At 52.4% G+C, this 55,564-nt stretch carries 59 protein-coding genes (1 of these 59 cut by a window edge); 26 read left to right on the forward strand and 33 right to left on the reverse strand.

From position 1 onward, the window contains the following. From H7A81_RS03250 to H7A81_RS03265, 4 genes are all read right to left on the reverse strand, one after another. On the reverse strand, nucleotides 1–494 hold a 494-nt coding region (locus H7A81_RS03250; RefSeq protein ID WP_182056711.1), incomplete at its 3' end, for an alanine racemase. A 69-nt stretch (nucleotides 495–563) separates the two neighbouring features. After that, entirely contained in the window at nucleotides 564–2,018 is a 1,455-nt protein-coding gene (locus tag H7A81_RS03255) for an efflux transporter outer membrane subunit (RefSeq protein ID WP_182056712.1), read from the reverse strand. Nucleotides 2,019–2,157: 139 nt separating this feature from the next. Then, nucleotides 2,158–3,081 (reverse strand): kdo(2)-lipid IV(A) palmitoleoyltransferase, encoded by a 924-nt coding sequence (gene lpxP / locus H7A81_RS03260; protein WP_034823845.1) that lies wholly within the window; start codon nucleotides 3,079–3,081, stop codon nucleotides 2,158–2,160. A gap of 425 nt (nucleotides 3,082–3,506) precedes the next feature. Next, nucleotides 3,507–4,370 (reverse strand): YicC/YloC family endoribonuclease, encoded by an 864-nt coding sequence (locus H7A81_RS03265; RefSeq protein ID WP_045815725.1) that lies wholly within the window; start codon nucleotides 4,368–4,370, stop codon nucleotides 3,507–3,509. Between the two features lie 174 nt (nucleotides 4,371–4,544). Here H7A81_RS03265 and H7A81_RS03270 point away from each other — a divergent pair, with 174 nt between their 5' ends. Then, nucleotides 4,545–4,988 carry a DUF3574 domain-containing protein gene (locus H7A81_RS03270; RefSeq protein WP_182056713.1) on the forward strand — a complete coding sequence of 148 codons (444 nt, stop codon included), beginning with the start codon at nucleotides 4,545–4,547 and terminating at the stop codon, nucleotides 4,986–4,988. A gap of 67 nt (nucleotides 4,989–5,055) precedes the next feature. Here H7A81_RS03270 and H7A81_RS03275 read toward each other — a convergent pair whose 3' ends face one another. Then, the gene (locus H7A81_RS03275; protein WP_182056714.1) at nucleotides 5,056–6,240 is read right to left on the reverse strand and encodes a NupC/NupG family nucleoside CNT transporter; all 1,185 of its coding nucleotides are present in this window, start codon (nucleotides 6,238–6,240) and stop codon (nucleotides 5,056–5,058) included. Between the two features lie 146 nt (nucleotides 6,241–6,386). Between H7A81_RS03275 and rph the strand changes: the two genes are divergently transcribed. Together rph and pyrE are read left to right on the forward strand one after the other, a co-directional pair. Further along, nucleotides 6,387–7,103: a ribonuclease PH gene (gene rph / locus H7A81_RS03280; RefSeq protein ID WP_034823841.1), complete on the forward strand. Its 717-nt coding sequence runs from the start codon at nucleotides 6,387–6,389 to the stop codon at nucleotides 7,101–7,103. A gap of 49 nt (nucleotides 7,104–7,152) precedes the next feature. Continuing rightward, the gene (pyrE, locus tag H7A81_RS03285) at nucleotides 7,153–7,794 is read left to right on the forward strand and encodes an orotate phosphoribosyltransferase (RefSeq protein WP_034823839.1); all 642 of its coding nucleotides are present in this window, start codon (nucleotides 7,153–7,155) and stop codon (nucleotides 7,792–7,794) included. A gap of 95 nt (nucleotides 7,795–7,889) precedes the next feature. Here the strand turns inward: pyrE and slmA are convergent, their stop codons facing one another. The 3 genes from slmA to coaBC form a co-directional block, all read right to left on the reverse strand. After that, the gene (gene slmA, locus H7A81_RS03290; RefSeq protein WP_097119650.1) at nucleotides 7,890–8,486 is read right to left on the reverse strand and encodes a nucleoid occlusion factor SlmA; all 597 of its coding nucleotides are present in this window, start codon (nucleotides 8,484–8,486) and stop codon (nucleotides 7,890–7,892) included. A 115-nt stretch (nucleotides 8,487–8,601) separates the two neighbouring features. Continuing rightward, complete coding sequence (gene dut, locus H7A81_RS03295; RefSeq protein ID WP_034823835.1) at nucleotides 8,602–9,060, reverse strand: dUTP diphosphatase; 459 nt, start codon at nucleotides 9,058–9,060, stop codon at nucleotides 8,602–8,604. Beyond that, nucleotides 9,038–10,258, reverse strand: coding sequence for a bifunctional phosphopantothenoylcysteine decarboxylase/phosphopantothenate--cysteine ligase CoaBC (coaBC, locus tag H7A81_RS03300; protein WP_045833647.1), 1,221 nt, complete (start codon nucleotides 10,256–10,258; stop codon nucleotides 9,038–9,040). The genes dut and coaBC overlap by 23 nt, the downstream gene beginning before the upstream one ends. A 189-nt stretch (nucleotides 10,259–10,447) precedes the next feature. Here coaBC and radC point away from each other — a divergent pair, with 189 nt between their 5' ends. The 4 genes from radC to mutM all read left to right on the forward strand — a co-directional run bounded on the left by radC (nucleotide 10,448) and on the right by mutM (nucleotide 12,650). Further along, nucleotides 10,448–11,104, forward strand: a complete 657-nt coding sequence (gene radC, locus H7A81_RS03305) for a DNA repair protein RadC (RefSeq protein ID WP_160834194.1) — start codon at nucleotides 10,448–10,450, stop codon at nucleotides 11,102–11,104. A gap of 243 nt (nucleotides 11,105–11,347) precedes the next feature. Next, nucleotides 11,348–11,584, forward strand: coding sequence for a 50S ribosomal protein L28 (rpmB, locus tag H7A81_RS03310; RefSeq protein ID WP_007885297.1), 237 nt, complete (start codon nucleotides 11,348–11,350; stop codon nucleotides 11,582–11,584). An 18-nt stretch (nucleotides 11,585–11,602) separates the two neighbouring features. Continuing rightward, nucleotides 11,603–11,770, forward strand: coding sequence for a 50S ribosomal protein L33 (gene rpmG / locus H7A81_RS03315; protein WP_001051798.1), 168 nt, complete (start codon nucleotides 11,603–11,605; stop codon nucleotides 11,768–11,770). Between the two features lie 70 nt (nucleotides 11,771–11,840). Then, nucleotides 11,841–12,650: a bifunctional DNA-formamidopyrimidine glycosylase/DNA-(apurinic or apyrimidinic site) lyase gene (gene mutM, locus H7A81_RS03320; RefSeq protein ID WP_034823825.1), complete on the forward strand. Its 810-nt coding sequence runs from the start codon at nucleotides 11,841–11,843 to the stop codon at nucleotides 12,648–12,650. Here the strand turns inward: mutM and coaD are convergent, their stop codons facing one another. The 6 genes from coaD to H7A81_RS03350 form a co-directional block, all read right to left on the reverse strand. After that, nucleotides 12,651–13,136 (reverse strand): pantetheine-phosphate adenylyltransferase, encoded by a 486-nt coding sequence (gene coaD, locus H7A81_RS03325; RefSeq protein ID WP_097119655.1) that lies wholly within the window; start codon nucleotides 13,134–13,136, stop codon nucleotides 12,651–12,653. Beyond that, a complete protein-coding gene (locus H7A81_RS03330) occupies nucleotides 13,133–13,909 on the reverse strand; it encodes a glycosyltransferase family 2 protein (RefSeq protein WP_182056715.1) in 777 nt (258 codons plus the stop codon). Before H7A81_RS03330 ends, coaD begins: the two co-directional genes overlap by 4 nt. Before the next feature lie 3 nt (nucleotides 13,910–13,912). Further along, complete coding sequence (gene waaA, locus H7A81_RS03335) at nucleotides 13,913–15,187, reverse strand: lipid IV(A) 3-deoxy-D-manno-octulosonic acid transferase (protein WP_166935450.1); 1,275 nt, start codon at nucleotides 15,185–15,187, stop codon at nucleotides 13,913–13,915. 85 nt (nucleotides 15,188–15,272) lie between these two features. Beyond that, nucleotides 15,273–16,406 carry a glycosyltransferase family 4 protein gene (locus H7A81_RS03340; protein WP_182056716.1) on the reverse strand — a complete coding sequence of 378 codons (1,134 nt, stop codon included), beginning with the start codon at nucleotides 16,404–16,406 and terminating at the stop codon, nucleotides 15,273–15,275. Further along, nucleotides 16,399–17,475 carry a putative lipopolysaccharide heptosyltransferase III gene (rfaQ, locus tag H7A81_RS03345; RefSeq protein ID WP_182056717.1) on the reverse strand — a complete coding sequence of 359 codons (1,077 nt, stop codon included), beginning with the start codon at nucleotides 17,473–17,475 and terminating at the stop codon, nucleotides 16,399–16,401. Before rfaQ ends, H7A81_RS03340 begins: the two co-directional genes overlap by 8 nt. A 73-nt stretch (nucleotides 17,476–17,548) precedes the next feature. Then, complete coding sequence (locus tag H7A81_RS03350) at nucleotides 17,549–18,538, reverse strand: glycosyltransferase (RefSeq protein WP_182056718.1); 990 nt, start codon at nucleotides 18,536–18,538, stop codon at nucleotides 17,549–17,551. A 177-nt stretch (nucleotides 18,539–18,715) separates the two neighbouring features. Here H7A81_RS03350 and H7A81_RS03355 point away from each other — a divergent pair, with 177 nt between their 5' ends. Beyond that, entirely contained in the window at nucleotides 18,716–19,747 is a 1,032-nt protein-coding gene (locus H7A81_RS03355; RefSeq protein ID WP_182056719.1) for a glycosyltransferase family 9 protein, read from the forward strand. Here the strand turns inward: H7A81_RS03355 and H7A81_RS03360 are convergent. After that, complete coding sequence (locus H7A81_RS03360; RefSeq protein WP_182056720.1) at nucleotides 19,722–20,693, reverse strand: deacetylase; 972 nt, start codon at nucleotides 20,691–20,693, stop codon at nucleotides 19,722–19,724. The genes H7A81_RS03355 and H7A81_RS03360 overlap by 26 nt on opposite strands. Before the next feature lie 186 nt (nucleotides 20,694–20,879). Here H7A81_RS03360 and H7A81_RS03365 point away from each other — a divergent pair, with 186 nt between their 5' ends. Next, nucleotides 20,880–21,962, forward strand: coding sequence for a glycosyltransferase (locus H7A81_RS03365; RefSeq protein ID WP_182056734.1), 1,083 nt, complete (start codon nucleotides 20,880–20,882; stop codon nucleotides 21,960–21,962). A 35-nt stretch (nucleotides 21,963–21,997) separates the two neighbouring features. Here H7A81_RS03365 and tdh read toward each other — a convergent pair whose 3' ends face one another. Together tdh and H7A81_RS03375 are read right to left on the reverse strand one after the other, a co-directional pair. Further along, on the reverse strand, nucleotides 21,998–23,026 hold the full coding sequence (gene tdh, locus H7A81_RS03370) for an L-threonine 3-dehydrogenase (RefSeq protein WP_182056721.1): 1,029 nt from the start codon (nucleotides 23,024–23,026) through the stop codon (nucleotides 21,998–22,000). After that, nucleotides 23,023–24,231 (reverse strand): glycine C-acetyltransferase, encoded by a 1,209-nt coding sequence (locus H7A81_RS03375; protein WP_182056722.1) that lies wholly within the window; start codon nucleotides 24,229–24,231, stop codon nucleotides 23,023–23,025. The genes tdh and H7A81_RS03375 overlap by 4 nt, the downstream gene beginning before the upstream one ends. A gap of 231 nt (nucleotides 24,232–24,462) precedes the next feature. On the opposite strand from H7A81_RS03375, the gene rfaD reads away from it, so the two are divergent. The 5 genes from rfaD to H7A81_RS03400 are packed head-to-tail and all read left to right on the forward strand — an operon-like array spanning nucleotide 24,463 to nucleotide 29,465. Further along, nucleotides 24,463–25,395: an ADP-glyceromanno-heptose 6-epimerase gene (gene rfaD / locus H7A81_RS03380; RefSeq protein WP_045815712.1), complete on the forward strand. Its 933-nt coding sequence runs from the start codon at nucleotides 24,463–24,465 to the stop codon at nucleotides 25,393–25,395. Nucleotides 25,396–25,412: 17 nt separating this feature from the next. Continuing rightward, entirely contained in the window at nucleotides 25,413–26,456 is a 1,044-nt protein-coding gene (gene rfaF / locus H7A81_RS03385) for an ADP-heptose--LPS heptosyltransferase RfaF (RefSeq protein ID WP_182056723.1), read from the forward strand. 2 nt (nucleotides 26,457–26,458) lie between these two features. Continuing rightward, a complete protein-coding gene (gene rfaC, locus H7A81_RS03390; RefSeq protein ID WP_034823799.1) occupies nucleotides 26,459–27,421 on the forward strand; it encodes a lipopolysaccharide heptosyltransferase RfaC in 963 nt (320 codons plus the stop codon). Continuing rightward, entirely contained in the window at nucleotides 27,422–28,330 is a 909-nt protein-coding gene (locus H7A81_RS03395; protein ID WP_182056724.1) for a sugar glycosyltransferase, read from the forward strand. Then, nucleotides 28,308–29,465: an O-antigen ligase gene (locus H7A81_RS03400; RefSeq protein ID WP_182056725.1), complete on the forward strand. Its 1,158-nt coding sequence runs from the start codon at nucleotides 28,308–28,310 to the stop codon at nucleotides 29,463–29,465. Before H7A81_RS03395 ends, H7A81_RS03400 begins: the two co-directional genes overlap by 23 nt. 50 nt (nucleotides 29,466–29,515) lie before the next feature. Here the strand turns inward: H7A81_RS03400 and H7A81_RS03405 are convergent, their stop codons facing one another. From H7A81_RS03405 to envC, 3 genes are all read right to left on the reverse strand, one after another. After that, a complete protein-coding gene (locus H7A81_RS03405; protein WP_182056726.1) occupies nucleotides 29,516–30,595 on the reverse strand; it encodes a glycosyltransferase family 9 protein in 1,080 nt (359 codons plus the stop codon). A 129-nt stretch (nucleotides 30,596–30,724) separates the two neighbouring features. Then, nucleotides 30,725–31,624 (reverse strand): divergent polysaccharide deacetylase family protein, encoded by a 900-nt coding sequence (locus H7A81_RS03410; RefSeq protein ID WP_182056735.1) that lies wholly within the window; start codon nucleotides 31,622–31,624, stop codon nucleotides 30,725–30,727. Between the two features lie 3 nt (nucleotides 31,625–31,627). Continuing rightward, a complete protein-coding gene (gene envC / locus H7A81_RS03415; RefSeq protein WP_182056727.1) occupies nucleotides 31,628–32,929 on the reverse strand; it encodes a murein hydrolase activator EnvC in 1,302 nt (433 codons plus the stop codon). A 249-nt stretch (nucleotides 32,930–33,178) separates the two neighbouring features. Between envC and H7A81_RS03420 the strand changes: the two genes are divergently transcribed. The 5 genes from H7A81_RS03420 to cysE all read left to right on the forward strand — a co-directional run bounded on the left by H7A81_RS03420 (nucleotide 33,179) and on the right by cysE (nucleotide 36,288). Next, on the forward strand, nucleotides 33,179–33,610 hold the full coding sequence (locus H7A81_RS03420) for a rhodanese-like domain-containing protein (RefSeq protein WP_034823789.1): 432 nt from the start codon (nucleotides 33,179–33,181) through the stop codon (nucleotides 33,608–33,610). Nucleotides 33,611–33,627: 17 nt separating this feature from the next. Then, nucleotides 33,628–33,882 carry a glutaredoxin 3 gene (grxC, locus tag H7A81_RS03425; protein ID WP_007885328.1) on the forward strand — a complete coding sequence of 85 codons (255 nt, stop codon included), beginning with the start codon at nucleotides 33,628–33,630 and terminating at the stop codon, nucleotides 33,880–33,882. Nucleotides 33,883–33,921: 39 nt separating this feature from the next. Beyond that, on the forward strand, nucleotides 33,922–34,386 hold the full coding sequence (gene secB / locus H7A81_RS03430; protein WP_034823785.1) for a protein-export chaperone SecB: 465 nt from the start codon (nucleotides 33,922–33,924) through the stop codon (nucleotides 34,384–34,386). Next, the gene (gene gpsA, locus H7A81_RS03435) at nucleotides 34,386–35,405 is read left to right on the forward strand and encodes an NAD(P)H-dependent glycerol-3-phosphate dehydrogenase (RefSeq protein ID WP_182056728.1); all 1,020 of its coding nucleotides are present in this window, start codon (nucleotides 34,386–34,388) and stop codon (nucleotides 35,403–35,405) included. Before secB ends, gpsA begins: the two co-directional genes overlap by 1 nt. Nucleotides 35,406–35,472: 67 nt before the next feature. Next, a complete protein-coding gene (gene cysE / locus H7A81_RS03440) occupies nucleotides 35,473–36,288 on the forward strand; it encodes a serine O-acetyltransferase (protein WP_034823780.1) in 816 nt (271 codons plus the stop codon). Here cysE and trmL read toward each other — a convergent pair. The 3 genes from trmL to cpxR are packed head-to-tail and all read right to left on the reverse strand — an operon-like array spanning nucleotide 36,285 to nucleotide 38,865. After that, nucleotides 36,285–36,758: a tRNA (uridine(34)/cytosine(34)/5-carboxymethylaminomethyluridine(34)-2'-O)-methyltransferase TrmL gene (gene trmL, locus H7A81_RS03445; protein ID WP_058960119.1), complete on the reverse strand. Its 474-nt coding sequence runs from the start codon at nucleotides 36,756–36,758 to the stop codon at nucleotides 36,285–36,287. The two genes, cysE and trmL, sit on opposite strands and share 4 nt — an antisense overlap. A gap of 35 nt (nucleotides 36,759–36,793) precedes the next feature. Further along, on the reverse strand, nucleotides 36,794–38,170 hold the full coding sequence (gene cpxA / locus H7A81_RS03450) for an envelope stress sensor histidine kinase CpxA (RefSeq protein ID WP_034823776.1): 1,377 nt from the start codon (nucleotides 38,168–38,170) through the stop codon (nucleotides 36,794–36,796). Then, on the reverse strand, nucleotides 38,167–38,865 hold the full coding sequence (gene cpxR / locus H7A81_RS03455; protein WP_034823774.1) for an envelope stress response regulator transcription factor CpxR: 699 nt from the start codon (nucleotides 38,863–38,865) through the stop codon (nucleotides 38,167–38,169). Before cpxR ends, cpxA begins: the two co-directional genes overlap by 4 nt. A 150-nt stretch (nucleotides 38,866–39,015) precedes the next feature. On the opposite strand from cpxR, the gene cpxP reads away from it, so the two are divergent. The 5 genes from cpxP (at nucleotide 39,016) to H7A81_RS03480 (ending at nucleotide 43,826) form a co-directional block, all read left to right on the forward strand. After that, nucleotides 39,016–39,528, forward strand: coding sequence for a cell-envelope stress modulator CpxP (cpxP, locus tag H7A81_RS03460; protein ID WP_038644071.1), 513 nt, complete (start codon nucleotides 39,016–39,018; stop codon nucleotides 39,526–39,528). A gap of 199 nt (nucleotides 39,529–39,727) precedes the next feature. Further along, nucleotides 39,728–40,630, forward strand: a complete 903-nt coding sequence (gene fieF, locus H7A81_RS03465; protein ID WP_034823770.1) for a CDF family cation-efflux transporter FieF — start codon at nucleotides 39,728–39,730, stop codon at nucleotides 40,628–40,630. Nucleotides 40,631–40,837: 207 nt separating this feature from the next. Beyond that, on the forward strand, nucleotides 40,838–41,800 hold the full coding sequence (gene pfkA, locus H7A81_RS03470; protein ID WP_034823768.1) for a 6-phosphofructokinase: 963 nt from the start codon (nucleotides 40,838–40,840) through the stop codon (nucleotides 41,798–41,800). A gap of 147 nt (nucleotides 41,801–41,947) precedes the next feature. Then, entirely contained in the window at nucleotides 41,948–42,937 is a 990-nt protein-coding gene (locus H7A81_RS03475; RefSeq protein WP_034823765.1) for a sulfate ABC transporter substrate-binding protein, read from the forward strand. A 130-nt stretch (nucleotides 42,938–43,067) separates the two neighbouring features. Beyond that, entirely contained in the window at nucleotides 43,068–43,826 is a 759-nt protein-coding gene (locus H7A81_RS03480; RefSeq protein WP_182056729.1) for a CDP-diacylglycerol diphosphatase, read from the forward strand. A 164-nt stretch (nucleotides 43,827–43,990) separates the two neighbouring features. Here the strand turns inward: H7A81_RS03480 and tpiA are convergent, their stop codons facing one another. The 3 genes from tpiA to fpr form a co-directional block, all read right to left on the reverse strand. Beyond that, entirely contained in the window at nucleotides 43,991–44,758 is a 768-nt protein-coding gene (tpiA, locus tag H7A81_RS03485) for a triose-phosphate isomerase (RefSeq protein WP_034823759.1), read from the reverse strand. A 120-nt stretch (nucleotides 44,759–44,878) separates the two neighbouring features. Continuing rightward, the gene (locus H7A81_RS03490; RefSeq protein ID WP_034823757.1) at nucleotides 44,879–45,469 is read right to left on the reverse strand and encodes a YiiQ family protein; all 591 of its coding nucleotides are present in this window, start codon (nucleotides 45,467–45,469) and stop codon (nucleotides 44,879–44,881) included. Between the two features lie 106 nt (nucleotides 45,470–45,575). Beyond that, nucleotides 45,576–46,322, reverse strand: coding sequence for a ferredoxin--NADP(+) reductase (gene fpr / locus H7A81_RS03495; protein WP_182056730.1), 747 nt, complete (start codon nucleotides 46,320–46,322; stop codon nucleotides 45,576–45,578). A gap of 290 nt (nucleotides 46,323–46,612) precedes the next feature. On the opposite strand from fpr, the gene emrD reads away from it, so the two are divergent. Then, nucleotides 46,613–47,809, forward strand: a complete 1,197-nt coding sequence (emrD, locus tag H7A81_RS03500; RefSeq protein WP_058960114.1) for a multidrug efflux MFS transporter EmrD — start codon at nucleotides 46,613–46,615, stop codon at nucleotides 47,807–47,809. Here the strand turns inward: emrD and glpX are convergent. From glpX to H7A81_RS03515, 3 genes are all read right to left on the reverse strand, one after another. Then, nucleotides 47,799–48,809 (reverse strand): class II fructose-bisphosphatase, encoded by a 1,011-nt coding sequence (glpX, locus tag H7A81_RS03505; RefSeq protein ID WP_182056731.1) that lies wholly within the window; start codon nucleotides 48,807–48,809, stop codon nucleotides 47,799–47,801. The two genes, emrD and glpX, sit on opposite strands and share 11 nt — an antisense overlap. A 96-nt stretch (nucleotides 48,810–48,905) precedes the next feature. Then, nucleotides 48,906–50,417 (reverse strand): glycerol kinase GlpK, encoded by a 1,512-nt coding sequence (gene glpK, locus H7A81_RS03510; RefSeq protein ID WP_058960112.1) that lies wholly within the window; start codon nucleotides 50,415–50,417, stop codon nucleotides 48,906–48,908. Nucleotides 50,418–50,446: 29 nt separating this feature from the next. Beyond that, a complete protein-coding gene (locus H7A81_RS03515; protein ID WP_034823747.1) occupies nucleotides 50,447–51,295 on the reverse strand; it encodes an MIP/aquaporin family protein in 849 nt (282 codons plus the stop codon). A gap of 421 nt (nucleotides 51,296–51,716) precedes the next feature. Between H7A81_RS03515 and zapB the strand changes: the two genes are divergently transcribed. Beyond that, complete coding sequence (gene zapB / locus H7A81_RS03520) at nucleotides 51,717–51,956, forward strand: cell division protein ZapB (RefSeq protein WP_034823745.1); 240 nt, start codon at nucleotides 51,717–51,719, stop codon at nucleotides 51,954–51,956. A 53-nt stretch (nucleotides 51,957–52,009) separates the two neighbouring features. On the opposite strand, the gene rraA is transcribed toward zapB, so the two are convergent. From rraA to ftsN, 4 genes are all read right to left on the reverse strand, one after another. After that, nucleotides 52,010–52,495 (reverse strand): ribonuclease E activity regulator RraA, encoded by a 486-nt coding sequence (gene rraA / locus H7A81_RS03525; RefSeq protein ID WP_034823742.1) that lies wholly within the window; start codon nucleotides 52,493–52,495, stop codon nucleotides 52,010–52,012. 153 nt (nucleotides 52,496–52,648) lie between these two features. Then, nucleotides 52,649–53,986: an HslU--HslV peptidase ATPase subunit gene (hslU, locus tag H7A81_RS03530; RefSeq protein WP_045815700.1), complete on the reverse strand. Its 1,338-nt coding sequence runs from the start codon at nucleotides 53,984–53,986 to the stop codon at nucleotides 52,649–52,651. 5 nt (nucleotides 53,987–53,991) lie between these two features. Continuing rightward, a complete protein-coding gene (gene hslV, locus H7A81_RS03535) occupies nucleotides 53,992–54,528 on the reverse strand; it encodes an ATP-dependent protease subunit HslV (RefSeq protein WP_071845580.1) in 537 nt (178 codons plus the stop codon). Nucleotides 54,529–54,733: 205 nt separating this feature from the next. After that, nucleotides 54,734–55,564 carry the 3' portion of a cell division protein FtsN gene (gene ftsN, locus H7A81_RS03540; RefSeq protein ID WP_182056732.1) on the reverse strand. The gene runs 60 nt beyond the window's last position, so 831 of the gene's 891 nt are visible here — the last part of the coding sequence; its start codon lies beyond the right edge, outside the window; the stop codon is at nucleotides 54,734–54,736.

Genomic DNA, 55,564 nt, shown 5'->3' on the forward strand with positions numbered 1-55,564 from the left:
ACGGCTTCACCGCTGTGTGGATCCACTCCCACGCGATGCAATCCCACATCGACTTTGATGGCAATGGACAACTCACTGGCAGGCTGCTGGCGATGCGCTTGAGCGATGGCTGTGACGCCGAGAGCACAGTCGGCAATACAGGTGACGCGCGCCTGATGTTGCACGGCAACAGCCAGTAGTTCAGTAAGCGTATCGGCGTGAACAACCGGATAAGCCAGCAACAAATCGCGCTCCCCACCGAGGATAAAGGCAATACCCTCACTGGGTTTTGACACGGTAATACCATGCGCGCCTAACTGGCGTTGCTGTTCGGCAATCCAGACACTTTTATGCGTTTTGATATGTGGACGCAGCGTAACGCCAGCGGCATCGGCTTTTTGCTGCATGTGTTGCAGATTGCGTTGCAGGCGCGTCGCATCAATTTCGAGGTAAGGCGTCAGTCGGTCAGCGATAAGCGGGCGTAACCAGCCGGCATTGGCATTCTGTTCCATCATGATAGTCCGCAGAGTATTCCAGGTGCGGACTATCATTCATCAATGTGCGGCAGAATGCCAGCCGTCAGCTTATCCCTTCACTGAAGGGCCAGTGTTCTGGAATCCGCCCCCCAGGTCTTCAATCAGTACCACCGCCAGATTGATCTGCTGCGCTTGTAACGCCACCAGTTTCTGATCGGACTCGATGAGTTGGTTCTGGATGGTTAGCACATCAAGGTACGGACGCAATCCTGCGGTGTATTCACGGTTTAAATCATCCCATGCGCTATGAATGAGTTGATTCGCGCTCTGCTGCTGCGCCAGCTGATCCTGAATTGATTGCAGCTGCGTAATGGTATCGCTGATATTCCCCAGGGAACCAATCAGCAGCTTGTTGTACTGCGCGACAGCCAGATCATAGTTAGCGTCACTTTCCGCTAAATCGGCGCGGCGCTTGCCGGCATCGAAGATCGGCAGAGACAGGCTTGGACCCACGTTAAAGAATCGGCTGGGTGCACCGAAAAATGCATCGCCGAGCAGTGAACGCGTACCGGCTTCCGCCACCAGGTTGATGTTAGGATAGAACTCGGTTTTCGTTGCGGCAATTTGTTTTGATGCTGCTTCTACGCGCCAGCGTGCTGCCACCACATCCGGGCGACGACCCAGTAGCTCCGCTGGAATATTACCCGGCAGCGTGGCGGCAATGGGGACACTCATTTTCGCTGGTTTCAGTTGGTGCCAGTAATCCGGCCCTTTACCAATTAGCGTGGAAAGTTGAATGCCAGCATCGGTGACATTCTGTTTGGCTTCGGTTAGGGTGGCTTCAGCGGTTTTTTGCTGCGATAACGCCTGCTTGTATTGATAGTCGGACGTCAAACCGGCGCTGACATACTGCTGCTGAATTTTGGCGATGCCACTGGAACGGTCGGCATTCTGTTTTGCCAGTTCAGCGTTCGACCAGGCCAGGTTGAGGTTATTCCAGGCGCGCGTCACGTTGACGGCGAGCGTCAACTGGCTGGCCTGGCGATCCAACTCACTGGCGCGCGCCTGACCTAGCGCGGCTTCTGCTGCATCTTTCTTACCGCCCCACAGGTCAAAGGTGTAGCTCATGCCGATATTGGCCGTGCGCAGCGTGCTGTAGCTTTTACCTTGCAGAAGCGGGTCGTCGACTTTTGCCACACGGGAACGCGTGATCCCGGCATTGAGATCCACATCGGGATAGCGCTCAGCCTCGGCGGCAATGACCTGCGCATTGGCTTTGTCTGCCTGCGCGTTCACCACCTGCAAATCCGGGCTTGAAGTCATAGCATCGGCAATGAGCCGATTCAGTTGCGGATCGTTAAATCCCTGCCACCATTCGGTTTTTGGCCAGTTTGCTGCACTGAAATGCGCGCCGCTAAGGGATGCTTTGGCTTGCAGTGAGTTGGCATCAAGCAGAGAGTTATGAGGATGTAAGCCGTGCGGATTGGCACAACCGGTCAGCAGAGCGCTGGCCACGGCAAGCGCCAGCAGCGCGCGTGGTTTGGTGGTAAGTAGCAGGTTCATGTTTTTGGTCAGAATAGAAGAGAGCAGACCATTACATGAGTCTGTGCAATTTTTGACAAACCTGTTTTTCGTTAAGAATGGTTGGTAAATGTGAGCAGTGCAGAAGGGGCAGCAGGCGAAGGCCTGCTGCATCAACAGATTAGACGTAAAGTGACGCTTCACCCGGTGGGCGAGTTTTAAAGCGGCGGTGCAGCCATAAGTACTGCTCAGGTGCGCGCAGGATCTCTTTCTCGATCACTTTATTCATGTAAGCCGCGGCAGCCGCTTCATCTTCATACGGATAGTTTTGCAACTCCGGTTGAATGATGAGCTGATAACCGCTCTTATCGCTGTTGCGGATCAGCACTATCGTTAGCATGGCCGGTTTAGCCAGACGCGATAATACGAAGGTGCCATTGGTGGTAGCCGCTTTTTCGACAGCAAACAGCGGAGCGAACACGCTGCCTTTCGGGCCGTAATCCTGATCTGGCGCGAACCAGACGGCTTCGCCCTGTTTCAATGCCTGCACCATACCGCGCAGATCGCGACGATCAATCATCGCCTTATTCGATCGCATACGACCTTTTGTCTGCGCCCACTCCATTGCCTGATTATTGTGAGGGCGATACATCGCCATCATTGGCTGGCACAGTCCGGTAATGCGGCCACCCAGCTCAAGCGACATGAAATGCACACCAATCGCCATCACGCCGCGATGATTTTGCTGCGCATTTTGCAGGTTGTGCAGGCCTTCAACCTGGAAATAACGGCGGACGCGCGCATCCGACCAGAACCAGGCAATACCGGTTTCTGCCAGCGCCATACCAAGGGATTCAAAGTTACCGGCGATCAATACCTCTTTATCTTCCTCATTGATATGCGGGAAGCAGAGTTCAATATTGCGGCGGGTAATGCGCTCACGACGCTTCAGAAAGTGACGCGACAGCTTGCCGGCAGAGGCGCCAAGCCGAATTAAAATAGGATAGGGAAGCTGCACCAGCAGCCACAGCACACCCAGCCCAAACCAGGTAAACCAGTAGCGGGGATGCAAAAGTTTAGAATTGAACTGCCCGTTTTTCTTCATAACGCCTTCAGGGAAAGAGTGGGTGTATCGCACAAAGAAGGGTGTCCATGAATTCCTGGCGGTACGGCTGTGTTAATTACGACCAGTAGATTAGCAAATAGTGCCCTCAAAGAAACGTAATCTCTGCAATCTTTAGGATTGAGAGGTTTCATTGAGGAAGCGTATTTTCAACGGAAGATTCATGGAATGAAAATAAATAATTGATGATAAACAACAACATAATTTCTTACTGTGATAGTCCATAAGGTTGATTCACAGTCATGTTTGGTCAGCCATTGACATGCATCATCATCAAAGCTTTCACAATCTTTACATTGCAAAGTCTGCAAATTGGTCTAAAGGATAAACGAAACGTACTGGGCATGCTGAGCGGGCAAAAAAGCCCGGATCACCGGGCTTTTTTTTAAAACCAGCCGAATGAGATGTTACTCTATGTTCTGAATCTGCTCGCGCATCTGCTCAATCAATACCTTCAGCTCAATAGCTGACGCCGTGATATCGGCATTGATCGACTTAGAGGCCAGTGTGTTCGACTCACGATTGAACTCTTGCATCATAAAGTCGAGACGGCGACCAACCGCTTCTTTTTTCTTCAGAATGTTGTAGGTTTCTTTGACGTGCGCATCCAGACGATCCAGCTCTTCCGCCACATCAATGCGCTGCGCCATCATGACGAGTTCTTGCTCAAGGCGCGTATTTTCCAGCTGTACTTCCGCTTCTTCCAGTTTGCTGACCAGACGTTCACGCTGCCACTTCACCACTTCCGGCATCTGCGCACGTACTTTGCTGACTTCCAGCGACACGCCTTCTAAACGCTGCTCAATCAAGGTCTTGAGCGCAGTGCCTTCGCTTTCACGAGCAATGATGAAGTCATCCAGTGCGCCGTCGAGTGCGGTCAGCAGTTCGGTATTGATAGCATCCAGATCCTGTTCCTGAGCTGACATCACGCCAGGCCAGCGCAGAATATCCAGCGGATTGATCGCGCCTTCGTCGGTTTGCATCTTCACCCAGTTGGCGGATCGCACCAGTTGTTTCGCTAAGGCTTCATTCAGTTGCAGCTCACCTTGCGCACTGGGGTCGGCATCAAAGCGCAGGTTGCACTCGATTTTACCGCGCGTCAGGCGATTACGGATACGCTCGCGAATCACCGGCTCCAGGCTACGAAATTGTTCCGGCAGACGGATGTAGGTTTCCAGATAGCGTTGGTTTACCGAACGGATTTCCCAGGCTGCGCTGCCCCAGTGGCCTTTTGCTTCGCGGCGGGCGTAAGCGGTCATGCTGCGGATCATAAGCTTGTACTCATTTTCAGGAATGTTCATCGCATTATAGTGATGGCAGCCAAACCATGATAGGCATAAGCGCAATGAGCTCACGCAGCGCGCAACTTTCGGTGAAAAGGATGACGTATCCACCTTTCACACCCTATGATGTCCTGTGTGATACCTAAACAGTCTGAGGCTATGATGCTGAATAAATTGGCGATGCCGTTGGCGTTCGTCTTCTTTCTGGCCGGATGCCAGACAACCGCTGCACCTCCTGAACAGATCCCACCGAATACCGCTCCTGTTGCTGTGTGCGGCTCAGGGGACATCATGATGCAAACCACCCTGTGGTTCGGGATGAACAAGCCGAAAGGCGGCGTCATCAGCAGCAGCGAATGGCAGCAATTTGTTGATAATGATGTCACGCCACGATTCAAAGATGGGCTTTCAGTGTATGACGGTAAAGGTCAGTGGCTGGGAGAGGGTGAAAAGCTGGCGCGTGAAAACAGCAAAGCGTTAATGCTGATACATCAGCCGGATCGTGCAAGTTCTGACAGCATCAATGCGCTGCGCGACATTTATAAAAAGCGCTTCGATCAGGAGTCGGTGATGCGTGTCGATTCGCTGGTGTGTGTCGCGTTCTAAAGCAGAACAGGGCCGCTTTGATGGGCGCGGCCCTGTCAAGAGCGGCTAGCTGGCCGCTCCGCTGTGATTAAATGAACAATCCTGCAAACGCGGCTGACAGCAGGCTCACTAGCGTGGAACCATATACCAGCTTCCAGCCAAAGCGCGATACCACATTGCCCTGGCGCTCATTCAGTCCTTTAATCGCTCCCGCCACGATGCCAATTGAGGCAAAGTTAGCAAACGACACTAAAAACACGGACAGAATGCCGAGACCGAGCGGTGACATTCCCGCAGCGACTTTCTTCAGCTCAATCATGGCCACGAATTCATTGGCTACCAGTTTGGTCGCCATGATGCTTGCCGCTTGCAGGGCATCGGCAGAAGGAATGCCAATCAACCACGCAAACGGATAGAAGACGTAGCCAAGCAGTTGCTGGAAGCTGTAGCCAAATACCGCGGCAAACAGAGCGTTAATGGCGGCGATCAGGGCGATAAATCCAATCAGCATCGCCAGAATAATCATCGCCACTTTAAAACCTGCCAGGATGTATTCGCCCAGCATCTCAAAGAAGCTCTGGTCTTCGTGCAGCTTATCCAGTGCAATGCGTTCTTCATTTTCCGGGCGTGTCGGGTTGATGATCGACAGGATAATGAAGGTACTGAACATATTCAGCAGCAGCGCGGCAACCACATATTTCGCATCAATCATCGACATGTAAGCACCGACAATCGATAGCGACACCGTCGACATCGCAGTTGCGGCCATGGTGTACATGCGCGGTGCGGAGATATCGCCGAGGATACCTTTATAGGCGATGAAGTTCTCCGATTGACCCAGAATCAGCGTACTCACGGCATTGAATGATTCAAGTTTGCCCATCCCGTTCACCTTCGACAGCAGGGTACCGACCAGACGAATCAACAACGGCAGAATACGCCAGTGCTGCAAGATGCCGATCAGGGCGGAAATGAACACAATCGGACAGAGCACGCCGAGGAAAATAAACGCCAGTCCCTGTTTCGCCATATTGCCGAACACAAAATCGGTACCTTGCGCAGCAAAGGTCAATAAGGTTTCGAAGAAGCCGCCGACAGCGGTCACCACAGACTGGCCGCCCGCAGAATGCAGGAAGAACCAACCCAGTGCCGCTTCAACCACCAGCAATTGAATAATAAAACGTGGGCGAATCAGTTTGCGGTCATGACTGACCAATAGCGCAAGGGCGAAGATCACCACCAGCGCCAGCAGGAAATGGAGTATTGCTGTCATCATTTGTCTTTTTATGAGAGGAAAGGGCGCATTTAGCCACAGCTGAGGCGAAATTTCATCCGGGAAAAGTGCCGCATGTAGGCAGGACAGCCGCGCACGAAGTCCGTATAATGCGCAGCCAAACCTAAGTAAGCCGGAGAGAAACCATGCGTCCAGCAGGCCGTAACGCATCTGAAGTGCGTCCCGTCACCCTCACTCGTCACTACACCAAACATGCAGAAGGATCCGTGCTGGTTGAGTTCGGTGAAACCAAAGTGCTGTGCACCGCCACCGTTGAAGAGGGTGTGCCACGTTTCCTCAAAGGCAAAGGTCAGGGCTGGGTCACTGCGGAATACGGCATGTTGCCGCGTTCCACCCACAGCCGTATGGCGCGCGAAGCGGCCAAAGGTAAGCAAGGTGGCCGTACGCTGGAGATTCAACGTCTGATTGCTCGCTCGCTGCGTGCCGCAGTGGATTTGGATGCGTTGGGCGAGTTCACCATCACACTGGACTGCGACGTGATTCAGGCCGACGGTGGCACGCGTACTGCATCGATTACCGGTGCATGCGTCGCGTTAGCCGATGCGTTGAATGCGCTGGTTGCGGCGGGCAAGTTAAAAGCCAGCCCGTTGAAAGGCATGGTGGCGGCGATTTCGGTCGGTATCGTTGGCGGTGAAGCGCTGTGCGATCTGGAGTACGTGGAAGATTCTGCGGCTGAAACCGATATGAACGTCGTCATGACTGAAGATGGCCGCATGATTGAAGTGCAGGGCACCGCCGAAGGCGAGCCGTTCAGCCATGAGGAATTACTGCAGCTGCTGGCGCTGGCGCGAGGCGGCATTGAGCAGTTGATTCAGGCGCAAAAAGCAGCGCTAACAAATTGATATAACAGGCGACCAGAGAGTCGCCTTTTCTTTATTTGAGGAGTGAGAAATGAAAGCCTGGCAGCGTCAGTTTATTGAATTCGCCCTAAACAAAGGGGTGCTGAAGTTTGGTGAGTTCACCCTGAAATCGGGTCGTAAAAGCCCATACTTCTTTAATGCCGGTTTATTCAATACCGGCCGTGACTTAGCGCTGCTGGGACGTTTCTATGCGCAGGCGCTGGTGGATGGCGGCGTTGATTTTGATCTGCTGTTTGGCCCGGCCTACAAAGGGATTCCGATTGCCACCACTACGGCCGTCGCACTGGCCGATCATCATGATCGCGATGTGCCTTACTGCTTCAATCGTAAAGAAGCCAAAGACCACGGTGAAGGCGGCTTGCTGGTCGGTAGCCCGCTGCAGGGTAAAGTGATGCTGGTGGATGATGTGATCACCGCGGGTACCGCTATTCGTGAATCGATGGACATCATCAGCGCGCACAATGCCACATTGGCGGGCGTCATGATTTCGCTGGATCGCCAGGAGCGCGGCCGTGGTGATATCTCCGCCATTCAGGAAGTGGAACGTGACTATCAGTGCAAGGTCACGGCGATCATTACGCTCGCGGAACTGATTGATTATCTGGAAGAGAAGCCGGAAATGGCAGACCATCTGGCGAAAGTGCGGGCGTATCGTAAAGAGTACGGTATTTAACACCGCGGCTTTATCACGGCCGCCATCGCTGGCGACCGGATGATGAACCAAGGTATTTTATCGCGCGCCCAATCATGGGCGCGCCTGATGAATCGCTACACTAACTGTGCCGCAATCAGTGGCCAGCGGCTGTCAAAATCAGTGGTTGGGCGATAGCGGAATTCAGATCGCACATAGCGGGAAAGCAATCCTTCACAGAACGCCAGTAATTGGCTCGCCAGCAGTGTTTCATCGGTCTGGAAACCTTCACCATCACGCATTTTCTTCTCGCGCATCACCTGACGCAGTTGCACCTCGATGCGTTCGAACAACTGGTTGATGCGCCCTTGCAGACGATCCTGTTCAAACATCAGCGCATGGCCGGTCAAAATGCGCGTCAGCCCCGGATTACGCTCACCAAATCCCAGAATCAGCTGCACGATTAAACGCAGTCGTGCGAGTGTTTCTTTCTCATCTTTCAGGATTAGATTGATGCGGGTAATCAGACTGTCTTCAATAAACTCGATCAGGCTGTCGAACATACGCGTTTTGCTCGGGAAGTGGCGGTAGAGTGCCGCTTCCGAAACGCCTACATTGGCTGCCAGCTTGGCGGTGGTGATTCGCTGACTGCCATCGCCCGACTCCAGCATTTGCGCTAGCGCCTGCAAAATCTCTTCGCGACGATTCCGTTTCGCGGCTTTTTTTTCTGCCATGACCTTCAAGACCCCTGAAATTCACCAAAAACAGGCAATACTGCCTCGTCAGCCACAAGCAGTTTGGCCCGTAGCGACGAGAGATAAAAAGATGGCTTGCGAAAAGTGTCGCGTGTTACTGACGACCAGAGTGGCCAAAACCGCCGGCGCCGCGATCGCTGGTGTCAAAATCTTCCACCAGGTTGAATTCGGCTTGTACCACCGGAACAAAGACCAGTTGTGCCAAACGGTCGCCAGGCTGCAGCGTAAAGCTATCCTGACCACGGTTCCAGACGGAGACCATCAGTTGGCCCTGATAATCGGAGTCGATTAAGCCCACCAGGTTGCCCAGCACGATTCCATGCTTATGGCCCAGACCTGAGCGGGGCAAAATCACAGCGGCCAGCGCAGGGTCAGCAATGTGAATCGCCAGACCAGTTGGCACCAGCGTGGTCATGCCTGGGGAGATCTCCAGTGCACCATCAAGGCAAGCACGCAGATCGAGACCCGCAGAACCCGAGGTGGCATAAGTTGGCAGCGGGAATTCGTTACCCACGCGCGCATCCAGAATTTTAACGTCGATTTTTTTCATCATAACGGCTGACAATCTCGTCTATTAATTGTTGGCCAAGGAGCGTCTTATCACTGAGCGGTAAGACTTTCTCTCCTTCCTGCCAAAAAAGGTGAAGAGCATTGGTGTCGCTATTGAATCCCTGTCCTGCCTGCGCCACATCGTTCGCGCAGATCAGGTCCAGATTTTTTCGCACCCGTTTTTGCCGCGCGTATTCTTCCACATTCTGGGTTTCGGCAGCAAATCCCACCACATAAGGGCGATGTTTCTGTAATGCCGCTACGCCTGCGACAATATCCGGGTTCTTCACCAACTGCAGCGTGACGTTATCATCGCCACCCTGTTTTTTGATTTTCTCTGCGGCAATGTTTGCCGCCCGGTAGTCTGCCACGGCAGCGCTGGCAATGAAAATATGTTGTTGGCTGATTTGCGCCATAACCGCCGCTTCCATTTCCAGTGCACTCCCCACATCAACGCGCGTGACGCCAGCGGGCGTAGGCAGTGTGACCGGGCCCGCCACCAGTGTCACCGTTGCGCCACGTTTTGCGGCGGCGGCGGCAATGGCGAATCCCATTTTACCGGAGCTGTGATTGCTAATGTAACGAACCGGGTCCAGCGCCTCACGGGTTGGGCCGGCGGTGATCATAATGTTGAGATGTTGCAGATCGTTGACGGGCGCGGCCCACTCCAGCGCATGAGCGACAATTGCCAGCGGATCAAGCATGCGGCCGGGGCCCACATCGCCGCAGGCCTGGCTACCGCTGTCTGGCCCCCAAATCAGAACGCCTCGCTGATTTAGACGCTGAAGATTTTCCTGGGTAATCGGCGCGCGGTACATCTGTTGGTTCATGGCCGGCACGATCGCCAGAGGTGCTGCGCTGGCGAGGCAGGCGGTGGTCACCAAATCGTTAGCCATCCCTGCCGTGATGCGTGCAATCAAATCGGCGGTCGCGGGGGCCAGTACAATCAGATCAGCCCATTTCGCCAGCTCGATATGGCCCATAGCGGCTTCAGCGGCAGGGTCGAGTAAATCATCCAGCACCGGATATCCGGAAACGGCTTGTAAGCTGAGCGGAGTGATAAAGGCTTTCGCTGCATCAGTCATCATGACACGCACCTCTGCGCCACGATCGCGCAGACGACGAACCAACTCGGGTGTTTTATAAGCAGCAATACCGCCGCTGACGCCGAGCAGAATTTTTTTTCCGGCTAATCCCGTCATGTTCTTTGCCTCAACTCAAAACGGATTGCCGCTGTGATGCGGCAGATGCAGGCAACTTTATCACAAAATCCAGCGACCGCCTTTTCACGGCCTGCGCCCTTTGCGAGATGGCTCTGAAATCGCGACCGGCTTGCTGGTATGCCTCCTGGCAAATACGCACAATTGCCTTGCCCCAGGAAGGAGAATGTCATGACGGAACTGGCCCCACGAGAAAAACTGGCCATCACAGGCGCAGAATCATTGAGCGATGCAGAACTGTTAGCGATTTTTTTGCGCACCGGCAGCCACGGTATTCCGGTGATGGCGCTGGCGCGACAAATGCTTAACGAGTTTGGCTCGCTATATCGCATCATGACCGCAAATGAAACAGAACTGAGCGTGATTAAAGGCGTAGGCACGGCCAAAATTACCCAACTGCATGCAGTGGCTGAACTGGGGCGACGTTTTTTCGCCAGTCAGCTGGCGCGAGAAAATGTGATGGAGAATCCACAGGTGACAAGGCATTACTTGCAAAGCGTGCTGGCGCATCAGGAGCGAGAGGTTTTTATGGCGCTATTCCTGGATAATCAGCATCGGGTTTTGCAGGCGCAAAAGATGTTTACCGGCAGTATTGCTAGTGTCGAAGTGCATCCACGTGAAATTGTGCGCGAAGCGTTAAAACTCAACGCGGCCGCCGTGATTTTGGCGCATAATCATCCTTCCGGCATAGCCGAGCCCAGTCGCGCCGATCGTGATATTACCGGTAAAGTCGGGCAGGCTTGCGCGCTGCTGAATATTCGCTTACTTGATCATTTGGTGATCGGTCACGGCGAGTATACCTCCTTCGCTGAGCGCGGTTGGCTGTAAAATAACCATCCGATTGCGCAGAAATGATGCATTTTCGCGCGATCCATCGGGATCTTTATTTGTTCGGGACTTGAGCACTTGGGCTGAGCGGCGTATACTACGCCACCTTTGAGAATCTCGGGTTTGGCGTTTGGGCCAGCTTAGCGGGTTCACATGGAACTCGCTTGGGCGGGCTAAGGCCTGACGAGGCGGCCAAAACCTAGTTTTTAAAGCTCGAGCTGATTTGATTTTTGGAGAATAGAAATGTCACGAGTCTGCCAGGTAACTGGAAAGCGTCCGGTAACGGGTAACAACCGTTCCCACGCAATGAACGCGACGAAACGCCGTTTCCTGCCGAACCTGCACTCTCACCGTTTCTGGGTTGAGAGCGAAAAGCGCTTCGTTACTCTGCGTGTATCTGCTAAAGGTATGCGTGTTATTGATAAAAAGGGCATTGATACGGTTCTGACCGAAATCCGCGCCCGTGGTGAGAAGTACTAAGTACTAAGGAATTGAATCATGGCTAAAGGTATTCGTGAGAAGATCAAGCTGGTTTCCTCTGCTGGTACAGGTCACTTCTATACCACCACGAAGAACAAACGTACTAAACCAGAGAAACTGGAACTGAAAAAGTTCGATCCGGTTGTACGTCAGCACGTGATCTACAAAGAAGCCAAAATTAAGTAATTTTGGTGTTCTTGCGAAAAACCCGGCTTCGGCCGGGTTTTTTGTTTCTGCGATTTGTTCAGGAGATGACATGCCTGAATTACCAGAGGTAGAAACCAGCCGACGTGGTATCGAGCCACATATGGTGGGCGCAACGATTTTGCATGCGATTGTGCGTAATTCACGCCTGCGCTGGCCGGTCTCGCACGAAATTCATGCGCTGAGCGACCAACCAGTGTTGAGCGTGCAACGGCGCGCAAAATACCTGCTGCTGGAATTACCCCACGGCTGGATCATCATTCACCTCGGCATGTCTGGCAGTTTACGCATGTTACCGGGTGAGCAACCCGCGGCTAAGCACGACCACGTCGATTTGGTGATGAGCAACGGCAAGGTACTGCGTTACACCGACCCACGTCGCTTTGGTGCATGGCTGTGGGCCTCTGAGCTTGAAGGCAGCAGCGTACTGGCACATCTCGGTCCTGAACCGCTCAGCAGCGAATTCGATGGTGCTTATCTGTTTGAGAAGTCACGTGGAAAGCGCACGGTCATTAAACAGTGGCTGATGGATAACAAAGTGGTGGTAGGCGTTGGCAACATTTACGCCAGCGAATCACTGTTTACCGCCGGGATCTTACCCGATCGATCGGCGATGAGTTTGAGTCGTGATGAAGCGGAGTTGATGGTGGCGACAATCAAGGCCGTCTTGCTGCGTTCGATTGAGCAGGGTGGCACCACGCTGCGTGATTTCCTGCAAACCGATGGCAAGCCTGGCTACTTTGCCCAGGAATTGCAGGTGTACGGTCGGGCGGGCGAACCCTGCCGAGCCTGCGGTACGCCAATCGTCAGCGGCAAACATGGCCAGCGCAGCACCTTCTGGTGCCCTCGCTGCCAGCATTAATCAGGGCTGCGCCAGTTTTGTCAGCAATGCCTGATGCACCACGGCAGGCAGAAATGCCTGCACATCACCTTTATGACGCGCCACTTCCTTCACCAGCGATGATGACACGAATGAGAATCCTTCGGACGGCATCAGAAACACGCTCTCCAGTGTAGGTAGCAAATGACGGTTCATCTGTGCCAGCTGCAGTTCATATTCGAAATCTGACACCGCACGCAGTCCTCGCACCAGCACATTGGCATTTTGCGCTTTGGCGAAGTTCGCCATCAAATCGCTAAAACCCAGCACCTCAACATTGGCTAAGTGCTGAGTTGCCTGCCGTGCCAAATCCACGCGCTCATCGAGTGTAAACAGCGGCTTTTTGCTGGGGCTGGCGGCAATAGCAACCACGATGCGATCAAACATCTGCGCCGCGCGCGTCACAATATCCACATGGCCCAACGTGATGGGATCGAACGTGCCGGGATAAATCGCTTTGGTGCTCATACGCGACCTTGTGTTGAGGTGTGATGCAGCGCCCAGAGCGCTGAGTATTTGTTAAAGGTGTATTGCGCGTTGACGACGGCCAGAATCCAGCCCTGCTTGCCGTCGAGGAATCCGGCGCGCAGCAGCAACGTCTTAAGGAATGCGCCTAACGTGTGGCTGAAAATCGAGAAGATGCCACAACGCTTACCTCGCTGAAAACGTTCTTGCGCCCAGGCTTCGGCATAATTCATCTGTTTACGTTGGAAAGCAATCAAATCGCGGCAGGTGAGATGAAGGAGATCGCCTGGTAACGTCACCACCGGTGCGCCCTGAGTTTCCAGCGATTCGTGCACCAGATTGTCATTGTAATTGAGTACGCGAGGGTAGAGGCGCATCACGCGATCCGGATACCAGCCACTATGGCGCATAAAGCGGCCAAGGAACAAATTGCTGCGTCCCAGGCAATAAACAGTATCAGAGGGTGGTTGCTCCAGTACGTTTTCAATCGCGCGGCGTAACTCGGGCGTGACACGCTCATCAGCATCCAGCATCAGAATCATATCGCCGCTTGCATGGGCTTGTGCACGCTGGCGCTGCTTGCCGAAGCCCGCCCAGCCTTCAGCCTGATGCACCTGCGCGCCGTGCGCGCGGGCCACTGCCAGGGTGTTATCCTGGCTGCCGGAGTCCAGCAGCACAATCTCATCTGCCCAGCTCACTGAGGCCAGCGCCTCCGGCAGCAATTCAGCTTCGTTTTTGGCGATCATCACCACGGAAAGACGTTGGCGTTGTGGCATGCGTTAATGAGCTCGTGGCGGCAAATGTGGTTCGAGTAACTGTAGCAGACGCTGCAATGCGCCCTGATTTTGATGCAGCACTTCGACTGCGTGGCGGCCGTAATAGCGGCGGTAATCATCATCCTGCAGCAGGTTGGCCACCTGTTTCTCCAGCGAAACCACGTCCGTGACGGTGATCAGGCCTTCTGCCTGCTGCAATTTGGCGCAGATATCTTTGAAGTTCCAGATATGCGGCCCCATCAGCACCGGAATGGCATGGGCAGCCGGTTCCAGCGGATTATGACCGCCGCGTTCTACCAAACTGCCACCAACAAAGGCGATATCGGCGATGCCGTACAGCAGCATTAATTCACCCATGGTGTCGCCAATCACGACCTGCGTTGCGCCAGACGGAATCTCACCGCTGCTACGCAGAGTGAAACTGAAACCGCGCTTTTGCGTCAGTTCACAGGCATCTTTGAAACGTTCAGGATGGCGTGGCACCAGAATCAGCATCAGATCGGGGAACTGTTGCAGCAGACGACGATGCGCATCGAGGATGATGGTCTCTTCGCCTTCGTGCGTGCTGGTCGCGATCCACACCGGGCGGCGCGATGCCCATTGACGGCGCAAGGTGACCGCACGGGCCGCCAATTCCGGCGTTACAGAGATATCAAATTTCAGGCTACCGGTGACGGCGAGATGCGTTCGTTTAAGGCCGAGGCTGAGGAATCGCTCAGCATCCTCGTTGTTCTGCGCTGCTATCAGCGTAATGCGCTGCAGCAAATCACGCATAAAGCCACCGAGTTTTTTATAGCCTTTGGCCGAACGCTCTGACAGACGGGCATTGGCAATGACCAGCGGAATTTGGCGCTGATGCAGAATACGGATGATGTTCGGCCACAACTCGGTCTCCATGATGATCACCAGACGAGGATCAACGGTATCGAGGAAACGGTTAATCGAACCGGGCAAATCATAGGGCAGATAGACATGATGCACATCTTTACCAAACGCGGACTGAGCGCGTTCGGAACCGGTTGGCGTCATGGTAGTCACGGTGATCGGCAGAGTAGGATAGCGATGGCGCAATGCGCGTACCAGCGGCACGGCGGCCAGTGTTTCACCCACAGAAACCGAATGCAGCACAATGCCGTGCGGTTCAACTTTTCCCACACAGTAGCCGTAGCGTTCCGACCAGCGTTTACGATAGGCCGGTGCTTTTCGACCGCGCAGCCACAGGCGCAGCCAGATCAGTGGCTGTATTAAATAGAGCAGGGCTGTGTATAGAGTTGTCATAGTTATCGTTACGACAGATTCGCGTCAAAAAACACATGAAAGGCGGCATGTTATCAGAAACTGACCGCCTGCTCATACCACTTCGTCAGCTGGTCTTCAGCACCTGCTGATAGAGTGAAGTCAGGGACTGCGCCAGCCGCTGTGGACCAAAAGGTTCGATTCTGCGGCGTGCGGCTACACCCATGGCAGAATTCTGCGAAAGTGCAGGTGTGGCGACAATGGCGTCATTTAATGCCTTGATATCTAATGCATCACAAACGAAGCCTTCCTGACCGGCTTGAATAAATTCTGCGCCGCCACAGCCGGTGCTGGTAATCACGGCCAAACCGCAGGCCATCGCTTCAAGCACCACATTCGGAAAAGGATCATAAAGCGTGGGCAACAGTAAGGCGTCAGCGGCGTGATAATAGGGCTGCACATCCTGCTGCACGCCAACAAAGCGCAAGCGATCAAGGCAATTAAGCTGGTTAGCCAGCTGCTGATAGCGTGAAAGTTGTTTGTCCTGGCCAACCACAACCAGATAGCGATCGCTGTGCGCGAGTGCTTCAATGGCGGCTTTCAAGCCTTTGCGCTCAAAGCCTGAACCCACGTAGATCATCACCGTGGCATCCTGTGGCAGCGTCAATTGCTGGCGTATGGCGTAGCGCTGAGCTTCAGTTGCTGGCTGGAAACGTTGGCTATCGATGGCGTTGTGAATGACATGGATTTTGCTGGCATCTAGCGTGAAATGACGCAAAATATCTTGCTTAACCATCTCAGAATTACAGATCACTGCTTTTAAAGATGCTGCATTGAACATCTCTGCTTCAGCCTGCAAAACATAGCGATGATAAGGACTCAGGCTGGCGCTCAAGCGCTGCCAGGGTGAGACGATACGCGCACGTTGTTCCAGCCACACGCGATGGACGCCATCACCGGCGCGGAAAATATCGCAGCCCGCAATGCGTTCGTGGCTCTGCACGATATCGAACTTCTCACGTTCCCAACATGCACGTGCCGCGTGGGCAAAACCGCGTTCGCGCGATACGCGTCCAAATTTGGCGGGATTGCAGATGTGCAGATGCCAGGCTGGATTGGGTGTGCCCTGCCAGCTGCGTGTGATGATATTCAGATCGAGCTGCTCGCTGTCCAGTGCTTCCAGCGCCCGCGAGATGAAACGCTCGGCACCGCCATCCGGACGATATTTCTGCCGGACAATCGCCAGGCGTAACTTAGTCATGCAAAAAACTCCTGGCGGCGGCCACCACATCATCCACCGGAATGGCTGAGAGATAGCGCTGTTCTGTTTTGGTATCGATGTCGTCTGGCGAAGGCAACGGTGCATAATCACCGGCCCAGATCACGCGATTGTTTTCACCCCACGGACGCCAGTGTTGCAGTTTGGTGGGGCCAAACAGCGCAAGACAGGGCGTATCGAGTGCGGCGGCCATGTGCATGGGGGCAGAATCCACACCGATAAACAGCTGCGCGGCATCAATCAATGCCGCCAGTTGCGGCAATGAAAGCTGCCCGGCAAGTGAAACCACATTCTGGCTGTGGCACAGCGACTGAATGTGGGTAATCATTGCTTGCTCTTTCTGGTCTGGGGCAGCGGTAAGAACCAGGGTATGGCCATCAGCGGCGAGCGTATCAATCAGCTGCGCGACCTTTTCATCTTCCCAGCATTTGAATACCCAACGCGATGTTGGCTGTAACACGATAAACGGCCCGCTGACCTTTTGCTGAACCAATGCATCCTGCACTTTCTGTTTATCTGCCGCACTAAAGTGCATTGAGGCTTTTGCACCTTCTGCGCTGATACCTAGCGGTTCAAGCGCCGCCATATTCTGCTCGACGGTGTGCAATTGATTATGTTTTTTTGTCGAAACCAGATAGTTATGGCACCAACGCCACAGGGCGTGATCACGCTTGGCGTAGGCAAAACCAATACGCACCGGCGCAGCTGAAAAACGTGTGATAATCGCGCTGCGCCATTGATCGGCGAGGTTAATGACCACGTCATAATGGCAGGCACGTACAGCTGAAAGCAGCGCCATCTCATGGCGGAACTTCTGCCAGCCGCCCTCTTTTTTCCAGTTGCGGTCAATGATGTGCAACTGGCGAATAGCGGGGTGCGCTTCCAGCATCGGCCGCGTCTCTTTGTATAACAGGACGTCAATGTTGGCGTCCGGATAGCGCTGGCGCAGCGCATTGATAACGGGCGTGGTTAGCAGCATATCGCCGTGATGGCGCAGCTTGATCAGCAGAATGTTTTTCGGTGCAAATGGGGCTGGAATCGGGCTTGCCATACTCAAATGATCTCAAATTTCAGTGAGCTGATTGTAGGGCAAACCCCTATAGGGCGAAAGCCAGCCGCGACGCTTATTTGTTACGCCAGCGATAAATCCGACTCAGCCATAACAGCAGTTGATACCACTGCCGAGCGCCGCGTGCATTACGCAGCATCCTTTTGTGGGTTTGCGTCGCAAACAGATCCGCAATCATCGCCTGCCGTGCGCTCTCTTCCGGTTCACGGCGAATGGAATGGCAGACGCTGAGCGCTTCACGCGTAATTTGATAATGGAATACGGGATAGATTTTAACTTTATCGCGGTAGCGTGCATTGATCTCTTCCAGCATCTGCGCGATTTTCAGGTAATGGCGTTGATACTCGACATTTCGTTGGCCGGTACGTTTGCGGTTGCTGATGGAGGCATCGTGCAGGTAGTAGCGGTAGAGCATTTGATCGGTGTAGCGCACGCGTTTGGCGTTGAACATGAACTCTGTGGTCCAGGGAATATCCTGATGATGTAACCCCGGTTCGAAAGTGAGATTGTTTTGTTCAATCAGTTCACGGCGATATATACCCAGCCATACCACATGCATGTATCGATGGGTTTTCAAGGCCTTGTTGAGCCATTCTGGTCCACTTAACACCGCTGTGCTGGTTAAGCGATCCAGAGGAATGAGCGGTTTGGTCGTCTGGCTGGCTTTGAAAAACCATTCCGCGTTGCACTGCGCGGCATCGAGATCGTCTCGCTCGGCCATCTCAACCAGTATTTGATACATGGTTGGGCTCATGGTGTCGTCTGCATCCGGGAATGTGACGTACTTGCCTTTTGCGACGGCTAATCCGGCATTGCGTGCCCGTGAGACGCCACCATTAGCCTGGTGAATAACCCGCACCTGAGAATATTGATGCGCATAAGCCTCAGCTCGTTCGCCTGAACCATCGGTGGAACCATCATCGACAATGATGATCTCGAGATCTGTCAGCGACTGCGCCAGTAGAGACTGCATAAACGTCTCGAACATCGCGCCAGCGTTGAACATGGGTGTAATGATGGAAAGTGCGGGATTATCAAGCGACATTGTTATTTATGGTTTTATGAATTATTTACGATTTTATAACGTTAATTATTGCTAAGAAATTCAGAACTTTTTGGACATTAATGGTCAAAAGTAGTTAGCTCGCTAGCATTTTTGCGCTTTTAGGAACGGTTCTGGCCGGAATGTTTGGCATCAATCCTTTTTACCCTGGGCATCAGTATGAAAAACATCCTTGTTATCCGACGCGATAACATTGGCGATATGGTGTGTACCACTCCACTGCTGGAAGGTTTGAAACGCACTTTCCCTAACGCAAAAATCACCCTGCTGGTTAATAAGATCGCTCAGGATGTGGTGAGCCATAATCCCCATGTTGATCGTCTGTATGTCTACAAAAAAGCCAAGCATCGCGGTAAGAACGAAACCACACTCGGTGTTTACTGGCAGCGCGTAAAAATCATGTTGGCACTGCGTAAAACGCGTTTTGATGCCACGATTTTGGCCAATCCGGTGCCGTGCAAATACAGCTTACGGTTGGCGAAAATGGCCGGCGCGCACAATATTATTGGTGCAGCTTTGCCCGATGTTCAGCTTGACCATCCCTTCCTTAAAAGCGATTTTCAGGGCAGCCATCAGGTCGAACATACCTTTTCTTACCTCTCGGCATTGACTGATAGCTTGCCTGCCGTGCCATCTGTGAATCTATATCTCGCAGATGCAGAACGTGAAGCCGCGAAAGCGCGGGTTGCACAAAGCTTCGCCTCACCAGGCAGGGTATATGGTGTGCACATCAGCAGCCGCAGCCCAAAGCGTCGCTGGCCGATAGCCAGTTATGCGGCTTTTATCAATAAGTTGTTGGAAGATGAGCAGGCGCGCGTGCTGGTGTTTTGGTCGCCTCAAGGCACGTTGGATGCCCATGACAAAGGCGATGCGGCACGTGCTGATGAGTTGATGCAGTTGGTCAATTCACCGCGCGTAGCGCGCTATCCGACCGCATCAGTGCGCGAAGTCATCGCAGGTTTTGATAGCTGCGAACAAATTTTGTGTAGCGATGGGGGGCAGATGCATCTTGCCGCCGGGCTGCATAAAAAGCAGGTTGTGTTCTTTGGCGATACCAATGCGACGTTGTGGCATCCATGGTCGGGTGAGTACCAGATTATGCAGACCGATTCCGGTGAATGCACTGATATCGCACTGGAAACGGTCTGGCAGGCGTGGAAAAAACTTAACGTGCAGGCTGCTGTAGCCTAAAACTGTCGTGGTATTCAGACAGGGTCTGACCAACAAAACGGGGCGCTAACCAACTAAAGAGCGCCTCTAAATCCGCATATAATTGTTCGATATCGCGTTCGTTTTTAAACGTTGGGCTGCCGTCTGGCATGAACTCAGAGCTGTGCAGCATAAATTCCGTGTAATTATTGCCTTCTGCCAGCGACATTTCGACCACACGTTGCATATCCGCAAGATTACCCCCGGACGGCCGCAGCCAATGTACGGCGGGGCTTTTTTGCTTGCCGCGCAGCCGATACAGACTTTGTTTGAAGGTATTCATCAAAGGCGAGTATTTGTATTGAATACTCATAGGAATTTCGAGCAGTGAAGAGTTGCCGCTGCGTGAGATATCCTGCGGATCGATGAAATAAGGTTTGAACGGAAAATCTGTATAGTTTGTGCCGCCTTTACCCTGTGGTGCGCCGCGTGTGAAGGACCAGTTCACGCGCGGGGTAACGGAACAATCCACCTGATAGCCTAGTTCGGTGAGAATGGCGGCATAGCGTTCATCAAATGCCCAGCGCCCTGCACGATGGCTCAGCATTTTTGTCTGGAACTTTTCTTCCAACAGATCAGTCATATAAACGACTTTATCGCGCAGCACGGTATCCGGGTATTCGACCAGGAAAGGCTGCCAACGCCAGTCATCATCGGTGAGTGGAGCTTCTGGCGGACTGTTCCATGCATGCAGATGCATGCCAATCTCACCTTGTTTGCGCGCGATGACATCTTTGCCGAATTCCACGAAAGCAGGATCCATCGCCATTTCATAGTTGGTCAGCCAGGTGGGTTTAAAACCATAACGCTCGCACAGGTCCTGAAAACGTGGCAGATAGCCGGTATTTTCGGTGGTGATTGAACGGTGATTGCGCCAAAGGTTGTCGCCTTCAGTGTCAATGGTAATAAGGAACGCGTGCCGGGTCATGTTCGCCGCCTGAAGCCAATAAAATCGCAATGTTACGCTGAGCCATTCAGTGACGCAAAACTATTTGCCCGGGCAGGAAACAGGCGAAAAGCACGAAGGATCTGCGCTACTATCCTGGCCGGGACTGCAGGCAATCACATGTTATTTCATTCAGACAGGTAGAATATTTTGTCAAAACGCATACTCATGGTGATAGATGGATTGCCGGGCGGCGGCGCTGAAAAAGTGGTTCTGACGCTGGTCACCGGGATGCTGGCACAGGGGCACCGTGTGTCACTGTTTTCCCTGCGACGAGTGTGCGAGTACCCCTTGCCGCAGGGAGTGGATTATCAGGTCATTCTGGACACCAATCGTCGACCCTGGCGCAAACTCACCGAGCTGAGTCGTCGAGCCCGTTTGCTGGACGAAGCAGTACAACAGGCGGAGAAAACGGCAGGTGAATTTGATCTTGTGGTGTCTCATCTGCACAAAACCGACCGTATTGTGCGTCGAAGTCGCGCGCTGGATGCGAAGAAAACCTGGTTCTGCCTGCATGGCGTGTTTTCAGCCTCCTATCTTGGGCATCGCACCGGATTATCACGCTGGTTAAAGGCGCGTAAAATCCAGCAGGTTTATCAGGGGCGTAACGTAGTCGGCGTTTCACCCGCCGTGCTGGAGGATTTGAAAGAGGCCTTTGCTGTGAAGCTCACAGGCGAAGCGGTAATTGGCAATCCGTTCGATATTGCACTGATTCGGCAGTTGGCAGCAGAGTCCGCCGAAGTGCCTGAGTCTGGTTTTCTGGTGCATGTCGGGCGCTTCCACGAAACCAAACGGCATGATCGCCTGTTAAAGGCTTACGCATTAAGCAATATTCAGTTGCCGTTGGTGTTATTGGGGCAGGGATCGGCACAGCGTAAAGCCGCTTTAGAAGCCCAGGCACAAGCGCTAGGGATTGCCAATCGTGTTATTTTCCAGGGCTTTACACAAAACCCTTATGCATGGATCAGCCGGGCGGCAATGCTGATCGTCAGTTCGGATAGCGAGGGTTTTGGTAATGTGCTGATCGAAGCCGTATTGTGTGGCACGCCTGTTGTCAGTACGCGTTGTCCGGGTGGCCCGATGTGGCTGTTGCAAGGTGATTTAGCGCGCGGCCTGGCAGATCTCAATCCTGAATCGCTGGCAACAGCAATGTGTGACATTTATCAGCACCCGCCGTTGTTAGCAGCGGATGCCTTTGCCGAATTTGATACGGCGGCAATCTGTCAGCAATATCTGGCGCTGATTAAGTGAAGCCATGGGAGGCCCAAAAGCCTCCCTGTGAATCCTTAATCCCAGCTCAATACCACTTTTCCTGAACGCCCGGATCGCATCTCGTCAAATCCCTGCTGGAATTCATCGATGTGGTAGCGATGTGTGATAATGGGCGTTAAATCGAGGCCGGATTGAATCAACGCTGCCATTTTGTACCAGGTTTCAAACATCTCGCGGCCATAGATGCCTTTGATGAACAGTCCTTTGAAGATCACCAGATTCCAATCGATCGCCATCTCGCCCGGCGGAATGCCCAGTAGGGCGATTCGCCCGCCATGGTTCATCACCTCCAGCAGGGTGCGAAACGCGGGAGGCGCGCCAGACATCTCCAGTCCGACATCGAAACCTTCGGTCATACCCAGATCAGCCATCACATCGCGCAGATTTTCCTGCGCTACATTTACGGCGCGTGTCACGCCCATCTGGCGTGCCAGGCCGAGGCGATATTCATTGATATCGGTGATGACCACATTGCGTGCGCCCACATGTTTGCACACCGCTGCAGCCATAATACCAATAGGACCAGCACCAGAGATCAGCACGTCCTCGCCGACCAGATCAAACGAGAGCGCGGTATGCACGGCGTTGCCAAAGGGATCGAAAATCGCTGCCAGCTCGTCAGAGATATTGTCGGGAATCTTGAAAGCGTTAAATGCAGGGATGACCAGGTACTCGGCGAAACAGCCCTGACGATTGACGCCGACACCCACGGTATTGCGGCACAAGTGAGTGCGACCGGCGCGGCAATTTCGGCAGTGACCGCAGGTGATATGACCTTCGCCGGACACACGATCGCCAAGGGTAAAGCCTCTTACCTCTTCGCCCATACCGACGACTTCGCCGACATATTCATGGCCAGTGATCATCGGAACGGGAATGGTCTTACGCGACCAATCATCCCAGTTGTAAATGTGAACATCGGTGCCGCAAATTGCAGTTTTACGAATTTTAATCAGCAGGTCGTTGTGACCAGGTTCCGGAATCGGTGCATCCTTCACCATCCAGATACCTTCCTCTGCTTTGAGTTTGGCCAGTGCTTTCATCGTTCTGCTCCTGCGATCACGCCCAACTGTTGACCAATGCGCGTAAAGGCGGCAACGGCATGTTCCAGTTGTGCCTGCGTATGACCTGCAGATATCTGAGTGCGGATGCGTGCCTGACCTTGCGGCACCACCGGATAAAAGAAGCCTGTGACATAGATGCCCTCTTTTTGCAGCAGGCTGGCAAACTGCTGAGCCACTTTTGCATCGCCAAGCATCACCGGGATGATGGCGTGGTCAGCACCCGCCAGCGTAAAGCCGGCTGCGGTCATCTTCTCGCGGAAGAATCGGGCGTTATCCCAAAGGCGCTGGCGTAACCCATCGCCTTCACTGAGCAGGTCTAACACCCGCAGCGAGGCGGCGACGATGGCAGGTGCCAGGGAGTTGGAAAATAGGTAAGGGCGTGAACGCTGGCGTAGCCATTCAACCACCTCGTTTTTCGCAGCCACATAGCCACCTGAAGCACCACCTAGCGCTTTGCCTAATGTGCCAGTCAGGATATCTACGCGATCCATTACGCCGCAGTATTCATGGGTGCCACGTCCAGCCGCTCCGACAAAACCGACTGCGTGGGAATCATCAACCATCACCAATGCGTCAAATTCGTCGGCCAAATCGCAAATGCCTTGCAGATTGGCAATCACGCCATCCATCGAGAACACGCCGTCTGTGGCGATCAGAATATGGCGTGCACCTTTATCACGCGCTTCCTCTAACCGAGCACGTAACTCAGACATATTGTTGTTGGCATACCGATAGCGCTGGGCTTTACACAGGCGTACGCCATCGATAATTGAGGCATGATTGAGTGCATCAGAGATGATGGCATCTTCCGCACTGAGCAGCGTTTCAAACAGACCGCCATTGGCATCGAAGCAAGAGGAAAACAGGATGGCATCTTCCATGCCGAGAAAGGCCGCCAGCTTTTGTTCCAACTGCTGATGAATATCTTGTGTGCCGCAGATAAAGCGCACGGATGCCATGCCGAAGCCGTGGGAATCCATGCCTTCTTTGGCGGCCTGAATAAGCGCGGGGTGATTCGCCAGACCGAGATAGTTGTTGGCACAGAAGTTAATCACCGGGGGACTATTAGCGACATGGATCTCAGCCTGCTGCGCCGACGTGATGGTACGTTCTTGTTTGAACAATCCATCGCTACGTGTTGTCTCAAGCTGTTGACGGATTTGCGAATAAAACTGACTGGACATGATTCTGCTCCTCAGATAGCAAAATTTTGGAACATATTACTGATCAGTACGCATCGTGCCGACATTTCCGCCAGAGAAATCTTCGTTTTGCAGCATAGTTCACGCGATGGATGCAAATTGTGCAGCGGTTACGGAGTCATCTGGCTGCCTGTCTCGGGCTGAAATGTTATGATGTTAGGCATTCGTGCGTGAAACCTCCTGTTTCACCCCAACTCTTTAAAGGCAAAGCATATGATTATCGTAACCGGTGGCGCTGGCATGATTGGCAGCAACATTGTTAAAGCGCTGAACGATCGCGGTCTTACCGATATTCTGGTGGTGGATAATCTGAAAGATGGCACCAAATTCGTGAACCTCGCAGATCTGGATATCGCGGATTACATGGACAAAGAAGAGTTCCTCTCTTACATCATGTCCGGCGAAGATCTGGGTCCAATCGAAGCGGTGTTCCACGAAGGTGCCTGCTCGGCGACCACCGAGTGGGACGGCAAGTACATGATGGATAACAACTATCAGTACTCGAAAGACTTGCTGCATTTCTGCCTGGAACGCGAAATTCCTTTCCTTTACGCCTCTTCAGCGGCCACTTACGGTGGCCGCAATGAAAACTTTATTGAAGAGCGCCAGTATGAGCAGCCGCTGAACGTCTATGGCTATTCAAAAATGCTGTTCGACCATTACGTGCGTCAGATTCTGCCAGAAGCCGATTCTCCCGTGTGTGGCTTCCGCTACTTCAACGTCTACGGCCCTCGCGAGGGTCACAAAGGCGGTATGGCGAGCGTGGCATTCCACCTCAACACGCAGATCAGCAACGGTGAAAACCCAAAACTGTTTGAAGGTAGCGACGACTTCCGCCGCGATTTCATCCATGTTGACGATGTCGTTGCAGTAAACCTGTGGTGCTGGGAAAACGGGGTATCTGGCATCTACAACTGTGGTACTGGCCGTGCGGAATCTTTCCAGGAAGTCGCCGATGCAGTACTGAAGTTCCATCAGCAAGGCCAGATTGAATACATCCCGTTCCCTGAGAAACTGAAAGGCCGCTATCAGGCATTCACTCAGGCTGACCTGACCAATCTGCGCGCAGCGGGTTATGACAAGCCATTTAAAACCGTTGCTCAGGGCGTGGGTGAATACATGACCTGGCTCAACCGCAAAGCATAAGGAAACCGGCACCAGCGATGAAAATTCTGGTCATTGGCCCTTCCTGGGTCGGCGATATGATGATGTCGCAAAGTCTCTATCGCACGCTCAAGGCTGAGCACCCGGATGCGGTTATTGATGTGATGGCGCCGGCCTGGTGCCGGCCACTGCTGTCACGGATGCCGGAAGTCAATCAGGCGCTGGCGATGCCATTGGGCCATGGCGCTTTGGCACTGGGTGAAAGGCGGCGTTTGGGCAAATCCCTTCAGGTCAGCAATTATGACCGTGCTTATGTGCTGCCAAATTCGTTCAAATCAGCGCTGGTGCCGTTCTTTGCAGGTATTAAGCGCCGTGTCGGCTGGCGTGGTGAGATGCGCTATGGCGTGTTGAACGATGTGCGTGTGCTGGATAAAGTCGCGTTTCCGCTGATGGTGGAGCGCTATGTTGCACTGGGCTACGACAAACCCATCGCCTCCGCACAACAGTTGCCGCAGCCCTTACTGTGGCCGCAGTTGCGTGTCGATGAAGATGAAAAGCGCATGACAGCAGCGCAATTTTCTTTGTCGGCCGATCGTCCTGCTATAGGGTTCTGCCCTGGCGCTGAATTTGGCCCAGCCAAGCGCTGGCCGCACTACCATTACGCGGCGCTTGCCGAGCAACTGATTGCCGAAGGGTACCAGGTGGTGTTGTTCGGTTCCGCAAAAGATCGCGAAACCGGTGATACTATTGTTCAGACGTTATCGGAATCAGCACGAGCGCACTGCAAAAATCTGGCCGGCGATACGCAATTAGAACAAGCGGTTATCTTAATTGCACATTGCGCGGCTATCGTCAGTAATGATTCCGGGTTGATGCACATTGCTGCCGCACTGAACCGTCCTTTGGTCGCCTTGTATGGTCCAAGTAGCCCGGATTTCACACCACCGTTGTCTCATCAGGCGCGCGTTATTCGTTTAATCTCCGGCTATCACAAAGTACGTAAAGGTGATGCCGAAGAGGGTTATCACCAAAGTCTTATTGATATTCAGCCGGCTCGAGTTCATCAGGAACTCAGCACGCTGCTGCATTTGGTGCAGGAGTAGCCATGCACGTTTTGATTGTAAAAACCTCCTCAATGGGGGACGTGCTGCACACGTTACCGGCGCTCACTGATGCGATGCAGGCTATTCCCGGCATCCGTTTTGATTGGGTTGTCGAAGAGAATTTTGCACAGATCCCCAGTTGGCATCCGGCAGTGGATAAAGTGCTGCCGGTGGCGATTCGTCGCTGGCGTAAACATTGGTTTGGCAGCCAGCAGCGTGAAGAGCGCGTCTTGTTCAAACGTGAGCTGCAATCGCGCCAGTATGATGTGGTGATTGATGCCCAGGGGTTGATCAAAAGCGCTGCGCTGGTGACGCGACTGGCTAAAGGCGTAAAGCATGGGCAAGACAGCCGCAGCGCGCGGGAACCCTTTGCCAGCTGGTGGTATGACAAACGCCATGAAATTAATAAACAGCAACACGCGGTTGAACGCACGCGTGAGCTATTTGCTAAAAGCCTGGATTATGCGAAACCGGAGACCCAGGGTGATTATGCCATTGCGGGACATTTCCTTTCCGCGCTGCCCAACGATGCACATCAATACCTGGTGTTTTTGCACGCGACCACCCGCGATAACAAACATTGGCCAGAGGCGCACTGGCGCGAACTTATTGAACGGGTGCAGCCGACGGGTCTGCGGGTGAAACTACCGTGGGGTGCTGAACATGAGCATCAACGTGCATTAAGAATGGCGGAAGGTTTTGACCACGTTGAGGTGCTGCCAAAATTAGCGCTGGAGCAAGTGGCACAGCAATTGGCGGGGGCACGCGCTGTCGTTTCGGTCGACACGGGTTTGAGTCACCTGACCGCCGCGCTGGACCGCCCGAACATCACGCTGTTTGGTCCAACCGATCCGGGGCTGATTGGGGGATATGGTAAGAATCAGCATGAGCTACGCGGCGCAGGTGGCACAATGCAGGCTATATCCGCCGTGAGCGTAATGGAAAAATTGCGGGAATTGCTTTGAATGGGATCAATATTTAAACAAATCTATCGTTATACCCATGAACGAGCTTATCGGCACAATGAAAATTTTTGGCCTCATATCACGATTCAACGTGGGGCAGAAGACCATATTGAACGGCTAGTCTGGCGAAAAAATGAAATAAAAATTGAAGCATTAGATTCATTACGTAAAACCGTTACCAATGATATGACGATACTGGCAACTGGCCCGTCAGTTAATGATCTGGATTTTGATTTACTTTCAGAAACGACATTTATTGGTGTTAATGGCGCTTATCACCTACGAGATAAAGTCGTATTTTCATATTATGTTATTGTCGATCGCGGTTTTGTTGAGAACCGTTTTGATATTGTCGGAAAAGTACTGGGCGACCCTGAGTTGACGCTCTTTACAACAGTTCATTGCCTCAATGACATGTTGAATTGCATTGGAGTCGATAAGATAAAATGTCGTTTGGCTATTATTGAAGATCTGAGTTATAAGATATTTCGAAAATCAGTCGTACCTGCTGAGTATGCTTTGAATTTCAATGATAATAAAGGATTGTCCGTCTATCCGACTGATCCATTATCTGGTTTTTCATGGGATATCCGACAGGGTATTTTTGATGCGGGAACAGTGGCCTATTGGGCGTTGCAAATAGCCGTATGGCTCAGCTCAAATCGCATACTATTAGCAGGGGTTGATATGAATAACTTTTCATCCCCACGGTTTTATGAAAATGAAAATAATAAGCAGAAAAGCTTTTTAGGGGAAAACTTTACTCAAGTGATAAAGCCCGCATTCTTGAATGCCAGCAGCGAGCTTAATCATGCAGGGATAAAAGTTTACAATTTGTCTATGAATAGTGGACTGACTGAGGAAATTTTCGAGAAGGCGACGCCAGATGTCATTTTTAAAAAAAACTGAAACGTTAGAAGTTATTGCATCATTTTCTTTTATGGCATTTTTATCTCTAATGACCATATTTACAGGTGTGGGAAAAGTAAATAACTTATTTCATCTTTCGATTACAACGATGATGATATTTTTGTTTGCCCAGCGAAAAAATATTAGTCTTCCCAAGTCATTCCCCTTGAAGTCAATAGGTGTTATTGCACTATTTCTAATTTATTATAGTATTACGAATTTATGGACAGGTGTTCCAGATAATATAATTTCAACTTTAAAGCATACCGGTTATCTTCTTTTTTTCGTTTGTATGTTTGATTACTGTATTAAGCGTTATGGTTTGCTGAAGGTTTATGGTTGCATTTTTTCCGGATGTTTCATCGTCCTTATTTTGACATTTATGTTGGTAGATAAGAACAAGCTACTGACTAATAGACTTGAAAACGGTTTTTTTGCCGCACCGAAGAATGTCATTGATCTTGGTGGATATTTTGCTCTTGGTATTATAAGTGCACTGATTATTGCTCGTGAGTCAGGCAGGCATTGGATTTACATACCTGCATCGTTGCTCTTTATTGGCTTGATATTGACGCAAAGCCGAGGTCCGTTATTGGCTTTAATGGTTTCTTTAGCTATTTTACTTGCTAAATATAAACATGTTCACCTGAGGCATGTTTTGTATATCATGATTTCAATTGCTACTATTTTACTATTTTTCTACTTTACTGATTATGGCAGTGATTTTTATGCGCGCATTGTTTCTTCTTATGCCCAGAGTTTTATCAGATTTGGAATCTGGAATCACGCAATTTCAGAAGCAATGATTCATCCCTATTTCGGTTGGGGGTTTGATAAGCAGCTAACATTCGTAAACAGTATTGGTCAACATGTTATAACCACACACAGTATTTATGTGTCGGCTTTCTTGAAAGGCGGTGTGGTGGGTGTGTTATTTATGGCATCACTCATCCTGGTTGGCTTGTATCATGCATATAGAAAGTATCATCAAGGCATGGGATTAGAAGCCTCAATTTATCTCTTCTCTTTGATGTTTTTTGTTACTCAAGGGATGTTTGTGATTGGTGGACCTGGAGAAACATGGGTATTATTCTGGTTGCCATTAGCGATAGTATTGTCATCCCGTAAGGCCTAGATCCTGAATAAAAACCACTACCAGATCACTTGCTATCTGGTAGTGTAATTTTAGACTGAAATATTTTTCATCATCACGTTATAAACCTGATCAACGCTTATTTTTCTTAATGGGTAATGCGGATCATCATTAGATTCAGGTTCAATTCTGATAGTCTGATGAATGTGTAAATCCTGATAAGGTCCTGTATGTCTGGGATTAGCACTGACATAAAGACTCACTGTCGGCGTTTCTGCCGTGATAGCAATATGTAGTGGTCCAGTGTCACCTGTGATCAACACATCAAGGTTTTTAATTATCTGTAAGAGTTCAGGTAGGCGAGTCTTACCAATATAAGAGTGAACCCTTGAATGGTATTTATTTTTTAATAAATCAAAGAATGATTTTTCAATGTTTTTATCCTGGGTGGCACCAGTCAATACTATTTTTGCATCATTGTTATTTTCTAAAATACGCTCTGCTAGTTCAGAAAAATGTTCAACTGGCCAGCAACGGTTTTTCCCGGACGCCCCCATTTGAAAGCCAATTACAGGTCGATAGTTTTCACGTTCTACAGAGTGAATTGCAATGGGAAATTGCATTCTGATATCTGTTGTATTGCATCCAAGAATACTAATCAGGTCGAGTTTGCGCTGAATAATATGAACATCTGTTGCCGATGAATAATGATCTATCCAGTGATTAAAGACAGTATTGTCACTTCTGAAATTATCTCTAATAATGTATTTTGAGCCAGACAGGCGTGCGCAGAGAATGTCATAGCCCAATGTTGAATGCAGTAGCACAGTCATATCAGGTTTGAATTTTCTCATTCTCCTGATTACGCGATGGGAATGAACTATTTTATTATCCCAGATGACTATTTCATCAAACCATTGACTTTTTTCAACGAGATCACGGTTTTTATCACTGGATACCAGCATGAGCCTGGCCTCTGGATAGCGATGCTTTATGGCTTTGATCGCAGGAGTATTAAAAAGGAGATCTCCTAATGCGGTCGTTGAGAAAATAACAATGCGCTTAAACTCATGATTTGAGCTTAGCGGTGTCTTGTTTTTGTCAATCTGGCTCAGTCTGGCATGTAAACTGAGTACGTTATTGATTACGTTTATTTTCCAAAGCTTTTTCATTATTCCAATTCACCCTAAGAACCTGGCAAATTTGACATCAGTCGCGGGAATTAATTTCGTAATGATAACGAAAAAAACGCTAGCCCCGAATGGGGCTAACGCTAATTTTCAAAAACGTTGATGATTGCGTTAAAAAAGTAAACCTAACTGATTGATTAACTTACTACCTGCCACATTTTCAATCACTATTTCAACGGCTCGACTTTGCGGCACTGGCGGCAGTGGTTTACTGACCTTACACACGCCTGGAGCACGGAATTTCGGTCCCGGCGATTTATCGGTTGTCTGCGGTGTTTTACCCTGATGCAGAGGCTCATTCAGCAACTGACTCGGGCGTACCAGCGTAATATCGGCTGGCAGTGATGGCAGCATCTGTTGCAGCACACGAACGGTGGTGGGATGCGGATGACCAATCGCAATGGCATAGCCATCGCGCTGTGCCAGTTTTACAGCACGGGTAAACTGTTCACGGATCGCTGCTTCATTCTGGCTATCATCAAGGAATACCCGGCGTTTCAGCACCTTAACATGCGTACCTTGTGCTGCGGGAACGGACTGGCTATTACCAATCGTCATGCTATCGAGAAAGTAGTAATTGTACTGATTTAGCACTTGCATCACTTTCTGCATGCCAGGCAGGCTGGAGGTCATTTTGCTGCCCATATGGTTATTCAAACCTACGGCGAAAGGCACTTTACCCGAGGCATCCCGCACAATGCGTGCGATCTCTTCACTGCTCATCTCTGGGGTTAAGGTATCTTTTTCCAACGGTTGTTTACTGAGTGGTGCCATTGGCAAGTGGATCAACACCTCATGACCGCCCTGATGTGCTTTTGTCGCCATCTCACGAGCATGAGGTGCATTCGGCAGTACAGCGACCGAAATCGCAGCGGGCATTTGCAGCACTTTATTCTCTTCAACCGGACGATAACCGAAGTCATCAATCACAATTGAGAGTTTACCTGCCTGAGCCGATAGTGTGAAAAACAGTGCGCAGAACGCAATTGAGAGCTTTTGAGGCTGAAACAACACTTATCTTCCTAACCACGGTAGTGGATTGACGGCCTGTCCCTGACGTCGGATTTCAAAGTAGAGCGAAGGCGTGCCGCGGCCGCCACTGGTACCCACAAGGGCGATAGGCTGTCCTGCCTTCACCTGAGTACCCACGCTCACCAGCGCACTTTGGTTGTAGCCATAAAGACTCATATCGCCTTTACCATGTTCCAATACCACAACCAGGCCGTAGCCTTGTAGCCAGTCGGCCATCAGTACGCGTCCATCGGCGATGGCTTTCACTTCGGTGCCTTCTGGTGCATCAATCACCAGACCTTTCCAGCGCAGTTCACCCTGCATGGATTCACCGAAGCGGTGTTCAATACGTCCATTCACCGGCCATACCGCCTGCCCACCAGGCTTTCCGAGGCCACCGGTGCGCGCCATCAACTCACGTTCGCTTTGTGTGGGTTGATAACTTGATCCCTTGGCTTTTGCCTGCGCCTGACGCTGGCGTACTTTTTCTGCCTCACGTGCTTCACGTTCGGCACGCTCACGCGCTTCGCGTTCGGCTTTGGCAATTTTATCCTGCAGACGGCTTTCGTTTTCTCGCATCTCAACCAAATCGGCCTGATCTTTTTCCAGCGAGCTTTCCAGTACCGTCAGGGTTTTCTTACGTGCCGCACTGGCAGTTTCCAATTTGGCCTGCTGCGACTGCTGTTGGGCTAACAGGGATTTTTGTTGTTCCTGCTTACCTTGCAATGCCTGACGCTGCTCGGCCAACTGTTGCTGAGTTTGTTTGAGATCGTCGATGTTTTTCTGGCGTGCAGCATTAAGGTAGCCGAAATAGGCAAGTATGCGTTCACTGCGTTGTGCTTCTTCACCACCCAGCAGCAGCTGTAACCCATTGTGCTGGCCTTGTCGGAAAGCCGCATCCAATTGCTGAGCCAGCAGTTTTTGCTGCTGAGCCTGCTGTTTTTCCAGACGAGAGATGGAGGTGGTAATTTGCGTGATTTCGCCGTCAAGCGCGGTCAAACTATTGCGCGTTTCCCGAAGCTGCCGGCTGGCTTGCGCAATCACTTTTTCCTGACTTTGCAGTTGATCGAGAAGTTTGCTGCGCTGTAATTTCTGCGCTTTAACGCTTTTCTCTTTGTCAGCGATATCCTGCTGAATGGACTTGAGCTGGGTTTTACTGTCATCCGCACTGTGCGCGTAAACGGGCAATAACAGTGCGCCCGCGCAGAGCAAGCTCAGGGAGATTTCGGACCAGCGAAATAACAACGGATGCGCTGGGCCGTTGTGACAGGTCCTTGTGTGTGTAACGGTCGCTTTTCCCTTCATAGTCGATAATTATTCCACGATGAACAGCCGCTTACCAGTTATCCCGGGCGGGTTTTGCTTTACGAAAGATGTCGGTGCCGAGCTTAGCGGCATAAACCTTGACTCAATTTTGCGATTAGAACACTTTTTTTGGAAAATGACGCACAAATCGTAACTCTGCCCGCTTCGCGACTGTACATGCTAAGTGGCGCAGGTATACTCAGAACCCTTGTTTTAGCTTATTAGCCCGGTCTGGAGTCGTTACCCCTCATGCAAGAAATTATGCAGTTTGCAAGCAATCACACCATCCTTAGTCTGGCATGGGTTGTTTTACTCGTTCTGGTGATTGTGACCACCGTTAAAGGAATGTTCTCTAAGGTAAAAACCATCAGCCGTGGTGAAGCAACCCACCTGATCAACAAAGAGGATGCGGTGGTTGTAGACGTGCGTTCGCGCGATGATTATCGCAAAGGGCACATTTCAGGTGCGGTGAATATTGCAGCGGCTGACATCAAAAAAGGGAGCTTTGCCGAACTGGAAAAGCACAAGTCCCAACCCATAATTGTGGTATGTGCCACTGGTCAGAGCGCGGGTGAGTCAGCCGCTAAATTGAGCGCTGAAGGTTTTGAAAAAGTCTCCGTGCTGAAAGATGGCGTGAGCGGCTGGAGTGGTGAGAATCTGCCGCTGGTACGCGGTAAATAATTCCCAGAGGTAACCGCATGGCTAATGTTGAGATTTACACCAAAGTCACATGCCCTTATTGCCACCGGGCAAAAGCATTGTTGGATCAGAAAGGTGTTTCGTTCCAGGAGATTCCTATTGATGGGAACGCGGCGAAACGTGAAGAGATGATTCAGCGAAGCGGGCGTACGACAGTTCCCCAGATTTTTATTGATGCGCAGCACATTGGTGGCTGTGACGATCTTTACGCGCTGGATGGGCGTCAGGGACTGGATCCCTTACTCCAGGCATAATTTTTCGGTCAGACAATTTAACTCACAGGATTTAGTAACATGTCAGAACATAGCACAAACGAAATGCAGTTCCAGATTCAACGTGTTTATACCAAAGACGTTTCTTACGAAGCGCCAAACGCGCCTCAGGTTTTCCAGAAAGAGTGGGAACCGGAAGTGAAACTGGATCTGGACACCGCTTCATCTCAGCTGGCTGATGAAGTCTATGAAGTTGTTCTGCGCGTTACCGTGACAGCAACCGTTGGTGAAGACACCGCATTCCTGTGCGAAGTTCAGCAGGCGGGTATCTTCACCATCGGCGGTATCGAAGGCACTCAGATGGCACATTGCCTCGGTGCATACTGCCCGAACATTCTGTTCCCGTATGCACGTGAATGCATCACCAGCCTTGTGTCTCGTGGTACTTTCCCGCAGCTCAATCTGGCGCCTGTTAATTTTGATGCCCTGTTCATGAACTATCTGCAGCAGCAAGGTGAAGGCGAAGCGCCACGTCAGGATGCCTGATGACTACCCTCAACGCTTCAATTAGCGTCATCGGTGCCGGCTCGTACGGCACCGCATTGGCCATTACGTTGGCTCGTAACGGCCATCCGGTTCTGCTTTGGGGCCACAATCCGCACAGTGTGGCACAGCTCCAGGCTGACCGATGTAATGCCGCTTTCCTGCCTGATGTACCTTTCCCTGACAATCTTGTTCCTGAAGCCGATTTGGCAACGGTGGTGAGTGCCAGTCGTGATCTGTTGGTGGTGGTGCCCAGCCACGTGTTTGGTGATGTTCTCACCCAACTGAAGCCGCATCTGCGTGCAGATTCCCGAATTGTCTGGGCAACCAAAGGCCTCGAAAAAGAGACTGGCCGGCTTTTGCAGGATGTTGCGCGTGAAATCCTCGGCGATCAGATTCCGCTGGCCGTAGTTTCCGGCCCAACTTTCGCGAAAGAGCTTGCAGCGGGCCTGCCTACAGCGATAGCGCTGGCTGCCACTGACGCACAGTTCGCCGAAGATCTGCAGCAAAAATTGCACTGCGGTAAAAGCTTCCGCGTGTACAACAATCCAGACTTCATCGGCGTGCAACTGGGTGGCGCGGTGAAAAACGTGATTGCGATTGGTGCCGGTATTTCTGATGGCATCGGTTTTGGTGCCAACGCACGTACCGCGTTAATCACACGTGGATTAACGGAGATGAGCCGCCTCGGTGCTGCACTGGGTGCCGATCCCACTACCTTTATGGGCATGGCGGGGCTGGGCGATTTAGTACTGACCTGTACCGATAATCAATCCCGCAATCGTCGTTTTGGCATGATGCTGGGACAAGGCGAGAGCGTTGATGAGGCGCAGCGCATTATCGGACAAGTTGTAGAAGGGTACCGAAACACCAAAGAAGTCAAAGCATTGGCGGCGAGAATGGGTGTTGAAATGCCGATAACCGAGCAGATTTATCAGGTACTGTATTGCGAAAAATCGGCGCGAGAGGCAGCATTGAGTTTACTTGGCCGTGCAAGGAAGGACGAAAACAGCCAAAGCTGAAGCAGGATGCTCAGCTAAATCACCTGCAGCGCCTCTCAGGCGCTTTTTTTATCGGGAGCACAGAGCAATGTCGTCAGAAGAGTTAGAACTGGTCTGGAACAACATCAAAGCTGAAGCCAGAGCGCTGGCTGATTGTGAACCCATGCTGGCCAGCTTTTATCACGCGACTTTGCTCAAGCACGAAAATCTTGGCAGTGCACTAAGCTACATGCTGGCGAACAAACTTGCCAACCCGATCATGCCAGCCATTGCGGTACGCGAAATCGTTGAGGAAGCGTATCGCGAAGATCCAGAGATGATTGTCTCTGCAGCTTACGATATTCAAGCCGTGCGCCAGCGCGATCCTGCCGTTGATAAGTATTCAACGCCATTGCTGTATCTGAAAGGCTTCCATGCATTACAGGCTTATCGCATCGGCCACTGGCTCTGGAAAGAGGGCCGCCGCGCGTTAGCCGTCTATTTGCAGAACGAAATCTCCGTCTCCTTTGCAGTGGATATCCACCCGGCAGCCCGTATTGGTCGCGGCATCATGCTCGATCATGCTACCGGTATCGTGATTGGTGAAACCGCCGTAGTGGAAAATGACGTGTCGATTTTGCAGTCGGTCACGCTAGGCGGTACTGGAAAAACCAGCGGCGATCGCCATCCGAAAATCCGTGAAGGTGTGATGATTGGCGCCGGTGCCAAGATTCTCGGTAACATTGAAGTGGGGCGCGGCGCGAAAATTGGTGCGGGTTCGGTGGTACTACAACCAGTGCCGCCGCATACCACGGCAGCCGGTGTGCCTGCGCGTATCGTTGGCAAACCCACCAGTGATAAACCTTCGATGGATATGGACCAACTCTTCAACGGCGCGGGCTTCGAGTACGGCGACGGAATTTAGCTCTTGATCAGTGCGCCAGCATAATCAAGCTGGCGCCACGCTTCATAAACCACCACAGATACCGCATTCGACAGATTCATACTGCGACTTTCAGCCATCATTGGGATGCGGATCTTCTGCTCTGCTGGCAGCGCGTTCAGTATCTCTGCCGGCAAACCACGGCTCTCAGGTCCAAACAATAAATAATCCCCTTTCTGATAGCTCACAGCGCTGTGGGCAGGTGTGCCTTTGGTGGTGAGTGCAAACAGACGCTGTGGTGCTTCAGACTCGATAAACGCAGTGTAATTGGCGTGTTTTTTGAGTGAGGTGTATTCGTGATAATCGAGCCCGGCGCGGCGCAGGCGCTTGTCATCCCAGGCAAAGCCCAGCGGCTCAATCAGATGCAATTGGAAGCCTGTATTGGCACACAAGCGGATGATATTGCCCGTATTTGGCGGAATTTCTGGTTCAAATAAAACGATGTTCAGCATAAGGCCCCCGGAAACGAGGGCCGAAGCATAGCAAATTATTGACGAGCGGAGTACAGCGGCAACCAGAGTGTAAGGCGCAGCCCCCCTAATGGGCTGTCATCGGCTTTCACCCAACCGCGATGCTGTTGCACGGCTGTTTCCACAATCGCCAGTCCGAGACCGGTGCCACCAGATTCACGGTCGCGTGCTTCATCAGTGCGATAGAAGGGGCGGAAAATCTGCTCGCGATCTTCAGCGCTGACGCCTGGGCCATCGTCATCAACGTGAACGGTAATACCCTGAATATCCACCGAGAAACTCACGCTGATATGCGTGTGGGAATAACGCAGCGCATTACGCACGATGTTTTCCAGTGCGCTCTCCAGGGCATGCGGGTTGCCGTACAGTGGCCACGGACCAGGCGGATACGGCACATCCATGGTTTTACCCATCTGCTCGGCTTCAAATTTGGCATCTTCCAGTACACCGTTCCACAGCTGGTTCGCCTTCATCGCTTCACTGACTAAGGCATTTTTATGCTGAGTGCGTGAGAGCACCAGCAAATCGTTAATCATGCCATCAAGCCGCTGGGCTTCCGTTTCGATACGCTGAAGTTCTTTACCTTCACCATTGCGACGGCGCAGTAGGGCGGTAGCCAACTGCAAACGTGTCAGTGGCGTGCGCAATTCATGACTGATATCGGATAACAAACGCTGCTGTGCGGTCATCATGCGTTCAAGTGCGCTCACCATTTGGTTGAAACTTGAACCTGCTGCCAGGAATTCCTGTGGACCGGATTCCAGTTCAGGATGCTGGCGTAAGTTTCCGCTCGCCACTTCATCGGCAGCATGTTTCAGTTTGCGCGCTGGACGCGCCAGGCTCCACGCCAGCCATAACAGCAGTGGCGAGCTAATCAGCATGGTGACAATCAGCAGCAATAACGGACGGTCGAACAGTAAATTGACGAAGTCCAGTTGAGAACTGGTGGCGGGGCGGATCAGGTAGAGCTGATAGTTATCTTCACCATCCTGCACGGCGAACGGGCCCACCATCTCCACACGACCATACTTTTTCTTCTGCGGATGATCGGCATTATCAGACTGGCCGATAAAGTTACGAATCACCTGCATTTCATTATGCTGCGCCCCGATCACCCGGCCTTCGCTGGTCACCAATAACAAGCGTTGGCCGGGTGGGGCCCATTTGTCGATGGCGCGAAAGAGCCTGCGCCACCACATCAGGTCGTTAGGGGGATCTTGCGATAACTCAGCTTCAACATGCTGTTCAATCATGGTGCCCTGTCGTTGCTCACTTTCCAGCAGTGCAGTCATCTGGCGTGAGTCGAGTTTGGGCACCATCAAAACCAGCATCAACACCAGCGCCAGGGTGAGCCAGAAAATGGCGAAGATGCGGGTGGTCAAACTTCCAATCATGATGCCGAAACCATCAGATAGCCGCGTCCGCGTAGCGTTTTAAACCACGGATGACCATCACGACGTTCCGGCAATTTACGACGCAGGTTTGAAATGTGCATATCAATCGCGCGGTCAAACGGCGTCAGGCGTTTACCCAGCACTTCCTGACTGAGGTGCTCACGCGACACGACCTGACCTAAGTGCTGTGCCAGCAAATAGAGCAGAGTGAATTCCGTGCCCGTCAGATCCAGCGTTTCACTATCGAAGCTGGCTTCCTGGCGGCCTGGGTTGAGGCGCAGGCAATCCACTTCCAGCGTGGGTGAACTATTGTCATGCTGCTGTTGTTGTTCGCTCCAGTTTGAACGGCGCAAAATAGCCCGAATACGCGCCACCAGTTCACGGTCATTAAACGGTTTTGGTAGATAGTCATCCGCGCCCAGCTCAAGGCCAAGAACACGATCCAACTCACTACCACGAGCGGTCAGCATAATGACCGGAGTTTGGTGCTGTTGTCGTAATTCTTTCAACGTATCAATACCGTTCTTCTTCGGCATCATGACGTCGAGTAATAACAAGTCAACGCTGTTATCCAGCAGGTTAAGCGCCTGCTCGCCATCGCTGGCGACAATCACCTCAAAACCTTCCATCTCAAGCAGTTCTTTAAGCAGCGAAGTTAATTCGCGGTCGTCATCAACCAACAGGATTTTATTCATTTTTTGTTGCCCTCCGCAGGCAAAATACCGTGTTCCTTGACTTGCAATCCAACGCTTTACGTAGTTTTACACCCCCTGACGGATGTTTGCAGCTATCGCCGTACACTAGCTCTCGTTGAATCGCAAAACGGAACGAACTGGGAGTAAACGATGCGCTACTTAACCGCCGTCGTCATTGCCTCAGCGATGGTTCTCAGTCACGCCAGCGCAGAAGCAGCAGACACGACGACGATTGACGAGATGCATCATAACGGCGGATTGACGACAGGCAGTATGACGCAAAATCCGCAAAGCCACATGTTCGATGGCATTGAGCTGACTGAACAACAGCGGCAACAGATGCGAGACCTGATGCAGCAAGCACGACATGAGCGCCCGGTTATGAGCGTTCAGGATATTGAAACTATGCATGACCTTGTCATTGCAGACAAATTTAACGAATCGGCTATCCGACAGCAGGCAGAGAAACAAGCCCGCGCGCAGATAGAACTGCAAGTTGAGATGGCTCGGGTTCGCAACCAGATGTATCACCTGCTAACGCCTGCACAGCAAGCGACATTGCAGAAGAATTATGAGCGGCGACTTAACGATATGCGTCAGCTCTCAGGATTGCAGCCATCATCACCGCTGCATGCAGTGAGTAGTACCAGCAGTAACCAGTAACATAGTATCCCTGTTTTCCTTGCCATAGACACCATCCCTGTCTTCCCCCGCATGATGCGGGGGTTTTTTTATCTGCCAATCCTGTGCTGCATCATCACCTTAATATTCAATTCACGCAGCTTACGCTTGCCGATGATAAACTTGAGCCATTATGTGACTAAAGGCGTTGCGCTGAGCAGACGCTTCTATGAGGCATGGCATGGATCCCTCCTACGCGAAACTCGTCAACCGCGCGGCGCTGGCGGCAACGACGCTGGCGACATTACTGTTGATCGTGAAAATTTTTGCCTGGTGGCTGACCGGCTCAGTCAGTATGTTAGCCGCCCTGGTCGATTCACTGGTGGATATCGCTGCATCGCTCACCAATTTACTGGTGGTGCGCTATTCACTCCAGCCTGCAGACGCTGATCACACCTTCGGCCACGGTAAAGCGGAGTCGCTTGCCGCACTGGCACAAAGCATGTTTATTTCCGGCTCGGCACTGTTTTTATTTCTCACGGGTATTCAGCATCTGGCCTCACCCAATATATTACGTGCGCCGCTGGTCGGTATCGTCGTCACTGTGGTCGCCCTTTTGTCCACCCTGTTACTGGTGACTTTCCAACGCTGGGTGGTGCGTCGGACACGCAGCCAGGCGATACGTGCGGATATGCTGCACTATCAATCTGACGTGGTGATGAACGGCGCGATCCTGGTGGCTTTGGTGTTAAGCAGCTATGGTTTTGTCCGGGCAGATGCGCTCTTTGCGCTGGGGATTGGGGTGTACATCCTCTATAACGCTTTGCGCATGGGTTATGAAGCGGTGCAATCTTTACTGGACCGCGCATTGCCGGAAGAAGAGAAGCAGGCGATTATCGATTTGGTTAGCGACTGGCCAGGTGTGCGCGGTGCCCATGCACTGCGTACGCGTCAATCCGGGCCAACCCGTTTTATCCAGCTTCATCTGGAAATGGATGACCACCTGCCGCTGGTGCAGGCGCATCAGGTAGCGGATCAGATCGAGCAAGCACTCCGGCTTAAGTTTCCCGGTTCAGATGTTATCATCCATCAGGATCCCTGTTCGGTGGTGCCTGAAAATCAGCAAGGCTTTTTCCAGTTTTAGCGTTTAAATATCATGGCGTTGCGTTATAAAAATGACGTAACGCTAACAACTCTGTAAAAAAATAGCGAAAACTTGTCTGACCTGAATCAATTCAGCATCAAGCCTTTGATATACTATCTGCAACTATTAAGCCGCACGATCGTGAGCGGGTTTACACCGGTCGGCAGGCAGGAATAATCCTTAGTTTTGAACAATCCAGAGGTTGTCATGATCAAAAAAATCGGAGTACTGACCAGCGGCGGTGACGCCCCAGGCATGAACGCAGCCATCCGCGGAGTTGTCCGTTCCGCGCTGAGTGAAGGCCTTGAAGTTTTTGGTATCTACGACGGCTATCTGGGATTGTATGAAGACCGTATGATCAACCTCGACCGTTACAGCGTGTCCGACATGATCAACCGTGGCGGCACTTTCCTCGGTTCTGCACGCTTCCCGGATTTCCGTAATGAGGAAGTTCGTCAGGTTGCCATTGAGAACATGAAGAAGCGCGGCATTGACGCGCTGGTGGTCATCGGCGGTGACGGTTCCTACATGGGTGCCAAACGTCTGACGGAAATGGGTTTCCCGTGCATTGGTCTGCCAGGCACCATCGATAATGACGTTGCCGGTACCGATTACACCATCGGTTACTTCACGGCGCTGGAAACCGTGGTTGAAGCGATTGACCGTCTGCGCGACACCTCCTCTTCGCATCAGCGCATTTCGATCGTGGAAGTGATGGGTCGTTACTGCGGCGATCTGACTCTGGCTGCTTCCATCGCCGGCGGTTGTGAATTCATCGTGCTGCCGGAAATTCCTTATACCCGTGAAGAACTGGTCGAAGAGATCAAAGCGGGTATCGCCAAAGGTAAAAAACACGCCATTGTGGCCATTACCGAACACATCTGTGATATCGACGATTTGGCGCACTATATCGAAGCTGAAACCAAACGCGAAACGCGTGCCACTGTCCTCGGTCATATTCAGCGTGGCGGTGCGCCATGTGCTTACGACCGTATTCTGGCTTCACGCATGGGTGCTTACTCCATCGAACTGCTGTTGCAGGGCTACGGCGGACGTTGTGTCGGTATTCAGAATGAGAAGATGGTGCATCACGACATCATTGACGCGATTGAAAACATGAAGCGCCCATTCAAGCGCGACTGGCTGGATACGGCGAAAAAACTCTACTAATCAAACTAAATCAGGGCGCGGCCTCCACCGTGCCCTTTTTTATTCCCCCTTATATTCCCTACAGTTATAACCACTTATTTTTAATTCTTTAATCATTGAATTGGTTTATGTCAGTCTTGTTCTATAACGACCTCGGGAGAGCAAGCAATGAACAAGTGGAGTATTGGTGTCACCCTGTTACTGGCTTCCACCAGTGTTTTGGCAAAGGATATCCAGCTGTTAAACGTTTCTTACGATCCAACGCGTGAGCTGTATGAGCAGTACAACAAAGCGTTTAGCGCACACTACAAGCAGGAAACGGGCGACAATGTGGTGATCCGTCAGTCTCATGGCGGTTCAGGGAAGCAGGCGACCTCTGTGATCAACGGCATTCGTGCTGATGTCGTGACCCTGGCGCTGCAGTCTGACGTGGATGCTATTGCTGACCGTGGTCGGATCGATAAAAACTGGATTAAGCGTCTGCCAGACAACTCCGCCCCTTATACTTCCACCATCGTGTTCCTGGTCCGTAAGGGCAACCCGAAGGGCATTCATGACTGGAACGATTTAATTAAACCCGGCGTATCGGTGATCACCCCGAACCCGAAAACCTCAGGTGGCGCACGCTGGAACTATCTGGCCGCATGGGGCTGGGCACTGGATCAAAACAACGGTGACCAGGCCAAAGCGCTGGCGTATGTGAAGGCGCTGTTCAAGAACGTAGAAGTGCAGGATTCGGGTGCACGTGGCGCGACCAACACCTTCGTAGAACGTGGCATAGGCGATGTGCTGATTGCCTGGGAAAACGAAGCGTATCTGGCAGTGAACAAGCTGGGTAAAGACAAGTTCGAAATTGTCACGCCAAGCGAATCGATTCTGGCAGAACCAACCGTTTCGGTGGTCGATAAGGTGGTGGATGAGCAGGGCACGCGTAAAGTGGCCGAAGATTACCTGAAGTATCTCTACTCACCAGAAGGCCAGACCATCGCAGCGGAAAACTTTTATCGTCCACGCGATCCTGAAGTCGCGAAAAAGTTTGCCAGCACCTTTGCGCCGGTGAAACTGTTCACTATCGACAGCAAGTTCGGTGGCTGGACGCAAGCGCAGAAAGCGCACTTCGCCGATGGTGGTAGTTACGATCAGGTCATGAAACCGTAATCGTCATCGCATCAAACTGAAACGGTCAGCCTGATGCTGGCCGTTTTGCATTACAGTGCAGTAAAAGTCCGTGACATTGCCCAGACGGCAGGCGAGGATGCTGGCAGGTGATGAACAGAGGAATTCGGCCATGCAGGGAAGTCGTCGCACCCTGAAGTTGCTAACCGTTTTACTGCTGGTGCTGATTGTCGGACTGATCGTCAGCGCCTTCCATTTCCAGAAAAACTCCAATGCCCTCTGGCAGATCATCAGTGAAAAGTGCGAGCCCAATCTGGCGAAGAGTGGCAATCCCGCCCCTTGTCAGCAAGTGAATACGGCACAGGGTTATGTCACGCTGAAAGACCTCAACGGTCCACTGCAGTATTTACTGATGCCGATTGAAAAAATCACTGGCATGGAAAGCCCGATTATTCTCGAACCCACCACGCCCAATCTGTTTGCCGCCGCCTGGCTGCAGCGCAGTCTGTTGGCCAAAAAACGCGGTGCACCGATTGACGATAGCGCGCTGTCGCTGGCGATTAATGCGCAGTATGGCCGTACACAGAATCAACTGCACATCCACATCTCCTGTCTGCGTCCTGATGTGCGTCAGCGGCTTGATGCGTTAAGCCCTAAGCTCAACGAGCAGTGGCAGCCAGCCACGCTGCGTAAACATCGCTATTTGATTCGCACACTGTCGACGGCTGAACTGGCGCAGCAAAGTGTCTTTATTCGTCTGGCGACTGAAGTGCCTAATGCGCGCAGCGAGATGGGAAAATATGGGATGGCACTGGCGGAATTGCCGGATGGGCGCTTAGCGTTGCTGGCGCTGGAGCGCAATTGGCTGATGCTTAACAGTGGTTCTGCGGAGGAGTTGCAGGACCACCAATGCCAGATTTTGAACCATTAACCATGGCTTCCAATATAAAGCTTCAATGAAACGTATAAGCACGCTGGGGGGTTCCAGAACTGTTTCATCACATCTTCCTCAGTGTATGAGTTACATGTCTCAGTACGAATCTCTGGCAATAAAAAAGGCGGCTCATCAGCCGCCTTGTTCCACACCGAAAAAACTTAGGCGTTTTTCGCTGCTGCAGCTGCTTTCACGATCACTGCGAACGCATCGGCTTTCAGTGAAGCACCGCCAACCAGCGCGCCATCGATATCTGGCTGGGTGAACAGTTCTGCGGCATTTTTGTCGTTAACAGAACCGCCGTACTGAATGATAACCTGCTGAGCAATCGCCGCATCTTTCTTCGCGATATGGTCACGAATGAATTTGTGCACGGCCTGGGCCTGCGCAGGTGTAGCGGATTTGCCGGTACCGATCGCCCAGACTGGCTCATAAGCGATAACCACGCCTTCGAACGCAGCCGCACCCTGAGTTTCCAGCACGGCGTCGATCTGACGTGCGCACACTTCTTCAGTCTTGCCCGCTTCGTTCTCTGCTTCAGTTTCACCGATGCACAGGACTGGCACCAGGCCGGCTGCTTTCAGAACAGCAAATTTCTTCGCGATGAACTCGTCGCTTTCTTTGTGGTAAGTACGACGCTCAGAGTGGCCGATGATGATGTATTTCGCGCCGACATCTTTCAGCATTTCTGCGGAGGTTTCACCGGTGAATGCGCCAGACAGGTTAACGTCAACGTTCTGTGCACCCAGTGCAATGTGGCTGCCGGAGACGGCGTGTTTTGCCAGGTCAAGATAGAGAGTGGGTGGAGCAATTGCTACGCCACAACCTTCAACACCAGACAGCTCTTTGCGCAGACCTTCAATCAGCTCGCCTGCCATGTGCTTGCTGCCATTCAGTTTCCAGTTACCCATAACCAGTGGATGTCGCATTCTTTCCTCCGCATAACGCGATTCATGAAATAGCGCTGCCATCGGGCAGCGATGTCTGCCAGACAGTATAGAGATCAAACGTGTCGCTGGCTTTGCTTTTCGTCATTTTTGCCGCGGTGATCAAGGGGTCGCGAGCGCCAGTTTTATTGGCTCAACCGCGAAGGTTAATCCTTTGTCACCGTTATCCGCGACCACAAAACGCAATGCGCCTTCAGTACTGGCAAAATAGCGTGCGCCTTTGCCTGCGCTGAGCAGTGCATCAAGCTTTTTGCGTCCATCTGCAGGCGATAAACCTGGGACAAAAAATCGCAATAATGCTGTCATGTAATCCATCGCACGTGCCTGCGCGGCTTTCATATCCGGGCCGGGAACCGGTAGCCAGGTAATTTGCAGCGTTTTGATTTTTCCGGTGCCCTGCTCCAGCGCGGTAGAAGCATAGAGTGTTTCATTGATCTTGCTGGCGGCGCGCGTCAGGTTGCTTTTATCGTCTCGATTATCAATCGCACGATATTCTTGCAACGGCAGGTCCGGATTCGTTGCGTTGTACTTCTCGCGGAACTGCGCGATGGTCATATCGAAGGTGGGGGCACCTGCCAATAGATAAGGGGCGGCAGGCAGGTGATCGCTTCGATCCTGCGGTGTCGCATCCTCCGCCCAGGCGGGAAATGTCAGCGCGACGCTCAAGAGCAGCGCGACTGGCAGGTTCTTCATTGCTTCGGCCCTAAATCATTCACTTAGCCCACGATTAGAACGGTTTTTACCGACCAAAGTCAAAACCCGCACAGGGAAAAGTCTGACATTCTTCACACCACACGGATTACCAGTAATGCTCGCTGGTCATATGGCCGGGTTTGCGTTTGAAATGTTTACGCATCTCACGCGTATCTTTCAGCAATTGCTGGGTATCGCGCACCATTTGCGGGTTACCACACAGCATCACGTGGCTGGTGTCAGCGGTCATCGACAAACCCACCGCACGTTCAAGTTCACCGCTCTCAATGAGCTGCGGAACACGACCGTGCAGTGAACCGGCGATCTCTTCGCGACTCACCACCGTCTGAATATGCAATTTGCCCTGATAACGCTGTTGCAGCTGCTGCATCAACGGCAGGAAGCTCAGGTCATCGGCGAAACGTGCCGCATGTACCAGCACAATGTTATCAAAGCGTTCCAGGTCTTCGCCCTGTTGCAGAATCGATAAATAAGGACCTATCGCCGTGCCAGTGGCCAGCATCCATAGCGTACTGCAATCGGGAATTTCATTGAGTACAAAGAATCCGGCAGCTTCTTTGGTCACCATCACCTGATCGCCAGGCTGCAATGCCTGCAAACGTGGACTGAGCTTACCCTCTGGCACCGTGACCAGATAGAACTCCAGTAAGGGATCGCGCGGTGCATTCACATATGAATAGGCGCGTTGCACGCGTTCACCATCAATTTCCAGCGCAAGCTTGGCAAACTGCCCGGCGGTAAAGGTATCAATCGGCGCGGTAACGCGCAGGCTGAACAGTGCATCGGTCCAGTTTTTCACTTCTTTCACTTCCGCATTGATCCACTCTGCCATGATCGCTCCTTATTATTGATTATTCAGGCGTGTCACTATCATCGTCAGCCCTCTCACAGATTTCCAGCCCGGCGGAGAGTAAAGGGCTCTCAGCGACAAATCATGCGCACTCCACATCAACTGTAGCGGTCGGGTTACGACCCGGTACGTAATCTTGACACCACGGCGTCAGTCGCTTTGCACTCACCTCTCGATTTGTCATGCAATCCTGATATTTTTGCCGCCATTAATCGCCAGCAGCCTTTTTTAGTGCTGCTTTTATTTTGTTTCTCAGGCAGACATTTTGTTCCATGTTGAAGAATAAAACACAAAACCGCTTCCTGTTATTCATGCTGATCGTGCTGGTGGCGGTCGGACAGATGGCGCAAACCATCTATGTGCCGGCGATGGCGAACATGGCCGAAGCCCTGAACGTACGCAGTGGCAGCATGCAGCAGGTCATGGCCGCTTATTTGATGACCTATGGTGGATCACAACTGATCTATGGTCCGTTGTCAGACAGCTTTGGCCGTCGTCCGGTGATCCTTATCGGTATGACGATCTTTGCCGTGGGGGCATTGATCGCCATGTTTGCGCCATCACTGCAGATTTTGGTGCTGGGCAGCGCGGTGCAGGGTTTGGGTACTGGCGTGGCGGGGGTGATGGCGCGCACTATGCCGCGCGATCTCTATTCCGGTATCGCCCTGCGCCAGGCCAATAGTCTGCTGAATATGGGAATTCTGGTGAGCCCGCTGCTGGCACCGGTGATTGGCGCGCTACTGACGCACCTGTTTGGCTGGCACGCTTGTTTTGCCTTTCTGCTGTTGCTGTGCGTCGGCGTCACAGCTTCCATGGCGCGCTGGCTACCCGAAACGCGTCCCGTGGATACGCCTGCCACACCATTTCTGCGCCGTTATGCCACCTTACTTAGCGACGGGAATTTTATCCGCTATCTGCTGCTGCTGGTGGGCGCCCTGGCAGGCATCGCAGTGTTTGAAGCCAGCTGTGGTGTGTTGATGGGGGGCGTGCTCGGTCTGGATGGCATCACCGTCAGCATTCTGTTTATCCTGCCAATCCCGGCCGCCTTTTTTGGTGCGTGGTTTGCCGGACGCGAGCAGAAGTCCTGGCATACGCTGATGTGGTACGGCGTGAACAGTTGCTTGCTGGCGGGTCTGCTGATGTGGATTCCGGCATGGTTCGGCATCATGAATATCTGGACACTGCTGGTGCCTGCCGCACTGTTCTTCTTTGGTGCCGGGATGCTGTTCCCATTGGCAACGTCCGGTGCGATGGAGCCTTATGCATGGTTAGCAGGGAGTGCGGGCGCGCTGATTGGTGGCATACAGAATTTGGGCTCTGGCGTAATTGCCTGGCTGTCGGCGCTACTGCCGCAGCACGATCAGTCGAGCCTCGGGATGCTGATGTTTGTCACGTCGCTGGTGATGCTACTGTGCTGGTGGCCGCTCTCACGTCATCCGGAGAGCGGCAAGCAGGCGATTACAGGATAAACTGATGCAGCGCCGCGTCTTTACGATCCAAATAGTGGATCGACTGGATGCGGCGGATAGTGCGAGATTTACCGCGTACCAGCAGGGTTTCGCTGGTGGCGATGTTGCCTTTGCGCGTAATGCCTTTCAGCAGGTCACCGGTGGTGATGCCGGTGGCGGCGAAAATCACGTTATCGTTACGCGCCATCTCTTCCAGCTTCAGCACTTCTCCGGCTTTAATGCCCATTTCAGCACAACGTTGCAGCTCCTGCTCGCCCAGACGACGGTTCTCTTCACTGTCGCCTTTGACGTGGTGACGTGCCAATAGGCGAGCCTGCATGTCGCCATCCATTGCACGGATCACTGCAGCGGACACCACACCTTCTGGCGCACCGCCGATACCGTAAAGCACATCCACTTCGCTGTCAGGCATGCAGGTCAAAATCGAAGCCGCAACATCACCATCCGGGAAGGCAAACACACGCACGCCGAGTTGCTGGAGCTGAGCGATCACCGCGTCATGGCGCGGCTTAGCCAGAATCGACACGGTCAGCTGGCTGAGGGGTTTATCCAGAGCGATGGCGATGTTCTTCAGATTGGCTTCGAGCGGCAGGTTGAGATCGATAGCACCGCGCGCGCCGGGCCCGACAATCAGTTTTTCCATGTACATATCAGGTGCGTGCAGGAAGCTACCTTTATCGCCCACGGCTAATACTGTCAGTGCGTTGGCCTGACCCATCGCCGTCATGCGTGTGCCTTCGATAGGATCGACAGCGATATCCACCGCATCCCCACGGCCGGTACCGACTTTTTCACCGATATAGAGCATCGGCGCTTCGTCGATTTCGCCTTCGCCAATCACAATCTGACCGTCGATATCAATGGTATTGAGCATAATGCGCATAGCGTGGACGGCTGCACCGTCGGCCGCATTTTTATCGCCGCGTCCTAACCAGTGATAGCCCGCTAATGCAGCGGCTTCGGTCACACGGGAAAATTCAATCGCGAGTTCTCGTTTCATGGTTGCACCTGATAAAAAACAGGCAGGCAGTGTAACACGGAGGGGAAAGCAGGGCGGGGAGAAAAACCCGCGGCAGGGTGCCGCGGGTCAAAGGTATTACTCAGCGTCTTCCCACGCTTGCGCACGCGCCACGGCTTTCTTCCAGCCTGCATAGCGCACGTTGCGTTCGGTGGTTTCGATGCTTGGGCGGAACTCACGTTCAACGACCGCTTTCGCGCGTACTTCCTCCAGATCGCTCCAGAAGCCCACCGCCAGGCCAGCAAGGTAAGCTGCACCCAGCGCGGTCACTTCACGTACTTCCGGACGCTCAACGCGCGTACCGAGAATGTCTGACTGGAACTGCATCAGGAAGTTGTTGGCGACCGCACCACCGTCCACGCGCAGAGATTGCAGACGGGTGCCCGCATCGTTCTGCATCGCTTCCAGGACGTCACGTGTCTGATAAGCAATCGATTCCAGCGTTGCACGGATGATGTGATTTGCGTTGGCACCACGGGTCAGACCGAAGATGGCGCCACGGGCATACGGATCCCAGTAAGGCGCACCCAGACCGGTAAACGCAGGCACCATGTAGACGCCGTTGGTGTCCTTCACTTTCAGCGCGAAGTATTCAGAGTCCGTTGAATCACTGATCAGCTTCATCTCATCACGCAGCCACTGAATGGAGGCACCGCCGATGAACACCGCACCTTCCAGTGCGTAGTTCACTTCGCCACGCGGGCCGCAAGCAATGGTGGTCAGCAGACCGTGCGTTGAAGTCACGGCTTCGGTGCCGGTGTTCATCAACATGAAGCAGCCGGTACCGTAGGTGTTTTTCGCCATACCCGGTTGTACGCACAGTTGGCCGTACAGGGCTGCCTGTTGGTCACCTGCAATACCCGCGATTGGGATACGCGTACCGCCTTTACCCCCGATGTTGGTCTGGCCGTAGATTTCAGAAGAGCCTTTCACTTCCGGCAGCATTTCGCGCGGAATATCGAGGATCTCCAGCATACGCTCATCCCACTCCAGCTTGTGGATGTTGTACATCATGGTACGAGAGGCGTTGGTGTGGTCGGTGATGTGCACACGCCCCTGGGTCATTTTCCATACCAGCCAGGTATCAACGGTACCAAACAGCAGCTCGCCACGTTTTGCACGCTCGCGCGCACCTTCAACGTTGTCGAGGATCCACTTCACTTTGGTGCCTGAGAAGTAAGGGTTAATAACCAGACCGGTGGTATGCTGGATGTACTCTTCCAGACCCTCTTTCTTTAGCTTGTTACAATAGTCCGCTGTACGTGGATCCTGCCAGACGATGGCGTTATAGATCGGCTTACCGGTCTCTTTATCCCACACGATGGCAGTTTCACGTTGGTTGGTGATACCAATCGCGGCAATCTCATCAGAACGGATGTCGGCATGGGCCAGCACTTCGACCAGCGTTGAGCTTTGTGACGCCCAGATGTCCATTGGGTCGTGTTCTACCCAGCCCGCTTTCGGGTAAATCTGGGTGAATTCGCGCTGCGAGACGGCGACGATGTTCGCGTCATGATCGAGTACCACGGCACGCGAGCTGGTCGTGCCCTGATCGAGCGCGAGAATGTATTTTTTATCAGTCGTAGTCATTTTATTTTCCTGATGATTAACGATGAAACTTACGCTTTACGCTGCTCAGCGCGTGCGACCGGTTTTTCTGTTTTGCTGGCTTCCGCCACGTTGACCGGCAGGTTACGGCCAATCAGTGAACGGTAACCGAAGGCTCCGAGGCAAGCACCCACCAGTGGGCCAAAAATCGGAACCAGGAAGTAAGGAATATCTTTGCCGCCGGTGAAGGCCACATCACCCCAACCTGCGATGAAGGCGAACAGTTTAGGACCGAAGTCACGCGCCGGGTTAAGTGCGAAGCCGGTGAGCGGGCCCATTGAACCACCAATCACGGCAACCAGCAGACCAATTAACAGCGGAGCCAGTGGACCACGTGGTACGCCGTTGCCGTCATCAGTCAGCGCCATGATCACCGCCATCAGTACCGCCGTAATCACCATCTCAACCAGGAACGCCTGACCGACACTGATGTGCGGGTTAGGGTAGGTTGAGAAGATACCGGCCAGATCGAGGCTCTGCACGCTGCCTCGCACCATTTGATGGCTGGCTTCATAATCAAAGAACAAATTGTAGTAGAGGCCATAAACCAGCGCCGCCGCACAGAAGGCACCGGCAACCTGCGCCAGGATGTAAGGCAGCACTTTGCGGCCTTCAAAGTTAGCAAACAGGCACAGCGCGACCGTTACCGCTGGATTTAAATGCGCGCCGGATACGCCCGCACTGAGATACACGGCCATGGAGACAGCAAGACCCCAGATAATACAGATTTCCCACTGACCGAATGCGGCACCAGCCAGTTTTAATGCAGCAACACAGCCTGCACCAAAAAAGATGATCAAACCGGTACCGAGAAACTCGGCGATGCATTGACCTTTTAGTGTGTTCGTTGTCTGACTCATAATGGCATTCCTGAAGCGAGGTTAAATTTTATCAGTTTTTGTTCTCAATCCATGAGTCACCCAGCTCTTATGTAGGGCTGATGTGAATTTATCGTTAACGAGCATAAACGAGAAATAGCGAAATCGAAATATGTGTACTCCGTCATAAAAATGCGCGTTTTCGCGTCTTTTACCTTTCTTTAAGGGCCATTAACCCTGCTTTACTTAAGTCCAATATCGTGACCGCGCGCAAAAATGCGCGATCGTGAGCGTTTTTTTAAGCATTAACTGAAAAGTGTTACAGACTGCCCGTGCAGGCCTTGTGTCGCTGGACTTGCGGGGTGTGGCTACATACAATCGGGACATCGTGGCTGGACGCACCATAACAAGGCAGTCCCAGCACCATCAACGCCTTGCAAGAGATTTAGGAGAGGTCATAAAGATGTCATTTGAAGTGTTCGAGAAACTGGAAGCGAAAGTACAGCAGGCGATTGATACCATCACCCTGCTGCAGATGGAAATTGAAGAGCTGAAAGATCAGAATAATACGCTGCGTAACGAAGCCAGCCAGGCTTCTGGCAACCAGGATGCACTGGTGCGTGAAAACCAGCATCTGAAAGAAGAACAGCACGTGTGGCAGGAGCGTCTGCGTGCACTGTTGGGAAAAATGGAAGAGGTTTAAGCGTCTATGCTTAAACCCATGACGGGTGCTACGGCACCCGTTTTTGTTGAGGCTTACTCGATATCGAGGGCGTCTTCCGACAGAATGATGCCGGTGTTATCGGCATAAAGATGGTCTCCAGAGAAGAAGGTTACGCCGCCAAAGTTAACGCGCACGTCACTTTCGCCAATCCCTTCTCCCGCCGCACCGACCGGAATCGCGGCAATCGCCTGAATACCAATTTCCAACTCTTCCAGATCGTCCACCTGACGCACTGAGCCGTAGATCACCAGGCCTTCCCACTCGTTTTGCGCTGCCAGACGCGCCAGTTGCGCATCAACCAGAGCACGACGTACCGAGCCGCCGCCATCAATCACTAACACACGACCCCGGCCATTCTCTTCCAGCAGATCGTAAAGCAGGCCGTTGTCTTCGAAACATTTCACTGTGGTGATTTGCCCACCGAATGAGGTGCGTCCGCCAAAATTGGAAAAGAGCGGTTCAACCACGTTCACTTCTTCATGGTAGATGTCACAGAGTTCGGAAGTATCGTATTTCATGAGGGTATCGTCTGTTTGCCACAGGAGCGGTAAGTATATCGCTATCTGACGATTGTTGGCAAAATCATCACCCGCTAAAAAAAGCGCTGCATCAATATCCTGCGTAAAAAAATGCCCGGCACAGTGGCCGGGCAGCGGATAACGATGGAACCTTTACAGAATAAAGCGGCTGAGATCTTCGTCGGCCACCAATTCGTCCAGGTGTTTGCCAACGTAATCAGCATCGATGGTGATGGATTCGCCGTTGCGATCGCTGGCGTCATAGGAGATGTCTTCCATCAGACGCTCCAGCACGGTGTGCAGACGACGTGCACCGATGTTTTCAGTCGTTTCGTTCACCTGCCATGCCGCTTCGGCGATGCGACGGATGCCGTCTTCGGTGAAATCAACGTTCACACCTTCAGTGCCCATCAGTGCTTTGTACTGTACGGTCACAGAAGCGTTTGGCTCCGTCAGAATACGTTCGAAATCATTCACGGTCAGCGCCTGCAGCTCTACACGAATCGGCAAGCGACCCTGCAGTTCTGGAATCAGATCTGACGGGCTGGCGACCTGGAACGCGCCTGAAGCGATAAACAGAATGTGATCAGTTTTCACCATGCCGTGCTTGGTGGACACGGTGCAGCCTTCCACCAGTGGCAGCAGGTCGCGCTGTACACCTTCGCGTGATACATCCGGGCCGCCCGCATTCTGGCCGCCGCGCTTACAGATCTTATCGATTTCATCAATGAACACGATTCCGTGCTGCTCAACGGCTTCGATGGCGTCTTGCTTCAGCTCTTCCGGATTCACCAGTTTTGCCGCTTCTTCTTCAATCAGCAGCTTCATGGCTTCTTTGATCTTCAGCTTGCGCGCTTTCTGCTTCTGGCCGCCGAGGTTCTGGAACATCGACTGCAGTTGGCTGGTCATCTCTTCCATGCCTGGAGGCGCCATGATTTCAACACCGGCTGCGGATGCGGCCAGATCGATCTCAATCTCTTTATCATCCAGCTGGCCTTCACGCAGTTTCTTGCGGAATGACTGACGGGCCGCAGAAGGTTCGGCAGTGTGCTCAGCCTGGCCCCAGTTATTTTTCGCCGGTGGGATCAGCACATCAAGAATGCGCTCTTCCGCCATCTCTTCAGCGCGGTATTTGTTTTTCTCGATGGCCTGGCTACGCACCATTTTGATGGCAGAGTCGGTCAGATCGCGAATAATCGAGTCGACTTCTTTACCCACGTAACCCACTTCGGTGAATTTCGTGGCTTCGACTTTGATGAAAGGCGCATTGGCGAGTTTTGCCAGACGACGCGCGATTTCGGTTTTACCGACACCAGTCGGGCCAATCATCAGGATGTTTTTTGGCGTCACTTCATGACGCAGCTCTTCGTCGAGCTGCATGCGGCGCCAGCGGTTACGCAGTGCAATTGCCACGGCCTTCTTTGCGCCGTCCTGGCCGATGATAAAGCGGTTAAGCTCGCTGACAATCTCGCGGGGAGTCATCTCAGACATGATGTTTAGTCCTTAGCCTTAGACGGTAATTCTTCAAAGTTGATGTTGTGGTTGGTGTAAATGCAGATATCGCCAGCGATGTTCAGCGCCTTCTCAACGATATCGTGCGCACCAATGTCGGTGTTCTCCAGCAGGGCTCGAGCCGCTGCCTGGGCGTAAGGCCCACCAGAACCGATAGCAATCAGATCATTTTCTGGCTGGATCACGTCTCCGTTACCGCTGATGATCAGTGAGGAGTTCTCATCAGCTACCGCCAGCAGCGCTTCAAGACGGCGCAGCATGCGATCGGTACGCCAGTCTTTCGCCAACTCGACCGCGGCTTTCACCAGGTGGCCTTGATGCATTTCCAGCTTGCGCTCGAACAGTTCAAACAGGGTGAAGGCATCTGCGGTGCCGCCAGCAAAACCAGCGATCACTTTGTCATTGTAGAGACGACGCACTTTCTTCACGTTGCCTTTCATCACGGTATTGCCGAGCGTAGCCTGGCCATCACCGCCAATCACGACTCGGCCGTTGCGTCGTACACTTACTATTGTTGTCACGGGCAGACCCCTTGTTGCAGTGGATAAGTAACTTCGCGCACAGAGCGCGAAGTATCATGCAACCAGATATGGGGTAGGTTTGGAGGGTTTCAACCCCGAGATTTGTCTTACTTGAAAGGGCAAGTGCATTAGTGAGGTGCGTTCACCCCTGTAACTTACTGATGCAAGCTCAGGGGATTCACGCACTTGCCGCGAGGCGAATGACTTAAGGTAAAGCGAGAGGAATGCAGCTTCCGTGTCCGGAGCTGTGTAAGCGTTTGACCGTGCTGTCAGCGCTGCTGCGATCTTTAAACGGCCCGATTACCACACGATTCCAGCCACCGCTGGTGGTGATACGACTCTCGAAACCTTCAAAAGCCAGACCTGCGCGCACAGACTCCGCCTGGTCAGTGCCTTTGAACGAGCCACACTGCACCATCCAGCGCTGCGAAGCGGCTTTCTCTTCCGGTTTCGCTTTTGCCGTTTCCTGCGGTTTCGGCTGTTGCACTGGTTCACGCGTTATCGGCGCTGGCTGTTGTTGTTGACGCGTCGCCTGCTGTTGCTGCAACTGCTGTTGGCGCTGTTGCTGTTGTAACTGTTGCTGCTGGCGCTGCATCTGTTGTTGCTGCACTTGCACCTGCTGCTGACGTTGCAGAGTTTGCTGACGCTGTGCCGGAGTTTGTTCGTTCCACGGCACTTCGTTGAGCTGCGTCGGTTGCTGGCGCATATCAGCCTGCATCTGTTCCAGCAATTGGCGCTGCTCATCCGTCAGCTGTGTTTGTGATTGCACACCACCACCAGCAGACGGTTCAGTCGGCGTCGGCACGGTGATTTGGCGATTTTCCAGCTCTTTGATGTATTTCCAGCGCTCTTCCGGCTTTGGCGGAAGGCCGTTGCCGTTGGCTTTATGATTCGGAATGACCTCAGTCTCTTCTTTTTTATGATGAGAGATGAACCATAAACCACCGGCAAAGGTGACCAGCACGGCCACGGCCAGTATGATCATCAACTTTGACGTGCCGGAGCCGCCTTTGCTTTTCTTACTGCGGCCTGCAGC

The organism is Pantoea sp. ME81 (genome assembly GCF_903970985.1).
Lineage (GTDB): Bacteria > Pseudomonadota > Gammaproteobacteria > Enterobacterales > Enterobacteriaceae > Pantoea > Pantoea communis.

Excerpts from the sequence above, each read along its gene's own strand:
- H7A81_RS03255 (WP_182056712.1), bottom strand. The coding sequence starts at position 2,018 with ATGAACCTGCTACTTACCACCAAACCACGCGCGCTGCTGGCGCTTGCC.
- lpxP (WP_034823845.1), bottom strand. The coding sequence starts at position 3,081 with ATGAAGAAAAACGGGCAGTTCAATTCTAAACTTTTGCATCCCCGCTAC.
- H7A81_RS03265 (WP_045815725.1), bottom strand. The coding sequence starts at position 4,370 with ATGATCCGCAGCATGACCGCTTACGCCCGCCGCGAAGCAAAAGGCCAC.
- H7A81_RS03270 (WP_182056713.1), top strand. The coding sequence starts at position 4,545 with ATGCTGAATAAATTGGCGATGCCGTTGGCGTTCGTCTTCTTTCTGGCC.
- H7A81_RS03275 (WP_182056714.1), bottom strand. The coding sequence starts at position 6,240 with ATGACAGCAATACTCCATTTCCTGCTGGCGCTGGTGGTGATCTTCGCC.
- rph (WP_034823841.1), top strand. The coding sequence starts at position 6,387 with ATGCGTCCAGCAGGCCGTAACGCATCTGAAGTGCGTCCCGTCACCCTC.
- pyrE (WP_034823839.1), top strand. The coding sequence starts at position 7,153 with ATGAAAGCCTGGCAGCGTCAGTTTATTGAATTCGCCCTAAACAAAGGG.
- slmA (WP_097119650.1), bottom strand. The coding sequence starts at position 8,486 with ATGGCAGAAAAAAAAGCCGCGAAACGGAATCGTCGCGAAGAGATTTTG.
- dut (WP_034823835.1), bottom strand. The coding sequence starts at position 9,060 with ATGATGAAAAAAATCGACGTTAAAATTCTGGATGCGCGCGTGGGTAAC.
- coaBC (WP_045833647.1), bottom strand. The coding sequence starts at position 10,258 with ATGACGGGATTAGCCGGAAAAAAAATTCTGCTCGGCGTCAGCGGCGGT.
- radC (WP_160834194.1), top strand. The coding sequence starts at position 10,448 with ATGACGGAACTGGCCCCACGAGAAAAACTGGCCATCACAGGCGCAGAA.
- rpmB (WP_007885297.1), top strand. The coding sequence starts at position 11,348 with ATGTCACGAGTCTGCCAGGTAACTGGAAAGCGTCCGGTAACGGGTAAC.
- rpmG (WP_001051798.1), top strand. The coding sequence starts at position 11,603 with ATGGCTAAAGGTATTCGTGAGAAGATCAAGCTGGTTTCCTCTGCTGGT.
- mutM (WP_034823825.1), top strand. The coding sequence starts at position 11,841 with ATGCCTGAATTACCAGAGGTAGAAACCAGCCGACGTGGTATCGAGCCA.
- coaD (WP_097119655.1), bottom strand. The coding sequence starts at position 13,136 with ATGAGCACCAAAGCGATTTATCCCGGCACGTTCGATCCCATCACGTTG.
- H7A81_RS03330 (WP_182056715.1), bottom strand. The coding sequence starts at position 13,909 with ATGCCACAACGCCAACGTCTTTCCGTGGTGATGATCGCCAAAAACGAA.
- waaA (WP_166935450.1), bottom strand. The coding sequence starts at position 15,187 with ATGACAACTCTATACACAGCCCTGCTCTATTTAATACAGCCACTGATC.
- H7A81_RS03340 (WP_182056716.1), bottom strand. The coding sequence starts at position 16,406 with ATGACTAAGTTACGCCTGGCGATTGTCCGGCAGAAATATCGTCCGGAT.
- rfaQ (WP_182056717.1), bottom strand. The coding sequence starts at position 17,475 with ATGGCAAGCCCGATTCCAGCCCCATTTGCACCGAAAAACATTCTGCTG.
- H7A81_RS03350 (WP_182056718.1), bottom strand. The coding sequence starts at position 18,538 with ATGTCGCTTGATAATCCCGCACTTTCCATCATTACACCCATGTTCAAC.
- H7A81_RS03355 (WP_182056719.1), top strand. The coding sequence starts at position 18,716 with ATGAAAAACATCCTTGTTATCCGACGCGATAACATTGGCGATATGGTG.
- H7A81_RS03360 (WP_182056720.1), bottom strand. The coding sequence starts at position 20,693 with ATGACCCGGCACGCGTTCCTTATTACCATTGACACTGAAGGCGACAAC.
- H7A81_RS03365 (WP_182056734.1), top strand. The coding sequence starts at position 20,880 with ATGGTGATAGATGGATTGCCGGGCGGCGGCGCTGAAAAAGTGGTTCTG.
- tdh (WP_182056721.1), bottom strand. The coding sequence starts at position 23,026 with ATGAAAGCACTGGCCAAACTCAAAGCAGAGGAAGGTATCTGGATGGTG.
- H7A81_RS03375 (WP_182056722.1), bottom strand. The coding sequence starts at position 24,231 with ATGTCCAGTCAGTTTTATTCGCAAATCCGTCAACAGCTTGAGACAACA.
- rfaD (WP_045815712.1), top strand. The coding sequence starts at position 24,463 with ATGATTATCGTAACCGGTGGCGCTGGCATGATTGGCAGCAACATTGTT.
- rfaF (WP_182056723.1), top strand. The coding sequence starts at position 25,413 with ATGAAAATTCTGGTCATTGGCCCTTCCTGGGTCGGCGATATGATGATG.
- rfaC (WP_034823799.1), top strand. The coding sequence starts at position 26,459 with ATGCACGTTTTGATTGTAAAAACCTCCTCAATGGGGGACGTGCTGCAC.
- H7A81_RS03395 (WP_182056724.1), top strand. The coding sequence starts at position 27,422 with ATGGGATCAATATTTAAACAAATCTATCGTTATACCCATGAACGAGCT.
- H7A81_RS03400 (WP_182056725.1), top strand. The coding sequence starts at position 28,308 with ATGTCATTTTTAAAAAAAACTGAAACGTTAGAAGTTATTGCATCATTT.
- H7A81_RS03405 (WP_182056726.1), bottom strand. The coding sequence starts at position 30,595 with ATGAAAAAGCTTTGGAAAATAAACGTAATCAATAACGTACTCAGTTTA.
- envC (WP_182056727.1), bottom strand. The coding sequence starts at position 32,929 with ATGAAGGGAAAAGCGACCGTTACACACACAAGGACCTGTCACAACGGC.
- H7A81_RS03420 (WP_034823789.1), top strand. The coding sequence starts at position 33,179 with ATGCAAGAAATTATGCAGTTTGCAAGCAATCACACCATCCTTAGTCTG.
- grxC (WP_007885328.1), top strand. The coding sequence starts at position 33,628 with ATGGCTAATGTTGAGATTTACACCAAAGTCACATGCCCTTATTGCCAC.
- secB (WP_034823785.1), top strand. The coding sequence starts at position 33,922 with ATGTCAGAACATAGCACAAACGAAATGCAGTTCCAGATTCAACGTGTT.
- gpsA (WP_182056728.1), top strand. The coding sequence starts at position 34,386 with ATGACTACCCTCAACGCTTCAATTAGCGTCATCGGTGCCGGCTCGTAC.
- cysE (WP_034823780.1), top strand. The coding sequence starts at position 35,473 with ATGTCGTCAGAAGAGTTAGAACTGGTCTGGAACAACATCAAAGCTGAA.
- trmL (WP_058960119.1), bottom strand. The coding sequence starts at position 36,758 with ATGCTGAACATCGTTTTATTTGAACCAGAAATTCCGCCAAATACGGGC.
- cpxA (WP_034823776.1), bottom strand. The coding sequence starts at position 38,170 with ATGATTGGAAGTTTGACCACCCGCATCTTCGCCATTTTCTGGCTCACC.
- cpxR (WP_034823774.1), bottom strand. The coding sequence starts at position 38,865 with ATGAATAAAATCCTGTTGGTTGATGACGACCGCGAATTAACTTCGCTG.
- cpxP (WP_038644071.1), top strand. The coding sequence starts at position 39,016 with ATGCGCTACTTAACCGCCGTCGTCATTGCCTCAGCGATGGTTCTCAGT.
- fieF (WP_034823770.1), top strand. The coding sequence starts at position 39,728 with ATGGATCCCTCCTACGCGAAACTCGTCAACCGCGCGGCGCTGGCGGCA.
- pfkA (WP_034823768.1), top strand. The coding sequence starts at position 40,838 with ATGATCAAAAAAATCGGAGTACTGACCAGCGGCGGTGACGCCCCAGGC.
- H7A81_RS03475 (WP_034823765.1), top strand. The coding sequence starts at position 41,948 with ATGAACAAGTGGAGTATTGGTGTCACCCTGTTACTGGCTTCCACCAGT.
- H7A81_RS03480 (WP_182056729.1), top strand. The coding sequence starts at position 43,068 with ATGCAGGGAAGTCGTCGCACCCTGAAGTTGCTAACCGTTTTACTGCTG.
- tpiA (WP_034823759.1), bottom strand. The coding sequence starts at position 44,758 with ATGCGACATCCACTGGTTATGGGTAACTGGAAACTGAATGGCAGCAAG.
- H7A81_RS03490 (WP_034823757.1), bottom strand. The coding sequence starts at position 45,469 with ATGAAGAACCTGCCAGTCGCGCTGCTCTTGAGCGTCGCGCTGACATTT.
- fpr (WP_182056730.1), bottom strand. The coding sequence starts at position 46,322 with ATGGCAGAGTGGATCAATGCGGAAGTGAAAGAAGTGAAAAACTGGACC.
- emrD (WP_058960114.1), top strand. The coding sequence starts at position 46,613 with ATGTTGAAGAATAAAACACAAAACCGCTTCCTGTTATTCATGCTGATC.
- glpX (WP_182056731.1), bottom strand. The coding sequence starts at position 48,809 with ATGAAACGAGAACTCGCGATTGAATTTTCCCGTGTGACCGAAGCCGCT.
- glpK (WP_058960112.1), bottom strand. The coding sequence starts at position 50,417 with ATGACTACGACTGATAAAAAATACATTCTCGCGCTCGATCAGGGCACG.
- H7A81_RS03515 (WP_034823747.1), bottom strand. The coding sequence starts at position 51,295 with ATGAGTCAGACAACGAACACACTAAAAGGTCAATGCATCGCCGAGTTT.
- zapB (WP_034823745.1), top strand. The coding sequence starts at position 51,717 with ATGTCATTTGAAGTGTTCGAGAAACTGGAAGCGAAAGTACAGCAGGCG.
- rraA (WP_034823742.1), bottom strand. The coding sequence starts at position 52,495 with ATGAAATACGATACTTCCGAACTCTGTGACATCTACCATGAAGAAGTG.
- hslU (WP_045815700.1), bottom strand. The coding sequence starts at position 53,986 with ATGTCTGAGATGACTCCCCGCGAGATTGTCAGCGAGCTTAACCGCTTT.